At 66.3% G+C, this 53,994-nt stretch carries 45 protein-coding genes, 1 rRNA gene and 2 other annotated features; of the genes, 18 read left to right on the top strand and 28 right to left on the bottom strand.

Going from position 1 to position 53,994, the window contains the following annotated elements; genetic code table 11:
• A partial coding sequence (locus ACY3GB_RS19335; RefSeq protein ID WP_463090160.1) for a LysR substrate-binding domain-containing protein occupies positions 1 to 349 on the top strand: 349 nt, incomplete at its 5' end.
• 37 nt (positions 350 to 386) lie between these two features.
• Here ACY3GB_RS19335 and rlmB read toward each other — a convergent pair.
• Both rlmB and ACY3GB_RS19325 read right to left on the bottom strand, forming a co-directional pair.
• The gene (rlmB, locus tag ACY3GB_RS19330; RefSeq protein ID WP_046157559.1) at positions 387 to 1,136 is read right to left on the bottom strand and encodes a 23S rRNA (guanosine(2251)-2'-O)-methyltransferase RlmB; all 750 of its coding nucleotides are present in this window, start codon (positions 1,134 to 1,136) and stop codon (positions 387 to 389) included.
• A 78-nt stretch (positions 1,137 to 1,214) separates the two neighbouring features.
• The gene (locus tag ACY3GB_RS19325; protein ID WP_463090159.1) at positions 1,215 to 4,469 is read right to left on the bottom strand and encodes a sensor domain-containing protein; all 3,255 of its coding nucleotides are present in this window, start codon (positions 4,467 to 4,469) and stop codon (positions 1,215 to 1,217) included.
• A gap of 288 nt (positions 4,470 to 4,757) precedes the next feature.
• Here ACY3GB_RS19325 and mfd point away from each other — a divergent pair, with 288 nt between their 5' ends.
• The 4 genes from mfd (at position 4,758) to ACY3GB_RS19305 (ending at position 11,096) form a co-directional block, all read left to right on the top strand.
• Complete coding sequence (mfd, locus tag ACY3GB_RS19320) at positions 4,758 to 8,144, top strand: transcription-repair coupling factor (protein WP_463090158.1); 3,387 nt, start codon at positions 4,758 to 4,760, stop codon at positions 8,142 to 8,144.
• 762 nt (positions 8,145 to 8,906) lie between these two features.
• On the top strand, positions 8,907 to 9,539 hold the full coding sequence (locus tag ACY3GB_RS19315; protein ID WP_463090157.1) for a Clp protease ClpP: 633 nt from the start codon (positions 8,907 to 8,909) through the stop codon (positions 9,537 to 9,539).
• Between the two features lie 168 nt (positions 9,540 to 9,707).
• Positions 9,708 to 10,493 carry a substrate-binding periplasmic protein gene (locus tag ACY3GB_RS19310; RefSeq protein ID WP_463090156.1) on the top strand — a complete coding sequence of 262 codons (786 nt, stop codon included), beginning with the start codon at positions 9,708 to 9,710 and terminating at the stop codon, positions 10,491 to 10,493.
• A gap of 84 nt (positions 10,494 to 10,577) precedes the next feature.
• A complete protein-coding gene (locus tag ACY3GB_RS19305) occupies positions 10,578 to 11,096 on the top strand; it encodes a DinB family protein (RefSeq protein ID WP_463090155.1) in 519 nt (172 codons plus the stop codon).
• Here the strand turns inward: ACY3GB_RS19305 and ACY3GB_RS19300 are convergent.
• Entirely contained in the window at positions 11,093 to 12,295 is a 1,203-nt protein-coding gene (locus ACY3GB_RS19300) for a GGDEF domain-containing protein (RefSeq protein WP_463090154.1), read from the bottom strand. The two genes, ACY3GB_RS19305 and ACY3GB_RS19300, sit on opposite strands and share 4 nt — an antisense overlap.
• Before the next feature lie 327 nt (positions 12,296 to 12,622).
• On the opposite strand from ACY3GB_RS19300, the gene ACY3GB_RS19295 reads away from it, so the two are divergent.
• Positions 12,623 to 12,931 carry a hypothetical protein gene (locus tag ACY3GB_RS19295; RefSeq protein WP_463090153.1) on the top strand — a complete coding sequence of 103 codons (309 nt, stop codon included), beginning with the start codon at positions 12,623 to 12,625 and terminating at the stop codon, positions 12,929 to 12,931.
• Positions 12,932 to 13,118: 187 nt separating this feature from the next.
• Positions 13,119 to 13,565: a hypothetical protein gene (locus tag ACY3GB_RS19290; RefSeq protein WP_463090152.1), complete on the top strand. Its 447-nt coding sequence runs from the start codon at positions 13,119 to 13,121 to the stop codon at positions 13,563 to 13,565.
• A gap of 14 nt (positions 13,566 to 13,579) precedes the next feature.
• On the opposite strand, the gene ACY3GB_RS19285 is transcribed toward ACY3GB_RS19290, so the two are convergent.
• The gene (locus tag ACY3GB_RS19285) at positions 13,580 to 14,569 is read right to left on the bottom strand and encodes an aldo/keto reductase (RefSeq protein WP_463090151.1); all 990 of its coding nucleotides are present in this window, start codon (positions 14,567 to 14,569) and stop codon (positions 13,580 to 13,582) included.
• Positions 14,570 to 14,668: 99 nt separating this feature from the next.
• On the opposite strand from ACY3GB_RS19285, the gene ACY3GB_RS19280 reads away from it, so the two are divergent.
• The gene (locus tag ACY3GB_RS19280) at positions 14,669 to 15,574 is read left to right on the top strand and encodes a LysR family transcriptional regulator (RefSeq protein WP_463090150.1); all 906 of its coding nucleotides are present in this window, start codon (positions 14,669 to 14,671) and stop codon (positions 15,572 to 15,574) included.
• A 45-nt stretch (positions 15,575 to 15,619) separates the two neighbouring features.
• Here the strand turns inward: ACY3GB_RS19280 and ACY3GB_RS19275 are convergent, their stop codons facing one another.
• Positions 15,620 to 17,011 carry an amino acid permease gene (locus ACY3GB_RS19275; RefSeq protein WP_463090149.1) on the bottom strand — a complete coding sequence of 464 codons (1,392 nt, stop codon included), beginning with the start codon at positions 17,009 to 17,011 and terminating at the stop codon, positions 15,620 to 15,622.
• A 335-nt stretch (positions 17,012 to 17,346) separates the two neighbouring features.
• Positions 17,347 to 20,010, bottom strand: a complete 2,664-nt coding sequence (gene adhE / locus ACY3GB_RS19270; RefSeq protein ID WP_463090148.1) for a bifunctional acetaldehyde-CoA/alcohol dehydrogenase — start codon at positions 20,008 to 20,010, stop codon at positions 17,347 to 17,349.
• Between adhE and ACY3GB_RS19265 the strand changes: the two genes are divergently transcribed.
• Positions 19,997 to 20,227, top strand: a complete 231-nt coding sequence (locus ACY3GB_RS19265) for a hypothetical protein (RefSeq protein ID WP_463090147.1) — start codon at positions 19,997 to 19,999, stop codon at positions 20,225 to 20,227. The genes adhE and ACY3GB_RS19265 overlap by 14 nt on opposite strands.
• A 147-nt stretch (positions 20,228 to 20,374) precedes the next feature.
• Here ACY3GB_RS19265 and ACY3GB_RS19260 read toward each other — a convergent pair whose 3' ends face one another.
• From ACY3GB_RS19260 to ACY3GB_RS19240, 5 genes are all read right to left on the bottom strand, one after another.
• Positions 20,375 to 21,430 (bottom strand): carbonic anhydrase, encoded by a 1,056-nt coding sequence (locus tag ACY3GB_RS19260; RefSeq protein ID WP_463090146.1) that lies wholly within the window; start codon positions 21,428 to 21,430, stop codon positions 20,375 to 20,377.
• Positions 21,431 to 21,534: 104 nt separating this feature from the next.
• The gene (locus ACY3GB_RS19255) at positions 21,535 to 22,398 is read right to left on the bottom strand and encodes a DMT family transporter (protein WP_463090145.1); all 864 of its coding nucleotides are present in this window, start codon (positions 22,396 to 22,398) and stop codon (positions 21,535 to 21,537) included.
• A 99-nt stretch (positions 22,399 to 22,497) separates the two neighbouring features.
• A complete protein-coding gene (locus tag ACY3GB_RS19250; RefSeq protein WP_463090144.1) occupies positions 22,498 to 22,620 on the bottom strand; it encodes a hypothetical protein in 123 nt (40 codons plus the stop codon).
• Positions 22,621 to 22,753: 133 nt separating this feature from the next.
• Entirely contained in the window at positions 22,754 to 23,182 is a 429-nt protein-coding gene (locus ACY3GB_RS19245) for an ester cyclase (protein WP_463090143.1), read from the bottom strand.
• Complete coding sequence (locus ACY3GB_RS19240) at positions 23,179 to 23,316, bottom strand: hypothetical protein (RefSeq protein WP_463090142.1); 138 nt, start codon at positions 23,314 to 23,316, stop codon at positions 23,179 to 23,181. Before ACY3GB_RS19240 ends, ACY3GB_RS19245 begins: the two co-directional genes overlap by 4 nt.
• A gap of 96 nt (positions 23,317 to 23,412) precedes the next feature.
• Here ACY3GB_RS19240 and ACY3GB_RS19235 point away from each other — a divergent pair, with 96 nt between their 5' ends.
• The 4 genes from ACY3GB_RS19235 (at position 23,413) to folE (ending at position 28,301) form a co-directional block, all read left to right on the top strand.
• A complete protein-coding gene (locus ACY3GB_RS19235; RefSeq protein ID WP_463090141.1) occupies positions 23,413 to 24,378 on the top strand; it encodes a LysR family transcriptional regulator in 966 nt (321 codons plus the stop codon).
• Between the two features lie 189 nt (positions 24,379 to 24,567).
• A complete protein-coding gene (locus tag ACY3GB_RS19230) occupies positions 24,568 to 25,749 on the top strand; it encodes an FAD-dependent monooxygenase (RefSeq protein ID WP_463090140.1) in 1,182 nt (393 codons plus the stop codon).
• A 55-nt stretch (positions 25,750 to 25,804) separates the two neighbouring features.
• Positions 25,805 to 27,529, top strand: a complete 1,725-nt coding sequence (locus ACY3GB_RS19225) for a DUF4153 domain-containing protein (protein ID WP_463090139.1) — start codon at positions 25,805 to 25,807, stop codon at positions 27,527 to 27,529.
• Positions 27,530 to 27,680: 151 nt separating this feature from the next.
• Positions 27,681 to 28,301 (top strand): GTP cyclohydrolase I FolE, encoded by a 621-nt coding sequence (gene folE, locus ACY3GB_RS19220; RefSeq protein ID WP_463090138.1) that lies wholly within the window; start codon positions 27,681 to 27,683, stop codon positions 28,299 to 28,301.
• A gap of 59 nt (positions 28,302 to 28,360) precedes the next feature.
• On the opposite strand, the gene ACY3GB_RS19215 is transcribed toward folE, so the two are convergent.
• The 8 genes from ACY3GB_RS19215 to acnA all read right to left on the bottom strand — a co-directional run bounded on the left by ACY3GB_RS19215 (position 28,361) and on the right by acnA (position 38,652).
• On the bottom strand, positions 28,361 to 29,365 hold the full coding sequence (locus ACY3GB_RS19215; protein WP_463090137.1) for an NAD(P)H-dependent glycerol-3-phosphate dehydrogenase: 1,005 nt from the start codon (positions 29,363 to 29,365) through the stop codon (positions 28,361 to 28,363).
• Between the two features lie 9 nt (positions 29,366 to 29,374).
• The gene (locus ACY3GB_RS19210; protein ID WP_021478519.1) at positions 29,375 to 29,818 is read right to left on the bottom strand and encodes an SH3 domain-containing protein; all 444 of its coding nucleotides are present in this window, start codon (positions 29,816 to 29,818) and stop codon (positions 29,375 to 29,377) included.
• Between the two features lie 8 nt (positions 29,819 to 29,826).
• Positions 29,827 to 30,279: a protein-export chaperone SecB gene (gene secB / locus ACY3GB_RS19205; RefSeq protein WP_463090136.1), complete on the bottom strand. Its 453-nt coding sequence runs from the start codon at positions 30,277 to 30,279 to the stop codon at positions 29,827 to 29,829.
• Between the two features lie 108 nt (positions 30,280 to 30,387).
• Entirely contained in the window at positions 30,388 to 30,645 is a 258-nt protein-coding gene (gene grxC, locus ACY3GB_RS19200; RefSeq protein ID WP_031296824.1) for a glutaredoxin 3, read from the bottom strand.
• A gap of 50 nt (positions 30,646 to 30,695) precedes the next feature.
• The gene (gene dacB / locus ACY3GB_RS19195) at positions 30,696 to 32,093 is read right to left on the bottom strand and encodes a D-alanyl-D-alanine carboxypeptidase/D-alanyl-D-alanine endopeptidase (protein ID WP_463090135.1); all 1,398 of its coding nucleotides are present in this window, start codon (positions 32,091 to 32,093) and stop codon (positions 30,696 to 30,698) included.
• Between the two features lie 11 nt (positions 32,094 to 32,104).
• Positions 32,105 to 34,288, bottom strand: a complete 2,184-nt coding sequence (locus tag ACY3GB_RS19190) for a primosomal protein N' (RefSeq protein ID WP_463090134.1) — start codon at positions 34,286 to 34,288, stop codon at positions 32,105 to 32,107.
• Between the two features lie 506 nt (positions 34,289 to 34,794).
• Positions 34,795 to 35,862, bottom strand: a complete 1,068-nt coding sequence (hemE, locus tag ACY3GB_RS19185) for a uroporphyrinogen decarboxylase (RefSeq protein ID WP_463090133.1) — start codon at positions 35,860 to 35,862, stop codon at positions 34,795 to 34,797.
• A gap of 117 nt (positions 35,863 to 35,979) precedes the next feature.
• Positions 35,980 to 38,652, bottom strand: coding sequence for an aconitate hydratase AcnA (gene acnA / locus ACY3GB_RS19180; protein ID WP_463090132.1), 2,673 nt, complete (start codon positions 38,650 to 38,652; stop codon positions 35,980 to 35,982).
• A 149-nt stretch (positions 38,653 to 38,801) separates the two neighbouring features.
• Between acnA and fumC the strand changes: the two genes are divergently transcribed.
• Positions 38,802 to 40,187, top strand: a complete 1,386-nt coding sequence (gene fumC, locus ACY3GB_RS19175; RefSeq protein ID WP_463090131.1) for a class II fumarate hydratase — start codon at positions 38,802 to 38,804, stop codon at positions 40,185 to 40,187.
• 18 nt (positions 40,188 to 40,205) lie between these two features.
• Here the strand turns inward: fumC and ACY3GB_RS19170 are convergent, their stop codons facing one another.
• From ACY3GB_RS19170 to ACY3GB_RS19155, 4 genes are all read right to left on the bottom strand, one after another.
• Positions 40,206 to 41,060: a hypothetical protein gene (locus ACY3GB_RS19170; RefSeq protein ID WP_463090130.1), complete on the bottom strand. Its 855-nt coding sequence runs from the start codon at positions 41,058 to 41,060 to the stop codon at positions 40,206 to 40,208.
• 42 nt (positions 41,061 to 41,102) lie between these two features.
• On the bottom strand, positions 41,103 to 41,618 hold the full coding sequence (locus ACY3GB_RS19165) for a chromate transporter (protein WP_463090129.1): 516 nt from the start codon (positions 41,616 to 41,618) through the stop codon (positions 41,103 to 41,105).
• On the bottom strand, positions 41,615 to 42,172 hold the full coding sequence (locus tag ACY3GB_RS19160; protein WP_463090128.1) for a chromate transporter: 558 nt from the start codon (positions 42,170 to 42,172) through the stop codon (positions 41,615 to 41,617). The genes ACY3GB_RS19165 and ACY3GB_RS19160 overlap by 4 nt, the downstream gene beginning before the upstream one ends.
• 68 nt (positions 42,173 to 42,240) lie before the next feature.
• Entirely contained in the window at positions 42,241 to 43,107 is an 867-nt protein-coding gene (locus ACY3GB_RS19155; protein WP_463090127.1) for a LysR substrate-binding domain-containing protein, read from the bottom strand.
• A gap of 122 nt (positions 43,108 to 43,229) precedes the next feature.
• On the opposite strand from ACY3GB_RS19155, the gene ACY3GB_RS19150 reads away from it, so the two are divergent.
• On the top strand, positions 43,230 to 43,826 hold the full coding sequence (locus ACY3GB_RS19150) for a short chain dehydrogenase (protein ID WP_463090126.1): 597 nt from the start codon (positions 43,230 to 43,232) through the stop codon (positions 43,824 to 43,826).
• A gap of 103 nt (positions 43,827 to 43,929) precedes the next feature.
• Here ACY3GB_RS19150 and ACY3GB_RS19145 read toward each other — a convergent pair whose 3' ends face one another.
• Entirely contained in the window at positions 43,930 to 44,967 is a 1,038-nt protein-coding gene (locus ACY3GB_RS19145; RefSeq protein ID WP_463090125.1) for a methyltransferase, read from the bottom strand.
• Between the two features lie 402 nt (positions 44,968 to 45,369).
• On the opposite strand from ACY3GB_RS19145, the gene ACY3GB_RS19140 reads away from it, so the two are divergent.
• Positions 45,370 to 46,083 carry a hypothetical protein gene (locus tag ACY3GB_RS19140; protein WP_463090124.1) on the top strand — a complete coding sequence of 238 codons (714 nt, stop codon included), beginning with the start codon at positions 45,370 to 45,372 and terminating at the stop codon, positions 46,081 to 46,083.
• A gap of 64 nt (positions 46,084 to 46,147) precedes the next feature.
• Here ACY3GB_RS19140 and parE read toward each other — a convergent pair whose 3' ends face one another.
• Together parE and ACY3GB_RS19130 are read right to left on the bottom strand one after the other, a co-directional pair.
• On the bottom strand, positions 46,148 to 48,112 hold the full coding sequence (gene parE / locus ACY3GB_RS19135; protein WP_463090123.1) for a DNA topoisomerase IV subunit B: 1,965 nt from the start codon (positions 48,110 to 48,112) through the stop codon (positions 46,148 to 46,150).
• Positions 48,113 to 48,227: 115 nt separating this feature from the next.
• On the bottom strand, positions 48,228 to 48,752 hold the full coding sequence (locus ACY3GB_RS19130) for an RNA pyrophosphohydrolase (protein ID WP_463090122.1): 525 nt from the start codon (positions 48,750 to 48,752) through the stop codon (positions 48,228 to 48,230).
• Between the two features lie 185 nt (positions 48,753 to 48,937).
• Here ACY3GB_RS19130 and pssA point away from each other — a divergent pair, with 185 nt between their 5' ends.
• Together pssA and ACY3GB_RS19120 are read left to right on the top strand one after the other, a co-directional pair.
• Entirely contained in the window at positions 48,938 to 50,281 is a 1,344-nt protein-coding gene (gene pssA, locus ACY3GB_RS19125) for a CDP-diacylglycerol--serine O-phosphatidyltransferase (protein ID WP_463090121.1), read from the top strand.
• Between the two features lie 87 nt (positions 50,282 to 50,368).
• Positions 50,369 to 52,159, top strand: a complete 1,791-nt coding sequence (locus ACY3GB_RS19120; protein ID WP_463090120.1) for an ATP-binding protein — start codon at positions 50,369 to 50,371, stop codon at positions 52,157 to 52,159.
• Here the strand turns inward: ACY3GB_RS19120 and ACY3GB_RS19115 are convergent.
• Positions 52,156 to 53,169 (bottom strand): ion channel, encoded by a 1,014-nt coding sequence (locus tag ACY3GB_RS19115; RefSeq protein ID WP_463090119.1) that lies wholly within the window; start codon positions 53,167 to 53,169, stop codon positions 52,156 to 52,158. The genes ACY3GB_RS19120 and ACY3GB_RS19115 overlap by 4 nt on opposite strands.
• 119 nt (positions 53,170 to 53,288) lie before the next feature.
• Positions 53,289 to 53,403, bottom strand: a 5S ribosomal RNA gene (gene rrf, locus ACY3GB_RS19110).
• A 136-nt stretch (positions 53,404 to 53,539) separates the two neighbouring features.
• Positions 53,540 to 53,805, bottom strand: a sequence feature (23S ribosomal RNA rRNA prediction is too short).
• A gap of 19 nt (positions 53,806 to 53,824) precedes the next feature.
• Positions 53,825 to 53,984: a sequence feature (23S ribosomal RNA rRNA prediction is too short), on the bottom strand.
• Positions 53,985 to 53,994: the final 10 nt, after the last annotated feature.

Here is a 53,994-nt window from a genome sequence, read left to right as displayed (position 1 = left end):
GCGGCTGGCCGACATCGCCGACCAGCCGCTGGTGCTGTATCCGGACGACTTCACCCTCAGCCGCCGCGTCGGCGACGCCTTCCGCGAGCTGGGCAAAACGCCCAACATCGTCGGCCGCAGCGCGCACTGGGACTTCATCGTCGAGCTGGTGGCCGCCAACCTGGGCGTCACCCTGCTGCCGCGCAGCATCGTAGAGCGGCTGGACCGCCAGCTGTTCGACGTGGTGCCGCTATACGACAACAAGCTGTACTGGCACCTGGCGCTGATCTGGCAGCGCGGCGGCTATCTGTCCCACGCCGCCCGCGCCTGGCTGGCGCTGACGCGGGAGACGCTGGGCGGGCAGGATTGAAAAAGGCCGCTGGCGCGGCCTTTTCTGCGAGGGGCGATCAGCCCTGCGTCTTCAGCACCCGCTGGCGGCGGCTTTCCGACAGCACCATGCCGGACGACACCGACACGTTGAGGCTTTCCACGCTGCCGAACATCGGGATGGACACCAGCACGTCGCAGTGCTCGCGCGTCAGGCGGCGCATGCCCTCGCCCTCGGCGCCCATCACCCAGGCCAGCGGGCCGGAGGCGTCGAAGTGGTAAAGGTCGGTATCGGCTTCCATCGTGGTGCCGGCGATCCACACCCCCGCGTCCTTCAGGTCGCGCAGCGTGCGCGCCAGATTGGTGACGGTGATGTAGGGCACCACCTCGGCCGCGCCGCAGGCCACCTTGGACACGGTGGCGTTCAGCGTGGCGGAGCGGTCCTTGGGGGCGATGACGGCGTGCGCGCCCATCGCGTCGGCGACGCGCAGGCAGGCCCCCAGGTTGTGCGGATCGGTAACGCCGTCCAGGATCAGCAAGAGCGGCGGCTCGGACAGGTTTTCCAGCACGTCGTCCAGGTCCACGTAGTTCATGCTGGCGTCTATCATCGCCACCACGCCCTGGTGGCGGGCGTTGCCGCTCATGCTGTCCAGACGCTCCTTGTCGACGATGTGCAGCTTGACGTTCTCCGCGCCGGCCTTGTCCAGCACCGCCTTGGCGCGGGCGTCGTGGCGGCCGCCGGCCAGCCAGATTTCCAGCAGGCTTTTCGGGTTCTGCCACAGGCGGGCGTTGATGGCGTGGAAGCCGTGGATCAGGCGTTTGTTGCTCATGGCGGGGAGGTCTCGAATTCTCAATTCCCGCCATTGTAGCCGCAAGCCGTCCACCGGCCCAGCCTCGGCGCGCGTCGGCTAGGCCGGCTCGGCCTCGCGCCGCCAGCCGGCGGCGAGCTTGGCGAACGCGTCCGCCGGCAACGGGCGGCTGAAATGGTAGCCCTGCAGCACCTGGCAGCCCTTGCCCTCCAGGAACACCGCCTGCGCTTCGTTCTCCACGCCTTCGGCCACCACCTGGAACTTCAGCTTCTTGGCCATCGCCAGGATGGCCTCGGCGATGGCGGCGTTGTCGTCGTCGTCCGGCAGCCCCTCGACGAAAGACTGGTCTATCTTCAGCGTGTCCAGCGGGAAGCGCTTCAGGTGGGACAGCGACGAATAGCCGGTGCCGAAGTCGTCGATGGACAGCCACACGCCCAGCGACTTCAATTCCGACAGCAGGCTCACCGCCTCGGTCGGGCTCTGCATGATCATGCTCTCGGTGATTTCCAGCTCCAGCCGCCCGGCGGCGAGACCGGCGGCCTGCAGCGCGCCCGCCACCTTGGCCGGCAGCGACGGCTGGCCGAACTGGCGCGGCGACAGGTTCACCGCCAGCCGCGGCACCCGCAGCCCCTGCGCGTCCCAGGCCGCCAGCTGGCGGCAGGCTTCGCGCAGCACCCAGTCGCCTATCGGCTTGATCAGCCCGGTTTCCTCGGCCAGCGCGATGAAGCGCGCCGGCGGCACCAGGCCCAGCTGCGGATGGCGCCAGCGCAGCAGCGCCTCGGCCCCGGCCAGCGCCCGGCTGCCCGCGCTCAGCTGCGGCTGGTAGTGCAGCTCGAACTCGTGGCGCTCCAGCGCCATGCGCAGGCCGTTCTCCAGCAGCAGGCGCTCGAAAGTCTGGGTGTTCATGCCGACATCGAAGAACTGGTAGGTGTTCTTGCCCGCTTCCTTGGCGCGGTACATCGCCACGTCGGCGTTCTTCAGCAGCGTGCGCGCGTCGCGGCCGTCGTGCGGAAACACGCTGATGCCTATGCTGCCGGTGATGAACACCTCGTGCGCCTCCAGGCACAGCGGCTTGCCCAGCGCCGCCAGGATGGCCGACGCCATGTCGGCCAATTGGTGGTGGCTGTCGAAACCGCTCATCAGCAGCGTGAACTCGTCGCCGCCCAGGCGCGCCAGCAGGCCGCGCTCGCCCACCACGCGCGACAGGCGGATGGCGATCTCGCACAGCAGCTGGTCGCCCACCTGGTGGCCGAAGGAGTCGTTGATCAGCTTGAAGCGGTCCAGATCGATGAACATCACCGCCAGCCGGCCATCCTCGCCGTCCATCCGCGTCAGCGCCTCGTCCAGGCTGGCGGTGAGGCTGCTGCGGTTGGGCAGCCGGGTCAGCGGATCGTGGTTGGCCAGGAACTGCAGCCGGTCCTCGGCCTCCTTGCGCTGGGTGATGTCGGAGAACACCGCGACGTAGTTGCACAGCACGCCGTCCTCGTCGCGCAGCGCGGAGATGGACAGCTCGGCCGGATACCACTGGCCGCCCTTGCGGCGGTCCAGCATCTCGCCCTGCCAGTGGCCGCAATCGGCCAGCGCCTGCTGCATCGCCGCGCGCGCCTGCTGCTCGATGTTGAAAATGCGCGAGGCCTTGCCCAGCGCCTCTTCCTCGGCGTAGCCGGTGATGCGGGAGAACGCGTCGTTGACGGCGATGATGCGCGCGCCGGCGTCCAGGATCAGGATGCCCTCGGCCGAGTTTTCGAACACCTTGGCGGCCAGCCTGAGATTGGTGTCGGCCAGCAGGCGCTCGGAGATGTCCATCACCACGCCTATCACCGCCTTGCGGCCGTTCAGCTCGAACAGGCGGCTGTGCACCTCCATGTCCACCAGCACGCCGTCCTTGCGCAGGCCGCGGGTGGAGTAATGCATCACCGCGATATTGTCGCGGAAGCGGCGCAGCAGTTGCTGCCGCAGCCGCTCGGCCTCGCCGGGCACCAGGATCTGGCCCATGGTCATGCCGGCCATCTCCTCCGGCTGGTAGCCCATGATCTCGGCCAGCTTGGGATTCACGTAGGCCAGCTTCTCGTCCTGCATGATGTAGATGCCGACCAGCGACTGCTCGACCAGCGCCAGGTACCGGTCCTCGGCCTCGCGCTTGGCCTTTTGCTCGCGCCGGGACTGGGTGATGTCGGTGTCCACGCTGCCGACGCCGGCCGGCCGGCCGTCGGCGTCGAACAGGGGAAACTTGGACGCCAGCAGATAGGTTTCCACGCCGTTGAACGCGAAATGCTCGTCGAACTGCCGCGGCGACAGCAGGTTCAGCACCTGCTGGTCCTGCTCGCGTATCTGCCGCGCGTCCTCGAGATCGAACACATCCTCCGGCCGCTTCCCCAGCAGCGACTCCGCCGACATGCCGACGCGGCGCGCGTAGGCGGCGTTCACCAGCAGGTAGCGGCCGTCCATGTCCTTCAGCGACATCATCGTCGGACTGTGGTTGACCAGCGACTCGATGCGGGCGCGGAACGCGCGCAGCGCCTCGCCGTCGGCGCGGTGGCCGTCCATCAGGATGCCCACCAGCAAGCCGGACACGTTCAAGGCCAGCGCCAGCAAAAGATCAGTCGCCGCGTCGCCCATGCCCACGCGCACCAGGCCGGCCGGCGGCAGCGCCGCCAGCGACAACAGCAGCGACGCCATGCCGGATGTCAGCGCCGCGCCGCCTGGGCCGGTGCGGCAGGCCGCCCACAGGATCAGCGGGAAGAACAGCAGCTGGCTGGGCACGCCCGGCGGCTCGCCGGCGGCCAGCAACAGGCCCACGCCGCCGGCCGACAGCAGCAGGATCAACGCCAGCTCCAGCCGCAACGGCACCGGCAGCGGACGCAGCGGCGGTCGGGCCAGCGGCGCGCAGAGGAACAGCGCCGACGCCAGCGCCGCCCAGCATTGCCAGGCCCACGACCACGGATGGCCGGCCAACCCGCCGGCCGCCCAGTCATAACCGCCCAGCAACAGGGTCGCCGCCAGCGCCGGATAAAACAACGCCAGCAGCAGGTGGCGCAGCTGCTGCGGCGTGCGCGGCCGCTCCAGGCCGCCCAGCAGGCCGCCCAGGCGCAGGCCCGGCCGGATCAGGCACAGCGACGCCGCCATCAGCAAGGCCCATGGCGGCGGCATCCACGCCGCCGCGGCCATGCCTGCGGCCAATGGCCACCACCAAGCGCGACTCGGCTCGCGCGCCAGCAACTGCCAGCACAACAGGCCGTGCGGCGCGAAACTCGCCAGGGACAATGCCGCGTGCGGACCGCGCGGCCACAAGGCCACGCTGGCGACAAAGCCCAGGAACACCAGCAACTCCTCCACCCTAGGTGTGGTTCTCACGCTACCATCCTTCTCCACTGTCGTCCGGTTGACCGGATCTTGCTCCATCCCGACTCTGCGACCCTGGGCGGTTTCAGAGGCATGGCTATTATTTTTTCTGATATCTGATTAGCATTGAAAGCCAATTTTCTTCATGCAAAATTAAAACTGGCTTGAAACAAACGCATACGATAGCCGGGAATCCAGACGCCGGCTAGAGCCGGCCGCAGGCAAAGCCTTAAGCCTGCCCGGCGCACTGTTATAATCGCGACAAGCACAACCCCGCACAGAAGCCAGATCAAGTTGGATATGCTCCCGACCCTGCCGCCCGCCGGCCAGAAAACCCGATGCGGCCGCCTGCCAGACGGCCTGGACAGCCATGCCATCGCCGCGCTCGCCAAGCTGCGCCGCCCATTGCTGGTTCTCGCCGCCGACGCCCAGGCAGCCCAGCGGCTGAAAGCCGAGTTGCCGTTCTTCGCGCCCGACCTTTCCATCGCGCTGTTCCCCGATTGGGAAACGCTGCCCTACGACCATTTCTCGCCGCACGGCGACCTGGTCAGCGAACGCCTGGCCACGCTGTGGCAGATCCGCCAGCGCGAATGCCAGGTGGTGATCGCGCCGGTCAGCACCGCGCTGGGGCGGCTGGCGCCGGTAAGCTACCTGCTGGGCCGGACGTTTTTCCTGAAGACCGGCCAGCAGCTGGACGTGGAAAAACTGCGCGGCGACATGGTGTCCGCCGGCTATCAGCACGTCACCCAGGTGATGGCGCCGGGCGAGTTCTCGGTGCGCGGCAGCCTGATCGACCTCTACCCGATGGGTTCGCCGCTGCCGTACCGGATCGACCTGTTCGACGCCGAGATCGACAGCCTGAAGACTTTCGACCCCGACACCCAGCGCACGCTGTACCCGGTGCCCGAGGTGCGGCTGCTGCCGGCGCGCGAATACCCGGCGGACGAAAGCGGCGTCACCGCCTTCCGCCAGCGCTACCGCGAAAAGATGGAAGGCGATCCGAGCAGGAGCCGCGTCTACAAGGACGTGTCGCAGGGCTTGTGGCCGGCCGGCATCGAGTACTACCTGCCGCTGTTCTTCGACGAAACCGCGACGCTGTTCGACTACGTCGGCGACGACGCGCTGGTGGTGCAGCACCACGACGTGCAGGCGGCGGCGGAAACCTTCTGGCGCGACGCGCAAAGCCGCTACGAGATGGCGCGCGGCGACGTCGACCGTCCGGTGCTGGCGCCGGCCGACATCTTCCTGCGGCCGGACGAGCTGATGGCGAGGCTCAAGCCCTACTCGCGCATCGAATTCTCCGGCGACGGCGAAACCGGCGCCGCGCTGCCGGAGCTGGCGGTGGACCGCCGCGCCGACGCGCCGCTGCACAAGCTGCAAGCCTTCATCGCCTCCGGCGGCAAGCGCATCCTGCTGGCGGCGGAAAGCCTGGGCCGGCGCGAAACCATGCTGGCCTTCCTGGCCGAAAACGGCATCAAGCCGACGCCGGTAGACAGCTGGGCCGATTTCGCCGGCGGCAAGGCCGCGCTGGCGCTGGCCGTCGCCCCGCTCTACTCCGGCTTCGCGCTGGCCGATCCGGCCATCGCCGTGGTGACCGAAAGCGAGCTGTACCAGCATGTCGCCCGCGGCCACACCCGCCGCAAAGCCAGCCGCGCCGGCTCCGACGCCATGCTGCGCGACCTGGCCGAGGTCAAGGCCGGCGACCCGGTGGTGCACGAGGCGCACGGCATCGGCCGCTACGTCGGCCTGGTGACCATGGACCTGGGCGAGGGCGAGACCGAGCTGATGCAGCTGGAGTACGCCGACGGCGCCACGCTGTACGTGCCGGTGTCGCAGCTGCAGCTGATCTCCCGCTACGCCGGCGGCGCCACCGACGACATCCAGCTGCACAAGCTGGGCAACCCGGCCTGGGAAAAGGCCAAGAAGCGGGCCGCCGAGAAGGCGCGCGACACCGCGGCCGAGCTGCTGAACCTGTACGCCCAGCGCGCGGCGCGCGAGGGCCACAGCTTTACGCTGTCCCACGCCGACTACGCCGCCTTCGCCGCCGGCTTCGGCTTCGAGGAGACGCCGGACCAGGCCACCGCCATCGAGGCGGTGATCCAGGACATGTGCTCCGGCAAGCCGATGGACCGGCTGGTTTGCGGCGACGTCGGCTTCGGCAAGACCGAAGTGGCGCTGCGCGCCGCCTTCGTCGCGGTGATGGGCGGCAAGCAGGTGGCGGTGCTGGTGCCCACCACCCTATTGGCCGAGCAGCATTTCCAGAACTTCTCCGACCGCTTCGCCGACTGGCCGGTGCGCATCGCCGAACTGTCGCGCTTCCGTAGCGGCAAGGAAACCAAGCAAGCCTTGCAGGGCCTCGCCGACGGCGGCGTCGACATCGTCATCGGCACCCACAAGCTGGTGCAGCCGGACGTGGAGTTCAAGAATCTGGGCCTGGTGATCATCGACGAGGAGCACCGCTTCGGCGTGCGGCAGAAAGAGCAACTGAAGCGGCTGCGCGCGAATGTGGACGTGCTGACGCTGACGGCGACGCCCATCCCGCGCACGCTGTCGATGGCGTTGGAAGGCCTGCGCGACTTCTCCGCCATCGCCACCGCCCCCAGCCGCCGGCTGGCGGTGAAGACTTTCGTCAGCCCCCTCTCCAACGGCGTGATCCGCGAAGCGGTGCTGCGCGAGCTGAAGCGCGGCGGCCAGGTGTTCTTCCTGCACAACGAAGTCGACACCATAGAAAACATGCGGGAAAAGCTGGCCGAGCTGATCCCCGAGGCGCGCATCGGCGTCGCCCACGGCCAGCTGCGCGAGCGCGAGCTGGAACAGGTGATGCGCGACTTCCTGCAGCAGCGCTTCAATCTGCTGCTGTGCTCCACCATCATCGAAACCGGCATCGACATCCCCAACGCCAACACCATCCTGATCAACCGCGCCGACAAGTTCGGCCTGGCGCAGCTGCACCAGCTGCGCGGCCGAGTCGGCCGCAGCCATCACCAGGCCTACGCCTACCTGCTGACGCCGGACGGCATGACCCGCGACGCGCAGAAGCGGCTGGAGGCGATCCAGCTGTCCGGCGAGCTGGGCGCGGGCTTTTACCTGGCGATGCACGATCTGGAAATCCGCGGCGCCGGCGAAGTGCTGGGCGAAGGCCAATCCGGCGAAATGCAGGAAGTGGGTTTCAGCCTGTTCACCGAGATGCTGAAGCAGGCGGTGCGCGATCTGAAAAAGGGACGCGCGCCGGATCTGGACGCGCCCTTGGGCGTCACCACCGAGATCAATCTGCACAGCCCGGCGCTGCTGCCCGACGCTTACTGCCCGGACGTGCACGAGCGGCTGCTGATCTACAAGCGCCTGGCCAGCTGCGAGACCGAGGCCGAAATCGACGACATCCACGAAGAGCTGATCGACCGCTTCGGCCTGCCGCCGCAGAGCGTGAAGACGCTGATCGAAAGCCACCGCCTGCGCCTGGTGGCCAAGGAGCTGGGGGTGCAGAAGCTGGACGCCAGCGAGGTGGCGGTGCAGATCGCCTTCATCAAGAACCCGCCTATCGATCCGGTGAAGATCATCATGCTGATCCAGAGCAAGAAGAATTACCGCTTGGCCGGGCAGGACAAGCTGCGCATCGAGCAGGCGCTGCCGGAAGTGGCGCAGCGGATCGTGAAGGTGAAGGAAGTGTTGAAGGAGTTGAGCGCGTAGGCGCGCTGATCGTCCTCCTCCATGTAATAAACGGCCGACTCGATTGAGTGGGCCGTTTTCATGTAAGCCGTTTTATATTGATGCTCTTTTGGGGGAATCCGCTGCGCGGATAATAATTTAGATACCGGTTCCGCCCGGCGGACGGGTGAGGGGGCTGCGCGGCCAGCCCCCTCACAACCCCAGGCCGCCCCAACAGCGCTGCGAAACCCCGGTTTCAAATCCATTTTCAAGGAGCCGCCGAAACTAGCCGCGCGCTAACGTCGCGCGGCGTCGAACAAATCGGCGGCTTAATACCTTGAAAATGAATATGAAACCGGCTTGCGCTGATGGGGACGATGGCGCATCGAATACGTTCGACTTCCAACACTCACGCTCATTACTCGCCTTGCTTGGCTTTTCCCCACATTTACAGCCGTAGAACCAATCCGATTTGCCACACTTCCCCATCCGCGCAAGCCGGCTTGCAAGCCATCTCCGGGGTTTTAAGCTGCCGGCTGTTCGACGCGGGGCGACGGTAGCACCCCGCTAGTTCCGGCAGCTCCCCGGAGATGGCTTGGAAGACGGGGTTTCGCCGCGCTGTTGGGGTCGCCTAGGGGTGTCGGGGAGCTGGCGAGACAGCTCCCTGACCTGCCCGGCGGGCAGCCCCGCCATGCAAATCATCATCCGCGCAGCGGACTCCTCAAGCGCTCGACTTGGACCAACCCAAAGCAAGCCCCCCGCTCCGGGACTAGATTGGAAAGACAAGCACAACAAGGAGCCGCCATGCCGCGCCGCAACGCCGAAACGGGCGACGAGGACGACAAGCCCGTCCCGCTATACCGCCAGTACGAAACCCAGGGCACGGTGCGGCAGATATCGTTTTATCTGTCCGACGAGATCGGCGCCGCCATCCACTACACCGACCTCTTGTACACGCTGCGCACCGCCAGCAGCACCGACATCGTCTACCTGCACCTGAACACCCCCGGCGGCAATTTCGACGCCGGCCTGCAGATCATCAACAACATCACCGCCAGCCAAGCCCACGTGGTCACCATTCTGGAAGCGCGGGCGTATTCGATGGGCGCGCTGATCTTTCTCGCCGGCGACGAGCTGGTGGTGCACGACACCTGCCAGCTGATGTTCCACAACTATTCGTCGGCGCTGATCGGCAAAGGCAATGAGCAGCAGGCGCAGGTGGCCGCCAGCGGCAAGTGGTTCGAAAAAGTGATGCGCCACGTCTGCCGTCCCTTCCTCACCGACGAGGAGTTGGACCGGATTCTGAAAGGCGAGGACATCTGGCTGGACAGCGACAGCATCCGCCGCCGGCTGAACAACATCCAGAAGGGCGCGCCGGCGGTGGCGGCGCGCAAATCAACCAAAAGCGAAGCCAAGCCGGCGCAGAAATCCGGCTAGGAGGCGGCTTGCCTTGCCGGATCGCTGGCCGATACTCAGGGCATGCCGGTCCGGCCCCGTGTTGATGGGCGATTTCCCGACGACAGTCTGAGCCGCGCGGCGGCGCGCGGCCCCGCCCGCAACGGGGAGTCGCCGCTCCAAGGAATCGTCTCCCAGCCGCGGAAAGGATTGCCTCTGAAACCGCTTTTCCCTATCGCCGCGCTCTTGCTCTGCGGGCTGCTGGCCTCGCCGGCGCAGGCATCGGGCCGCGAGCTGCGGGTGGTTTTTTCCTCCGGCCGGCCGCCCTTTTCCTTCCATGACGCCAAGCTGGGCGACACCGGCATCGAGGTGGACCTGATGCGCGCGGCGCTGCAACGGCTGGGCTATTCGATGAAAACGGCGATCGTTCCCAACTCGAGGCTGCTGCTGGCTGTCGCCGGCGGCCAGGCCGACATCGCTTCGGCGGTGCACGAGCATGGTCCCGACGGCAAAGGCGTGTACTTCTCGGATGGTTTCATCGAATACCGCAATATCGCCATCGGCAAGCGCGAGCGGCGGCTGAACATCCGCTCGCAGCAGGATCTGGCAAGGCATAGCTTCGCCATCTGGCAGCACGGCTGGCGCGACCTCGGCCCCGCCTTCCAAGCCGCTTACCAGCCCGACTCGTCCGGCCGCTTCCGCCGCAATTATCACGAAACCGCCAGCCAGGAAAACCAGTGCCGGATGTTCTGGGCCGATCGCGTGGAGCTGCTGATCATCGATCGGACCGTATTCAGCTGGTTTCGCGACAAGCTGGCCAGCAGCCTGCCCACCGGCGCGGCCGTGGCCTATTACGACATCTTTCCGCAAACCACCGTTTTCCCCGCCGCCTTCCGCGACAAAGCGCTGCGCGACCGCTTCAACCAGGCGCTGCGGCAGTTGCGCCAGAGCGGCGACTATCAGCGCATCCTGGCCCGCTACCGGCTAGATGGCTGAGCCGCCCGCTCAATGCCAATGTAATTGATGGCGATTAGTTTTGTCCGTATGCTTGACCCGTCAGCCACAACCAGCCATTCAACCATGCCGCTACGCGATATCCGCATGCTGGCCCGCTACAGCGCCTGGGCCAACCGCCGCCTGTTCGACGCGCTGTCCGCGCTGCCGGAAGAGGAGTTGCTCAAACCCCGCGCCACGGTGTTCGGCAGCATCCTGTCCACCTTGAACCACAATCTGGTGGTGGATCGCATCTGGCAGGGCCATCTGCTGGCGCGGCCACATGGCTACAGCGGCCGCAACACCGCGGACACGCCCAGCCTGGCCGAACTCGCGCGGGCGCAAGCGGAGCTGGACCGCTGGTATGTCGATTACGCCGACGGCCTGGATCCGGCCGCGCATGAGGTGGTGGTCGACTTCGCCTTCGTCGACGGCGGCCGCGGCAGCATGCGGCGCGGCGACATGCTGCTGCACATCGTCAACCACAAGAACTATCACCGCGGCTTCGTCGCCGACATGCTGTACCAGGTGCCGGCCACGCCGCCGACGACCGATCTGCCGGTCTACCTGCGGGACGCGCATCGGAAAGAAGACATCGCCCGCTAGCGCTGCAGCGCCGGATCGGCCTCGCGCTCTATCTCCACCCGGTTGCGGCCCTTGCGCTTGGCCTGGTACAGCAGCAGGTCGGCCTCCAGGAACAGGCTGGCCAGGTTCTCGTGCTCCGGCGGCCTCAGGCAAGCCACGCCTATGCTGGCGCTGATCGATAATTGCAGCTCCCCCACGCGGGGCTGCAGATTGGCGATGGCCAGGCGCAGGCGATCCGCCACATTGCCAGCCACCACCCGGCTGGCTTGCGGCAGCATCACCACGAACTCCTCGCCGCCATGGCGACCCAGCACGTCGCCCTGGCGCGACTCCGCCCGCAGGCAGTCAGCCAGTTGGCGCAGCACTTCGTCGCCCGCCTGATGGCCGTAGCGGTCGTTGACCTCCTTGAAGTGGTCGAGGTCTATCAGCAATAGCGCCAACGCGTCTCCCGCGCGCTGCGCCCTGGCGAACATGGCCGTGGCCTGCTCGTGGAAGGTCCGGTGGTTGTACAGCTGGGTCAGACCATCCTGCTGCGCCTGCTGGCGGACTTGCAGCAACAGCTGCTCATAGCTGATCAGCAACACGCAGAGACTGAAGCTGTATCCGAGCCAAAACAGAGCCTGGGACGCCAACGCGTTGAACAGGATTCCGTCTTGATCGTAACGCCCTCCGACATGCCAGCCGTACCAAACCCTGGCGAGGGACACCAGGGCTTGCAGCAGCGCGAACAGTCCGGCAATCCAATGCCCTATGCCCCGGTAGGCGTACCTGAACCGCCAGAACGCCCAAACCGATAACACCCAGAACAGCATCGAGAAGCCGGCCACGACTTGCACCCTGGCCGCAAAATCGTCAGGCCCCGCCCAGTAACGATAAGCCAGCAGTTGCAGCAGCCAGAGCGCGAAACAGCCCTGCCAGCCGCTGGGCAAGCCATGCAACTGACGCGTGCAGATCACCGCTAGCGGACAGAACGCCAACAACAGGTAATTGGTCAGCTGCAACTGCTGCCAACCCGACAGCCCTAGCGGCAAAACATTGATCAGGAAACCCAGATCGCTCAGCAGGCCGGCGATGCCCAACGTAAGCAGCGCGCGCTCCCGCCGTCCACTGAACCAGGACAGCAGCAGAATCCCGGTCAGCACCAGCGAATAACCGGCATTGCTGATCAGCGTAACCTTGAAGTCAAGGATGCTGGGAGTATGTAAGGACACAATGGGCATGGAAAACGGCTTGCGGTATGGGTCAGGCGGCTGCCAGAGCGAATGTAGCCCTGCTCCGCGGACAAAACGCCGACACCATAGCAGAACTACGCTGCGCCAGTACGATCGCGTCATGTCTTTCGCATCATCGTAGCCGCGCCGCGGGCCGCCCGCAACGATCAATCAGTCTACATAATTGTCGTTACAGATATAGTTAGGTAGAATACTCTATCTTTCAGAGAAGGCACTTCGCCGGCTCTGTATCTTCAGCCACGCGTTCCCATCGGATCGCGCCAGCCACCGCTGCATGCAACATCGGGCCATTCGGCCTTTTCCGCAGGTATCAAGATGCGCTTACGCCTTTTCCTGCTGCCCTTGGCGCTATCCAACGCGCCGGCGGCGGCCCCGCTCCCTTCCTATGCTTTCGCCCTGACCCCGGAAAGCGAGAAAACGCGCCCGGACATGAGCTTGCCGCGCCGCCCGCTGCGCGCGGAAGCCAAATTGCAGCTGCCGGACTTCGATGTCCCGCCTCCGCCCAGTTGGGCGCTGGAGGAGAAGAGACGCAAACGGCCGAACCGTTTTCAGCCGCCGCCGCATATCGCGCCCAAGTTCGACGCGGAAACCATCAAGCTGATGCAGGAGCGCGCGAAGCGGTAAGGCGCCAAGCGCGAGAATCCCGCTTGTCGCTGCCCCGCCATTTAGATAGAATGCTCTACCTATTCAGGACAGCGCCTATGCGACGCTTCTGTCCAAGCCAGCCACGCGTTTTCACCGCGAAACGCGCCAGCCACACCATCCACGCAACACCAGCCGCCCCGCGCGGCCCATCCATGCAGGAATCAAGATGCGCCTACACGCCCTCCTGCTGCCATTGGCGCTTTGCAGCGCGTCCCTGGCGGCGGCACCGCTTCCCTCCTATGAATTCGCGACCCAGCACGAGCAGCCAAAGCCTCGCGTCCAGATGAAAGCGAAAGCCGCTCCGTTGAACATCGAGCCCCGCATCCGGCTGGAAAATCTGGAGCGCCCGCTTATCGAAGTCAAGCCAGCGCCTCCTTACGCGGACTCCCGCGGTTCCCCCCGTTTCGCGGACAGCTTTTCGATCAGCAAATCGCTCAGCGAATCAGGCCCGGTTCAGTTACAGCCGCGAAACAGCGGCTTTTCTCCTCATCCCGCACAGCCAGGCCTACTGCCCTCGCGGCAGCCAGGCATGGCGCCGCCCGGGGCCGATGGCAAGCAACGCTCCATCCCCATGCAGCTGCTGCCGCCATTGCCCTACCAAAGAATGCGCTGAGCGCCGCTGCCGTATCAGCGGTTGACCATGCCCATCACCTCGGAGGCGTAGCGCAGACCGCTGACCTGGCCGCCGGCGAACATCGAGCCCAGCTCGGCCAGATCGCCGGCATCCAGTTCGACCGCCAACGCGCCCAGGTTGTCGCGCAGGTTTGCCTGCTTGCGCGCGCCGGGAATGGCGACGATGTCTTGCCCCTGCGCCAGCAGCCAGGCCAGCGCCAGCTGCGCCGGGCTGCAGCCCTTGGCCGCGGCCCGCTTCCTCACCTGGTCCACCAGCTGCAGATTGCGCTGGAAGTTCTCGCTCTGGAAGCGCGGGTTGCCGCGGCGGAAGTCGTCGGCGGCGAAATCGTCCGGGCTCTTGATCGCGCCGGTCAGGAAGCCGCGTCCCAACGGGCTGTAAGCGACGAAGCCTATCCCCAGCTCGCGGCAAACGGCCAATACGCCGTCTTCCGGATCGCGCGTCCACAGCGAATATTCGCTCTGCAGCGCGTGGATGGGATGGACGGCCGCGGCGCGGCGCAGCGTGGCGGCGGACGCCTCCGACAGGCCCAGCCAGCGCACCTTGCCGGCCTTGACCAAATCGGCCATCGCGCCGACGGTTTCCTCGATGGGCACGTCGGGATCGATGCGGTGCTGATAGTAGAGATCGATATGATCGACGCCCAGCCGCTTCAGGCTGCCCTCGCAGCTGGCGCGAACGTATTCCGGGCGGCCGTTGACGCCGCGCTTGGCCAGATCGGCCGGGTCCATCACGATGCCGAACTTGGTGGCCAGCACCACCTCGCCGCGGCGGCGCGCCAGCAGTCTGGCCAGCAGCTGCTCGTTGGTGTGCGGACCGTACATGTCGGCGGTGTCGAGAAAGTTGACGCCGAGGTCCAGCGCCGCGTCCAGCGTCGCCAGCGATTCGGCATCGTCGTGCGGGCCATAGAAAGCGCTCATGCCCATGCAACCCAGACCCAGCGCCGAAACCTGCGGGCCGTCCCGGCCCAGTGTGCGTTTTTGCATCGCCATCGCTCCTGATGTGGAAAGTGACGTCAGCATAGGAGATGGCGATAAGCCGATAAATGGCCCAAAATGACAATCATTATTTAGCCAGGCTTCACAATGTCGCGAATTCCACATGATGCGCTGCAGGCTTTCCGCGCGATCGCCCGCCATCGCAGCTTCACCCGCGCTGGCGCGGAGCTGGGCATCAGCGCCTCCGCGCTGAGCCAGAGCCTGCGCCAACTGGAAGAGGCGCTGGGCGTGCCGCTGCTGACTCGCACCACGCGCCAGGTGGCGCCGACCGAGGCCGGCGAGGCGCTGCTGGCGCGGCTATCGCCGGCGCTGGACGAAATCGCCGAGGCGCTGGAGGAAACCCGGCAGAGCCGCGGCCAGCCGGTTGGCCAGCTGCGCGTCACCCTGCCCCACACCGCCGCCCAGCTGCTGTTCTATCCGGCGCTGGCCGATTTCGCCGTCCGCCACCCCAAGCTGCGGCTGGAACTGGACGTCAACAACGGCCTGGTCGACATCGTCGCCCAGCGCTTCGACGCCGGCGTCCGCTTCGGCGAGGCATTGCAAGCCGGCATGCAGGCGCTGCCGGTCAGCCGGCCGCTGCGCTTCGTCATCGCCGCTTCGCCTGACTATCTGCGCCGCCGCGGCGCGCCCAAAGCGCCCCAGGACCTTCTCGGCCACGACTGCTTGGGCTATCGCTTCGGCGGCGGCGGGCAATACCGCTGGCAGTTCGCCGCCGGCGGCCAGCCGCTGCAATTGGCGGTCGATGGCCCGCTGATCGCCAACGACAATATGGCGCTGCTGCACGCGGCGCTGGGGGGCGCCGGCCTGGCCTACCTGGCCGAGCCGCTGATCGCGCCCTGGATAGCCGAAGGCAAACTCGCCTTGGTGCTGGACGATCACATGCCGCCGGCCGAAGCGCTGTACCTGTACTACCCGCACCGGCCGCGGCAGCAGGCCAAGCTCAGGGCGCTGATCGCCTTCCTGCGCGAACGCGCCGGCCTGCCGCAGGCGTAAAAAAACCCGCCTGGCGGCGGGTGGATCGACATGAGCGGCGCGGGCTCAGCGCGATTGCTGCGCCAGACGCCAGGCGGCGTCCTGCTTGTGGTAGCCCAGCAGGTAGTACACCGCCACCAGGAACGCCAGCCAGCCGGGGCCGACGATCAGCGCGACGCGGGTGTCCGGGAAATAAGCCATCAAGCCTATCACCAGCGCCAGGAAACCCAGCGTCAGGTAGGAACCATACGGCCACAGCGGCATGCGGTGGCTGATGGTCGCCAGCTGCTCGGCCGACAACGAACGGCGGAAGCGCAGCTGCGCCAGCAGGATGATCAGCCAGGTCCACACCGCGCCGAAGGTGGAGATGGCGGTCAACCAGGTGAAAACCTCCTTCGGCGCCAGGTAGTTCAGCAGCACGCCCAGCAGCAGCGCGGCGATGGACAGCAGCAGCGCCGGCAGCGGCACGCCGCTTTTCGAGACCTTGGCGAACAAGGGCAGCGCCTGCTTCTGCTCGGCCAGGTTGAACAGCATGCGGCCGGTGCTGTAGATGCCGCTGTTGCACGAGGACAGCGCGGCGGTCAACACCACGAAGTTGATGATGCCGGCCGCGGCCGGGATGCCCAGGCTCTCGAAAGTCATCACAAAGGGGCTGCCGCGGGTGCCCAGCTCGTTCCACGGGTAGATGGACAGAATCACGAACAGCGCGCCGATGTAGAAGATCAGGATGCGCCAGAACACCGAATCCACCGCCCGCGCCAACGCCTTTTTCGGGTTCTTGGCTTCGCCGGCGGTCAGGCCCAGCATTTCCACGCCCAGGTAGGCGAACATCACCATCTGCAAGGACATCAGCACGCCGGAGAAACCATGGGGCATGAAGCCGCCGTGCGCCCACAAATTGGAGATGCCGGTGGCGACGCCGTGGTTGCCGAAGCCGAAGATGATCATCGCGAAGCCGCCGACGATCATCAGCACGATGGTGACGATCTTGATCAGCGCGAACCAGAATTCGAACTCGCCGTAAGCCTTCACCGCGATCAGGTTGACGCCGCCCATCGCCAGCATCGCCGCCAGCACCCAATACCAGGACGGCACGTCCGGGAACCAGATGCCCATGTAGACCCCGACGGCGGTGATCTCCGCCATGCAGGTCACCAGCCACAGGAACCAGTAGTTCCAGCCGGTGAGGTAGCCGGCCAAGGGGCCGAGGTAATCCTGCGCATAGCGGCTGAACGAGCCGGCCACCGGATTGTGGATGGCCATTTCGCCCAGCGCGCGCATGATCATGAAAATGGCGAGGCCGCCGATGCCGTAGGCCAGCATGATGGCCGGGCCGGCCATCTTGATCGCGGTGGCGGACCCGAGGAACAGGCCGACGCCTATCGTCGCGCCCAGCGCCATCAGGTTGATATGCCTCTCCTCCAGCCCGCGGTGCAGGGTCTGTTGTTCTCCTGGCATGCAATGCTCCTTGTGTAAGCGTGAAAAGCCCGGCTGTCGTTTTGTCGCCGCGGACAGAGCGCCTGGTCCTGCGTTGGCCGTGCCCAGGGCACAGCTGCGCTCAGGTTTTCTGTTGCGGCTTATTTTTTGCCGGTCAGTGACAAACCATTTTACATATATTCATATCGATATGAATAATCGAGCACATTAAAACCTTGATTCAACATTTTCAAGCACACAAAAAGCCAAGCAATCCATCCATCGCGTCAAGATGAATGACGCGCGTCCGATGCCGCGGACGCAAAAAAGCCCGGACTCTCATCCGGGCTTCGATCAATATCCGGCTACAAGCCGCTTCAGACCTTGGCTTTGGACTTGCCCTTGGCCGGCTTGTCCTCGACCACGGCCTCCTCCCGCTCCCAGGCTTCCTTGTACGGGCGGCCGTAGTAGCTGTCCAGCAGCAGCTGCTTCAGCTCGCTGATCAGAGGGTAGCGCGGGTTGGCGCCGGTGCACTGGTCGTCGAAGGCGGCTTCGGCCACCTCGTCCAGCTTGGCCAGGAAGTCGGACTCGGCCACGCCCGCTGCCTGGATCGACGCCGGAATGCCCAGCGTCTTCTTCAGCTCGTCCACCCACTCGATCAGCTTTTCGACGCGCTGGTGGTCGCGGCTGGCCTCCAGGCCCAGATGGCGGGCGATCTCGGCGTAGCGCGCCACGCTCTTGGGCCGATCGTACTGGCTGAAGGCGGTCTGCTTGGTCGGCACGTCGGCGGCGTTGTAGCGGATCACGTTGCTGATCAGCAGCGCGTTGGCCAGGCCGTGCGCCAGGCCGAACTCGGCGCCGATCTTGTGCGCCATCGAGTGGCAGACGCCGAGGAAGGCGTTGGCGAAGGCGATGCCGGCGATGGTGGCGGCGTTGTGCACCTGTTCGCGCGCTTTCGGGTCCTTGGCGCCGTTCAGGTAGGACGACGGCAGGTATTCCTTCAACAGCTTCAGCGCTTGCAGCGCCTGCGGGTCGGAATACTCGTTGGCCATCACCGAGACATAGGCTTCCAGCGCGTGGGTCACCGCGTCGATGCCGCCGAAGGCGGTCAGCGACTTGGGCATGTTCATCACCAGATTGGCATCGACGATGGCCATGTTCGGCGTCAGCTCGTAGTCGGCGATCGGGTATTTCACGCCGGTGGTCTCATCGGTGACCACCGCGAACGGGGTGACTTCCGAGCCGGTGCCGGAGGTGGTGGGCACCGCCACCATCATCGCCTTCTGCCCCAGTTTCGGGAACTGGTAAATGCGCTTGCGGATGTCCATGAAGCGCAACGCCAGATCGGCGAAGTGCGCTTCCGGATGCTCGTACATCACCCACATGATCTTGGCCGCGTCCATCGGCGAGCCGCCGCCGATGGCCATGATCACGTCCGGCTTGAAGGCATGGGCCAGGTCGGCGCCCTTGCGCACCACGGCCAGCGTCGGATCGGCCGGCACCTCGAAGAAGGTCTCCACTTCCAGGCCCATCTTCTTCAGCAGCCGGATCGGCTCGTCGACGAAGCCGTTCTCGAACAGATACTGGCCGGTGACGATCAGGCAGCGTTTCTTGCCCGCCAGGTCTTCCAGCGCCACCGGCAGGCAGCCGCGGCGGAAGTAGATGGACTTCGGCAGCTTGTGCCACAGCATGTTCTCAGCCCTCTTGGCGACGGTTTTCTTGTTGATCAGGTGCTTGGGACCGACGTTCTCCGAGATGGAGTTGCCGCCCCAGGAGCCGCAGCCCAGCGTCAGCGACGGCGCCAGGCTGAAGTTGTACAAATCGCCGATGCCGCCTTGCGACGACGGGGTGTTGATCAGGATGCGGGCGGTCTTCATCTTGTCGCCGAAGTAGCGCACGCGCTCTTCCTGCAGGTCCTGGTCGGTGTACAGCGCCGAGGTGTGGCCGATGCCGCCCATGACCACCAGCGCGGCGGCCTTGTCGCAGGCGTCGAGGAAGTCCTTGGCGCGGTACATGGCCAGCGTGGGCGACAGTTTTTCGTGGGCGAAGGCTTCCTTCTCCGATACTTCCGTCACCTCGCCGATCAGCACCTTGGTGGTCAGCGGCACGGCGATGCCGGCCATGGCAGCGATCTTGGCCGCGCTCTGGCCGACGATGGCGGCGTTCAGGCTGCCATCCTGCAGGATCACCTTGCGCACCGCCTCGGCTTCGCTCTTGGACAGGATGTAGCCGCCGTGCTTGGAGAAGCGCTCGCGCACCGCGTCGTAGATTTCGTCGACGATGATCACCGACTGCTCGGACGCGCACACCACGCCGTTGTCGAAAGTCTTGGACATCAGGATGGAGGCCACCGCGCGCTTGATGTCGGCGGTTTCGTCTATCACCGCCGGAGTGTTGCCGGCACCGACGCCGATGGCGGGCTTGCCGGAGGAGTAGGCGGCCTTGACCATGCCCGGGCCGCCGGTGGCCAGGATCAGGTTGACGTCGGGGTGGTGCATCAGCTGGTTGGACAGCGCGACCGACGGCTCGTCGATCCAGCCTATGATGTCCTGCGGCGCGCCGGCGGCGACGGCGGCTTCCAGCACCAGCCTGGCGGCTTCGCAAGTGGAGCGGCGCGCGCGCGGGTGCGGCGAGAAGATGATGCCGTTGCGGGTTTTCAGCGAGATCAGCGCCTTGAAGATGGCGGTGGAGGTCGGGTTGGTGGTGGGGACGATGCCGCACAGCACGCCGATGGGCTCGGCGATGGTGATGGTGCCGAAGGTGTCGTCCTCGGACAGCACGCCGCAGGTCTTCTCGTCCTTGTACTTGTTGTAGATGTACTCGGAGGCGAAGTGGTTCTTGATCACCTTGTCCTCCATCACCCCCATGCCGGTTTCGGAAACGGCCATCCGCGCCAGCGGGATGCGGGCGTCGGCGGCGGCCAGCGCCGCGCTACGGAAGATGTGGTCCACCTGCTCCTGCGTGAACTGCGCGAACGCCGCCTGCGCCTTCTTGACGCGGGCCACCAGGGCGTCGAGTTCGATCTGATTGCTGACTGCCATTTTGTCTCTCCAAGAACCAAATGAAATTGCCGAGCGCTTGATTTTCGTTTTTGCTGTTAAATTTTCGAATTCGAAAAAATATCAACCCAAAAACCATCCGCCACCGCCGCGCGATGACGACGCCATCCAACCCTTTGTAGCGGAGCCATTACATCCGAAACGCGATACCCTGATGAAATTCAGTGGGTTCATCGCGCGTCGCCGCTGGCTCGCTTGATTCACGACTATCCTAATCCGTTTTCGGATATTCGTTTTTGCGCATGGCCAAACAATTTCCGCTTTTCCCGCAAAAAGAGCGCCGCTTGGGCGCTCTTTGGATGGTCCCGGAACAGACCGTTGTAACAGGCACGCTACCGGAGCGGACTCAACGCCCCATGAAACCGTAGTGGAAGTAGCGGCCACTGCGAGTCAGCTCGCGGATGCGCGCCGGATCGGTCTCGCCGTTGATGTTGGTGATCACCAGCTTGCCGCGGCCCTGCTTCAGATCGTTGTTGAAGTCGTAATAGCCGCCCAGCACCGCCAGCCTGCCCGCCTCCACCTCGCCGGAGAACTTCAGGATGGCGCCCTCCACCTGGTTATTGATGTTGATCAACGCGCCGTTGGTGGCGTCGATGCCCTTGGGAATCTCGATATTGTCCAGCTCCTTCTGCACCGCCGGCCCCAGATTGCTGTAATCGCCGGCCGCCGCCTTGATCGCGCCGCAGCCGGTGTGGCTGACGAACATCAGCAGCGGGGTGTGCAGGTCGCGCACGCCGTATTCTATCGATCCCTCGGAGCTGGCCAGCTGGTTGCCCAGATTGCTGATCACGAACAGGTCGGCGTCGGCCTCCCCGCCCAGCATGCCCACATTGCCGCCGGGACTGGAACAGGCGACCACCGTCGCCCTGGGCGCGGCGCGCCCTCCCAGCTTGGCCAGATAGCCCGGCGAATGCTTGGCGATATAAGCGCTGTTGGCCTTGAGGATGCTGCCGACCACGCCCTTGACCTGGCCGGCTTCGCCGGCCGCCTTCTCGACGTGCTTGGCCGGGCGGCGCGGCTTCACCCGATGCGCGGCCCGCGGCTTGCCGCCCGGCGCCCGCACTTCCGGGCTGGGCTGGCTCAGATCGCGCGCCGGCGGCTTGGCCATCGGCACGCCGGGCTCCATTTTCTCCGGAGCGGCCTTGGCCGGCTCCGCCTTCTTCCCGCCTTCCGCCGCCGGCTTGGCGGCTTCCAGCTGCTTGCCTTCCGCAGGCTTACCTTCCGGCTTGCCTTCCGCCGGCTTCGCCTCGGCAGCCGGTTTCGCGGCCGGCGCGGCGCCATGCTCCGCGGCCTGCGGAGGCTTGTTCAGCTTCAGCGGCAGCTTGATCACCTGCTGCACCTGGTTGCCGGACGCGTCGTCGGCCCAGGCCGACTGCAGGCTCAGCAGCAACGGCAACATCATGCAAGATCCGATCAGCCGTGGGCTCATGCTCGATTCCTTACGTCATTCACAATCATTTCTATTCTGCATCATCGACCATGGCGGGGAAAGCCGCCAGCCGCCTTTCACGCCTGCCGCCGCTGGCTCAGCCACACGCCGGCGAAGACCAGCGCCCCGGCCGCGCCCTGCCAGGCCTGCAATTTCTCGTCCAGCAACAGCCAGGCCATGGCCACGGTGAACACCGGTATCAGATTGTTGAAGGCGCCGGCGCGCGCCACCGGAATCCGCGACACCGCCCAAGTGTAGAGCCCGTAAGCGCCCAGCGTGATCGCCGCGCCCAGGTACAGCACCCACAGGCTGGGGAGCAGCAGCAGCGTTTCCGGCCAGACGCCCCAAGGCGTCAGCATCGCCAGGCCGAACCAGGCGCAGCCGGCCAGGGTCTGGACCCCGGTCAGCGCCAGCGGCGAATAACGGACCGACAAGCGCTTGGCGATCAGCACATAGCCGCTGGCGCAAATCATCGCGCAAAACTCCAGCGCATTGCCCAGCAGCGGATCCGGCGCGCCCGGACCGGCCTGGCTGTCCATGCTCAGCCAGATCACCCCGGCGAAAGACAGCGCGATGCCCAGCCACACCTGGCGCGGCTGGCGCTCATGCAGGAACAGGGCGGCGCCTGCCGCCATCATCATCGGCAGCGTGGCGGTGATCACGCCGGCCTGCGAGGCGCTGGTATGCATCAGCGCGTTGGCCTCGAACAGAAAGTACAGGCAGGGCTCGCACAGGCCCATCGCCAGCAGCCACGGCCAGTCGCCCTTGCGGTAATGCCAGGCGATGCGGCCGCCCAGCGCCAGCGGCAGCAGGCACAGCGTGGCGATGGCCATGCGCGCGAACAGCACCGCCAGCGGAGGGTAGAACTGGAACACGTATTTCAGAACGATGAAGGCGCTGGACCACAGAAACATGGCCAGCGTCAGGGCGAGATAAGGCAATGCGGCTCCTCTGCGGTTTCACAGGCCGTCTGCGCGGCCCTGTCGAAGAGGCATTGTTTCAGAATATGATGACGACTGTCTAACCTCCGTCCGCCCGCATCAGCAGCGTCGCGCCGGTGCCAGACTCAGCGCGCGCCAGCCTACCGATCCGCTGGCGAAGCCGGCCACCGGCCGCGCAAGCAACAGGCCGGTCACCGCGCCGCCCTGCGCGGCGCCAACCATCCTCCCCTCTCCTCGGGCATAGACATTAGCCACGCTCAATGCCGAGCTAGCTGCCGGCATGCCGACCGGCCAACGGCCGAGTCCCACTCGCGCCGTTTCCAGCCCCGCCTCTAGCGCCTCCATGCGGTCTGTCTCATGCTCGCGCCTGGCACAACTGATCTTGCAGGCCCCAACGGTCGGCTTGTATCCAGTATTCGACGATCTTGCCGCCCTCCACCCGGTAGCAGGCGCTGTCGATCAGCACCACCGGCGCGCCGCTGGGCGGATAGCCGTCCATCTCCGCCAGATGATGGCCGAACTGGGTCCAGCGCGCGTAGGCGTGGTCGCCGTCGACCAGCAGTTCGTCCACTCGCAGCTGGAAATCGCCGAACAGGCGCTGGAAATCGCGCACATGCTCGGCGTAATTGGCCGGACTGCGCGCCAGCGTGCGCGGATTTTCCGACTCCAGTTGGTGCGCGGCCACGCTGGCGGCCAGATACTGGCCCGCCGCGTCCGGATTGCGTCCAGAACGCACCTCATGCAGAAAACCCTGCACCACCCTCCTGGTTTCTTCACTGCTCATCGCCTTCCTCCCATGTGGTTGCGGATGCGCTCCAGCGCCTCCATCTCGTCGCGGCATACCTGCCTGGCATGTATCGCCATGCCCTGCTGCCACCAGTCCATCCAATGCCTGAGCGCGATCAGAAGCTTGTTCATCGCCGCCTCCATTGTTCAATCAAAAATCATGAATTGCATGCTACATGGGCAATACACATTGAAAAACCACGCTTCACATGACACACTGTTCATTAAATGAGAACAGATCACTTACCCGACTCCCAAGCGCTGCTCGCCTTCGACGCGCTGGTCCGCCGCGGCAGCTTCACCGCCGCCGCCGAAGAGCTGGACTGCACCAAGAGCCGGGTCAGCCAGTTGGTGAAAGCGCTGGAGAAACAGTTCGGCACCGTGCTGGTGCTGCGCAACACCCGCCGCGTGGCGCTGACCGAAGCCGGCCAGCGGCTGGCCGTGCACGCCCGCGAGCTGCGTTGCCTGCTGGAACGGGCCCGGATAGACATCAATGAAGCTGACGGCGAGGTCAGCGGTCCGCTGGTGATCAGCTCCATCACCTCCTTCGCCCAATACCTGCTGGCGCCCATCCTGGCCGAACTGGCGGTGCTGCATCCCGGCCTGCAACTGAAGCTGCAGGTGGAAAACCGGCTGCAGGACCCGATCTCCGAGGGGCTGGATTTCTGCATCCGCACCCGCAACGTCCACGATGACGCGCTGGTAGCCAAGCCGCTGGGCCTGGTGCGCGAGTGGGCGTTCGCCTCGCCCGACTACCTGGCCAAGGCGCCCCGGCTCGAGACCCCCGACGACCTGCCGCTGCACCGCATCCTGCTGGACACCAGCCGCCCCAAGCTGCGCGACACCCCGGAGTGGCTGCTGGAAAAGGATGGCCAGCAGAAGCAGGTGCGGGTGCAGCCGGTACTCAGCAGCCACCAGTACGCGCCGCTGCTGTCCGCCGCCATCGCCGGCAGCGGCGTCGCGCTGCTGCCGGCCTACGTCGCCAGCGAGCACCTGAAAAGCGGACGCCTGGCGCCGGTGCTGCCGGGCTGGAGCCACGACTGCTGGCCGGTCTACCTGGTCTACCCCTATCGCCACCCGCTGCCGCGCAAATACGAGGCCTTCATCCAGCACGTGGTGCCGCGGATGCGCGCGTTGCTGGAAGCCGGCATTGATCCAGGCCAAAGCGGCATTCGGCCGCCATCGCCAGAATGAGCGCCATTCGCGCCGGCGCCGCGCCGGCCTAAGAGCCTGTTCAAAGTCACGCGAACTCGCGCGAGACAAGGCGAAAACGGTTGAAGAAGCGGAATGCACATGCGGCACATGAGCATTCTGAAGACGTTTTCTACGCCGTATCGCCTACGCGCGGCAGCCTTTGAACAGGCTCTAAATCAGGAGAATGCAATGGAACATCGCGACATCGTCATCGTCGGCGGGGGCATGGTGGGCAGCGCGCTAGGCGCCGCGTTGAGCGGACAGGGATTGTCGGTCTGCGTGCTGGAAAGAGAGGCCCCCGCGCCGTTCGCGCCGGAACAGGCGCCCGATCTGCGGGTGTCGGCGATCAGCCCGGCCTCCGCCGCCTTTCTGCAGTCCATAGGCGCCTGGGACCAGGCGCTGGCGATGCGCGCCGCGCCCTACCGCCGGATGCAGGTATGGGAAGGCGACGAGGCCGCCGGCACGCTGTTCGACGCCGCCGAGGCCGGCGTGGCTGAACTGGGCCACATCGTGGAAAACCGCGTGGTGCAACTGGCCGCCACCGCGGCGCTGAAGGACAAGGGCGACATCGACTATCGCTGTCCGGCCGTCGTGTCGGACATCGCCTACCGCCCGCAAGCCTCCCAGCTGACGCTGTCCGATGGCGGCCGGATTCAGGCCCGCTTGCTGATCGCCGCCGACGGCGCCCGCTCCCAGGTGCGCGACGCCGCCGGCATCGGCGTCACCGGCTGGGATTACCCGATGCACGCGCTGGCGCTGACCTGCCGGATGGAGGGCGGCCAGCAGGACATCACCTGGCAACGCTTCACGCCCGACGGCCCGCAGGCCTTCCTGCCGCTATGCGGCGACGCCGCCTCCCTGGTGTGGTACCACCGGCCGGAAGAGGTGAAGCGCTTGCTGGCGCTGGGCGACGACGAACTGATCGCCGCGGTCAGCCAGGCTTTTCCGCGCAAGCTGCCCGGCATCCGGGAATTGACGGCGCGCGGCAGCTTCGGCCTGACCCGGCGCCATGCCCAATGCTATGTCAAGGACGGCGTGGCGCTGGCCGGCGACGCCGCCCACACCATCCACCCGCTGGCCGGCCAGGGCGTCAACCTGGGCTTCCAGGATGCCGCCGCGCTGGCCCGGACGATTCTGGACGCCCGCGCCAAGGGAGAGGACTGGGCGGGCGGAAAGACGCTGGCGCGCTACCAGCGCGCGCGCAAGCCCGCCAATCTGGCGATGCAGGCCGGCATGGACGCGTTCTGCTACGGCTTTTCCAACGACATCGGCCCGCTACGCCTGCTGCGCGGCCTGGGGCTCAGGCTGGCGGACAAGGCCGGCCCGCTCAAGCGCGAGGCGATCCGCTACGCGCTGGGGCTGCGCGCCTGATCGCTTTTCCCATTCATGCTAGGATCGGGAGAATTTTTCCCCTTCCGGCATGTTCATGAACCCATTTAACATTCGCGCCGCCATCGGCCTGCTGCAAGGGATCGCGCTTTACGCGCTGTACCGCGCGTCGGACCATGGCGGCTGGCTGTCCCTCCACCCGCTGCTGTTCTCGCCGCTGCTGCTCGCCGCCGCGTCGCTGCCCCTGCTGTGCCAGACCGGACTCGGCGCGCTGCGCCCCTCCCGGCTGGCGGCCTGGCTGGCGGGACTGGCCCTGGCCGTCGCCGCCATCGGCGCGCACGACCGCTGGCGCGCCGGGCTGGAGCACGCCGTGCGCGCGGACCTGATGCCGGGCGCGCTGGCGATGCTGGGCGTCTCCTTGCTGCTGTTCATCGCCTGGCCGCTGATCCTGGCCGGCGAAAGCGAGCGGCGCTGGCGGGCGTCCTATCCCGCCTATTTCGACACCGCCTGGAAGCTTGGCCTGCAGCTGATGTTCTCCGGCCTGTTCGTCGGCGTGTTCTGGCTGATCCTGAATCTGGGCGCCGAGCTGTTCGCCCTGGTGGGCATAGACGGCTTGCGCCGGCTGATAGGCGAAGCCGAGTTCGCGATACCGGCCAGCACGCTGGCGCTGTCGGCCGGCCTGCATCTGAGCGATGCGCGTCCCGGCATCATCCAGGGGCTGCGCTCGCTGCTGCTGACCTTGCTGTCCTGGCTGCTGCCCCTGCTGGTCCTGTTGGTCGGCGCCTTTCTCGCGCTGCTGCCCTTCACCGGGCTGGACAGCCTGTGGAAGACCGGCCATGCCTCCGCGCTGCTGCTGGGCGCGAGCGGGCTGCTGATCTTTCTGCTGAACACCGCCTACCAGGACGGCCGCGAGCAGCCCGGCCGCGTGATCCGGCTCAGCCTGCGCGCCGCCTGCCTGCTGCTCGCGCCGCTGCAGGCGCTGGCCGCCTACGCGCTGGCGCTGCGCGTCGGCCAGTACGGCTGGTCGCCGGACCGGGTGTTCGCCACCTGCCTCGTCATCCTCGGCGCCTGCTACGCCGCCGGTTACGGCTGGGCGGCCTTGCGGCGGCGGCCCGGGCTCGCCGGCGTGGCCTGCGCCAATATCGGCGCCGCCTGGCTGTCGCTCGCCCTGCTCGCCGCCGTGCTGACGCCGCTGGCCGATCCGGCGCGGATCTCGGTGTCCAGCCAGCTGTCCCGGCTGCAGGCCGGCCGCGTGGCCGCCGAGCGCTTCGATTTCGATTTCCTGCGCTACCGCGGGCTGCGCTATGGCCATGCCGCCCTGCAGCGGCTGAAGGATGATCCCGGCGTCGACGGCGCCGTCCGCCGCAAGGCCGGCGAGGCGCTCAGCGAGGACAAGCCCCAGCCCAAGTCCCCGGCCCAGGCCATCCGCCCGCGCGGCCCGGAGCCGCTGCCGGCCGGCTTCCTGGCCCAGGACTGGAAGCAAGCCGCCAAGCGGACCGGCGAACTGCCGTCCTGCCTGCTGGACGGCCGCAATGAGTGCGACGCCTATGCCGGCGACTACAGCGGCGGCGGCAAGCCGGAAGTGCTGCTGGCGGAAAAGCTTGCCGCCCGCTTGTCGCTGTTCCAGCGCAACGCCCAGGGCCTGTGGACGCTCGCCGCCACCTACGACCTGCCCGCCGCCTGCCCGGCGCCGCTGGAAGCGCTGGCGGCGGGACAGGCGCGAGCCGTTCCCCCGCGGCTGCCCGACCTGGACGCCGGCGGGCTGCGGCTGCGGCCGCGCTATCCCTACGTCCCGCAGGGATGCCCGGTCGCGGAAAAATAAGCGGAGCGCGCCGCCCCGCGCGCAGAAATCGAAATAAACGGACGGAATCCGATCGTCAAGACGGCCCGCCTCCCGATACCATGCAAGCATAGGCGGCCGATCCCTCTCCGGGTCCGGCCGCCCCTCAGTCCCACCGCAATGGAGCCGCGCCATGTCTTTCATCGACGATCACGACCACTCCGCCTGCCAGCGCCCGCTCGACCGCGTCCGCTCCTTCGACGCCGCCGCCTTCGAAAAAGCGGTGGCCGACATGCTGACCGCCAGCGGCATCGCCATCGACCCCATCCACACCGGCAAGACCGCCCAGCGCGTGCGCGAGCTGTGGCAAAAGCGCCTGCTGGACGGCTACGACACCGTCCCCGCCGAGGCGCTGGGCAGCGGCTTCGCCGACGATCGCCGCGACATGGTGGTGATACGCAGCCTGGCGGTCCACGGCATGTGCCCGCACCACCTGCTGCCCTTCCGCGGCGTCGCCCACGTCGCCTATCTGCCCGGCGGCCGGCTGCACGGCTTCGGCCGCATCGCGCGGATGGTGGACGCCATCAGCCACCGCTACACCTACCAGGAATGGATCACCCACGAGATCTCGCGCACCCTGGTCGAGCATGGCGGGGCGCGCGGCGCCGCCTGCCTGATCGAGGCCGAGCAGCTATGCCTGTTGATGGGGGAAAACCGGCGCGGCGACGAGCGGGTGATCACCCAGTGCTACGCCGGCGATTTCGAAACCGACGCCAACGCCCGCAACGAATTCCTGCGCGCGATCGAGCGCTGAACGGCGGGCATGAAAAAGGCCGCTGCCCGGAGGGGGAGCGGCCTTGATGTCTTTCGCGCCTAATCCAGCAAGCCGCCGGATTCGGACTTCGGCGAGCGCCTGAGCAGGCCTTCCACCACGGTTTGCGGATCGTGGCCCTGATACAGCAGGCCGCACACCGCGGCGGTGATCGGCATGTCCACCTGCAAGCGCTCGGCCATGGTCAGCACCTCGCGCGCGGTGGCCACGCCCTCGGCCACGTGGCCCAGTTCGTCCAGCACCTGCTGCAACGGCTTGCCCTCGGCCAGCTTCAGGCCCACCTGGCGGTTGCGCGACAGCGCGCCGGTGCAGGTGAGGATCAGATCGCCCATGCCGGACAGGCCCATCATGGTCTGCGGGCTGGCGCCGAGCGCCATCGCGAGCCGGGTGATCTCGGCCAGCCCGCGGGTGATCAGCGCCGCGCGCGCGTTCAAGCCGAAATCCAGCCCGTCGGCGACGCCGGTGGCGATCGCCATCACGTTCTTCACCGCCCCGCCCACCTCGACGCCGACGAGGTCGTCGTTGGCGTACAGGCGCAGCAGCGGGCTGTGCAGCTCGCGCGCCACGCTGGCGGCGAACTCGGCGTGGTCGGAGGCGATGGCCGCCGCCGCCGGCAGGCCCTGCGCCACTTCGCGGGCGAAGCTGGGGCCGGACAAGGCGCCGTAAAGGTGCTCGGCCGGCAGCTCCTCCTCCGCCACCTGGTGCGGCAGCAGGCTGGAGCCGGCCTCGAAGCCCTTGCACGCCCACAGGATGGGCGGCGGCGGCGCGTCCAGCGCCATCAGAGACTTCAGCGTGGGCCGCAGCCCGGCCATCGGCGTGACGATCAGCGCCAGCTCCGCGTCGCGCGTAGCGGCCGCGAGATCCGACGACAGCGTCAACGGCTCCGGAAACGGGCAGTCGGGCAGGTAACGCTGGTTGACCCGCTCCGCGTCCATCCGCCGGATCTGTTCAGCGTCGCGCGCCCACAAGGTCACCTGGTGGTGACGGGCAAAAGCTATCGCCAGCGCGCTGCCCCATGCGCCGGCGCCGAGTATCGCCAGTTTCATCCGCGGTCCTTACAAGCCCCAGAGATCGGTAATACGAGCATAGCCGACGCTGCCGTCGCGGTGGCGCACTTTGGCCCAGCCGTTCTGCGGGGCCTCCTGCAGCTCCAGCACGCCGTCCTTGGGCACCGTGAACAGCAGCTTGCCGTCCTCCGCGCCCCGGTCGCGCACGCCGGCCTGGGCCGACACCACCAGCAGCCAGCGCTGCTTGGACAGCGCCGCGGCCGGAATCCAGGCGATGCCGCCGGTGGCGTCGCGCACGCGCGACCACTCCTTCTGGCTTTGCAGCACCTCGACCGGATAATAGCGGCTGACCGCGAACAGCTTTTTCGCGCTCAGCGAAGGCGCCTCGTACAGTGCGACGCCGGTTTCCTTGACCGAACGGAATTCCAGGGCGTGGACGGACGGGGCCGCCAACGCGGACGCCAGCAACAGCGGCAGAACGAGACGCTTCATGGCGGGCCTCAGGCGTTGCCGGCTTCGGCTTGCTGCGCGCGCTGCTGCATGTACAGCGCTTCGAAGTTGATCGGGGCCAGCAGCACCGGCGGGAAGCCGGCGCGGTTCACCACGCTGGACACGGTCTCGCGGGCGTAAGGGAACAGGATGTTCGGGCAGGCGACGCCGAGGATCGGATCCAGGTCTTCGCCCGGGATGTTGCGGATCTGGAAGATGCCGGCCTGGGCCACTTCGCACAGGAACAGGGTCTTTTCCGGCAGCTTGGCGGTCACGGTGACGGTCAGGGTCACTTCGAAGTAGCCGTCGTCCAGCTGTTGGCCGGCGCTGGCCAGCTGCATGTCGATTTCCGGCTGAGCCTGTTCCAGAAACACCTGCGGCGCGTTCGGCACCTCCAGCGAGATGTCCTTCACGTAGATTTTTTCGATGGAAAACGCCGGTTGCAGCTCTTGTTGTTCGCTCATGTTCTTTCTCGCAAAAACCGTCTCATGACGGCAGAATTTTATGGATACGCCGGCGGGCATCATCGCACGAAAGCCGCGCGGCGGCCAATCGCGGCAAAGCCCCGCCGCTCAGTCCGCCAGCAGCGGGTCCAGCTTGCCGGAATGATTCAGCGCCACCAGCTCGTCGCAGCCGCCGACATGGGTCTCGCCGATGAAGATCTGCGGCACGGTGCGGCGGCCGGTCAGCGCCATCATCTTGTCGCGCGCGTCCGGATCGAGGTCGATGCGGATCTCGGTGATGCCGCTGACGCCCTTGCTGGCCAAGAGTTGCTTGGCGCGCACGCAGTAGGGGCAGACAGCGGTGGTGTACATGGTTACCGGTTTCATGGTTCTCGCCTGAAAATTCGATCGCCGACGATTATAGCCGGGTTCGCGGCTCAGCGCCTTGCGCTGGATCGCATCGTTTCGGTATTGAAGCCGCGCGCCAGATCGGCCACCACCGCGTCCAGCGCCTTGCCCGACTCCATCGCCCGCGGGCCGTTGACGATGGCGACGATGGCCAGCCGCCTGCCGTCGGCCGCCTGCCAGTAGCCGGCCAGCGCCTTGACGTCGTTCAGCGTGCCGGTCTTCATCCGCAGCCGCGGCCCCAAGTCGGCGAAACGCTTCTTCAGCGTGCCGTCGGTGGCGGCGATCGGCAGGCTGGCGATGAACTCGCCGGCGTACGGGCCGCGCGCGGCGTCCAGCAGCACCTCGCCCAGCAAGCGGGCGGTCACCCGCTCGCGCCGCGACAGGCCGGAGCCGTTCTCCAGCCGCAGCGCGCCGATGTCGGCGATGCCGCGATGGCTCAGCTCCTCGCGCAGCGCGCGCTCGGCCGCCGCCGCGGTGTCTTCGCCGCCGGCCTCGCGCCCCAGCGTCAGGAACAGCGTGCGCGCCATGGTGTTGTTGCTGTACTTGTTGATGTCGGACAGCGCCACCGACAAGGGCTGCGACTGCCAGGACGCTAGCTCGCGCGCGCCGTCCGGCGCCCGGCCGCGCGCCACCCGCAGCGGCCCGGTTCCGCCCAGCGCCTGCCACAGCGCGGCGAAGTCCTGGCCGGCGAACGCGTCGTGGCCCAGCACGTTGACGTAGGCGCGCTGCCCGTCGCAGGCGGGCGGCAGGCTGCCGGCCACCCGCACGCGGCGGCCGTCGTTCTCGATGGAGACGAAGCGGCGCACATCCGCGCAGGCCTCGTCCGCTCCCGGCCTCAGCGATGCGCTGAGCTCTACGCCGGCCAGCGGCGGGTCCAGCGCGACGCGCGCGCCCTGTCCGTCGTTGAAGAAGGTCAGCCAGGCCACTTTCAGATTGGTCAGATGGGTGTCCGGCTCGACGACGAAGGCGCGGCCGGCGTCGCCGTCGAAATCATCGGCGCCGCCGATATTGCCGAAGGCGCGCTTGTCCAGCAGCAGCTGCCCATCCAGCTGGCGGATGCCGCGCAGCCGCAGGCTGTACAGCAGGCTCAGCAGATCGCCGTTGTCGAAGCGCGGATCGCCGCCGCCCAGCCAGTACAGGTCGCCCTTCAGCGCGTCGCCCTCCACCGGGGCGGCCGACAGCAGCGCGGTCTTCCAGCGGTAGTCCGGCCCCAGCCGGTTCAGCGCCGCCCAACCGGTCAGCAGCTTCATCGTCGAGGCCGGGTTGACCGGCTCGTCGGCCCGGTGGCTGGCCAGCGGCTCGCCGCCTTCCACCGGCGCCGCCCACACGGCGATCTCGTCCGGCTTCAGGCCATGCAGATCCAGCGCCTGCGCCAGCGCCGGCGCGCAGGCCAGCGCCAGCAAGACCGGCCACTTCGCGATTGCCATATCGTTTCCTCTCATAATTCCTGCGGATCCACGTCCAGCGACCAGCGCAGCGCGCGGCCATGGGCCTTGGCCAGGCCATCCAGCAGCGGCGGCAATTGATGCAGCAGCCGGTGCAGCGCGCCGCGCTGCGGGGACTCCAGCACCAGCTGCGCGCGCTCGCGCTGCGCCAGCCTGGCCATCAGCGCCGGCGCCGGCCCGGAGATCAGCACGCCCTCCGCCAGCGGCTCCAGCGCCTCGCGCGCCTGGCGCAGAAAGGCGGTGGCCTGGGCCAGCGCCGGGCTGTCGGCGCGCAGCAGCGCCTGGAAGGTGGACGGCGGGAAGCCGGCCTGGCGGCGCTCGTTCAGCAATGTGGCCGCGTAGCCGTCGAAATCGTGGGCCACCAGCGCCTGGTACAGCGGATGATCCGGCCACTGCGTCTGCACCAGCACTTCGCCCGGCGCGTCGGCGCGACCAGCGCGGCCGGCCACCTGCATCAGCTGGGCGAACAGGCGCTCGGACGCGCGGAAGTCCGCCGAGTACAGACCGCCGTCCGCGCCCAGGGCCGCCACCAGCGACAAGGTGCCGAAATCATGGCCCTTGGCCAGCATCTGGGTCCCGACCAGGATGTCCACCTCGCCGCCGTGCACCTTGCGGTAGACCTCGTCCCAGGCATCCTTGCGGCTGGTGGTGTCGCGGTCTATCCGCAGCACCCTGGCCTCCGGCAACATGCGCTGCAGCGCCGACTCCAGCCGCTGCGTGCCCTCGCCCAGCGGCTTGATGTCCGGATCGCCGCAGTCCGGGCAGGCGCGCGGCACCGGCTCCTCCCAGCCGCAGTGGTGGCAGCGCAGCTTGCGCTCCATCAGGTGCACCACCAGCTTGGCCGAGCAATGCGGGCAGCCGCTGGTCCAGCCGCAGGCGGTGCAGGCGACTACCGGCGCGAAGCCGCGGCGGTTGATGAACACCAGGCTCATTTCCTGGCGCGCGAGCCTGGCCTTCAGCGCGTCCAGCACCGCTTCGGACAGGCCTTCGACCAGCTTCTTGCGGCGGGTGTCCACCAGCCGCACGTCGGGCAGCCTGGCCGCGCCGTGGGCGCGCCGGGTCAGCGCCAGCTTCTTGTAGCGGCCGGCCTCGACATTGGCCACCGTCTCCAGGCTGGGCGTCGCCGATCCCAGCAGGATGGCGATGCCGGCGCGGCGCGCGCGCCACACCGCCAGGTCGCGGGCGTGGTAGCGCAGGCCGTCCTGCTGCTTGAACGAGCCGTCGTGCTCTTCGTCGACCACGATCAGGCCCAGCCGCGGCAGCGGCGTGAACACCGACAGCCGGGTGCCGATCACCACGTCGGCGTCACCGTGCCAGGCGTTTAGCCAGCCGTGCATGCGCTCGCCGTCGGCCAGGTGGCTGTGCTGCACCACGATGCGGCTGCCGGGAAAGCGGTCGGCGAAGCGGTTGATCAGTTGCGGCGTCAGATTGATTTCCGGCACCAGCACCAGGGTCTGCCGCCGCGCGGCCAGCTGCTCGGCGATCAGGCGCAGATAGACCTCGGTCTTGCCGCTGCCGGTGACGCCGTGCAGCAGCCAGGGCTGGAAGCCCTCGCTCGCCGACAGCGCGTCCAGCGTCGCCTGTTGTTCGCCGTTCAGCGCCGGCGCGTCGCCCAGCCGCAGCGGCGGCGGCTCGAGCGTCGCGCGCTCGGCCTTGCCCTCGGCCATCCAGTCCGCCAGCAGCTTGCCGGCCTGAGGCGTCACCGCCTTGGCGGCGGCCAGGTCCAGCGGACCGTCCTGCAGCGCCTGCCACAAGGCCAGCCGCGCGCGCTGCCGCGCCGGCGGCGCCTCGCTCAGGCCGGCGCCGGTCAGGACGAACGGCCTGCGGTCCGGCTTGGTGACGTCGCGCGGCTCGCGCAGGCCGGTGGGCAGCGCGGTGAACAGCGTCTGGCCCAAAGGATGGTGGTAATAATCGGACGCGAAGCGCGCCAGCGCGAGAAATTCTTCCGGCAGCGGCGGCAAGCCATCCAGCACGCCGTCGATGCTCCGCAATCTGGCGGCGTCGAGCTCGGGCACACCCTCCCCCGGTATCGGCGTGACCACCACGCCACACACCCGGCGATTGCCGAAGGAAACGCTGACTCGGGTGCCTGGCATGACAGGCGATTCAGTCAGGTAGCTGAACGTTCCCGCCAGCGGCACATCCACCGCGACCTGAATCCGGACCGGCCCGTTCATGATTGCCCCCCGCTAGATGCAAACCCTGCTGCGACAAGGCTTTGCATCCGCTGTGCACAGATCTTGTGGATAACTTTGTGAACAACCATGGTGATATCGGGCAAAAAGCCGTGAAATCAGTGTTTCCACTGGATTGCACAAAAATTAATCAAACGTAAAATCTCTTTTATTTCAACAACTTACGAATATTAATTTTTTTTAACCGCCGCGCTTGACAAGGTTTGACCCAGGGTCTAGGCAGTGTGCATAACTCGAAGAACACCAGCCGCGCCCGCTGTCAACCCGCATCTTCCCGTAGCCAGGCGCCAATATTGTCAACGAGTGAATTTATGCAACAGGAACGATGGCAAGCGGCTGAATACCCCCGCGCTCGGCCATGCCGACTCTCCGGGAAAAATTAATAAATCCTTAAAAAAACAGCATCTTTTAATCAGCTTCGCTCAAAGCGGCAGTCACAACGCACCGACATGGTGCGGCGCGTTTTCCGCCCGCCCCGTTTCGGCGCGTCAGGCCGCGCCGTGATAGCCGCGCGACAGCCGATGCACCGCCTCCACCAACGCGCCGGCGTGGGCCGGATCGGCGAATTGCGAGATGCCGTGCCCCAGATTGAACACGTGGCCGCTGCCCTGGCCGTAGCTGGCCAGGATGCGCGCCACTTCGCGCTCGATGGCCGCCGGCTCTGCGAACAGCGCGTTGGGGTCGAAGTTGCCTTGCAGCGCCACCTTGGCGCCGACGCGCGCGCGCGCCTGGCCGATGTCGGTGGTCCAGTCCAGGCCCACGCAATCGGCGCCGATGGCAGCGATGTCTTCCAGCCACTGGCCGCCGCCCTTGGTGAACACGATCACCGGCACCTTGCGGCCGCCGGCCTCGCGCTTGAGGCCGGCGACGATGCGCTGCATGTAGGCGAGGGAGAATTCGCGATAGGCGGCATGGCTGAGCGCGCCGCCCCAGGTGTCGAAAATCTGCACCGCCTGCGCGCCGGCGTCGATCTGGGCGTTCAGGTAGGTGATCACCGACTGGGTGTTCGCCTCCAGAATGTGGTGCAGCAGCTCCGGGCGGCTGTACAGCATCGCCTTGACGTGGCGGAAGTCGTCGGAGCCCCCCCCCTCCACCATGTAGCAGGCCAGCGTGAACGGACTGCCGGAGAAGCCGATCAGCGGCACGCGACCATCCAGCGCCTTGCGGATGCTGGCCACCGCGTCGAACACATACTGCAGCTTGCCCATGTCGGCCGGCTCCAGCGCGCGGATCGCCGCCTCGTCGCGCAGCGGACGCTGGAACTTCGGCCCCTCGCCTTCGGCGAAATACAGGCCCAGCCCCATCGCGTCCGGCACGGTCAGGATGTCGGAGAACAGGATGGCCGCGTCCAGCGGAAAACGGTCCAGCGGCTGCAGCGTCACCTCGGTGGCGTAGTCCGGGCTGGTGCACAGGCCCATGAAGCTGCCGGCGCGGGCGCGGGTGGCGCGGTATTCCGGCAGGTAGCGGCCGGCCTGGCGCATCATCCAGATCGGAGTGTATTCGACCGGCTCCTTCAGCAGGGCCCGCAGGAAGGTATCGTTTTTCAGCTGGGTCATGGCATCACGCGGCTATGGAAATCAGCGGGCATTATATCCCAGCCGACCCTGCCGCCGGCGCGGACAAATGAAAACGGCCGGAAAACCCGGCCGTCTCTCCATCCCGGCCTGGCGCGGTCAGGACAGTATCTGCCTCAGCACATAGGGCAGGATGCCGCCATGGCGGTAGTAATCGACCTCCACCGGCGTGTCGATGCGCAGCGTCAGCGCCAGTCGCCGCTCCAGGCCGCCTGGGCCGCGGATCACCAGCGTCGCCTGCTGCCGCGGCTTCAACTCTCCGTCCAGCCCCTCCAGATCGAAGGTTTCGCCGCCGCTGAGGCCGGCGGCGCTGTCGCTATCCTGGAACTGCAAGGGCAGCACGCCCATGCCCACCAGATTGGAGCGGTGTATCCGCTCGAAGCTCCTGGCGATCACCGCGCGCACGCCCAGCAGCCGGGTGCCCTTGGCCGCCCAGTCGCGGCTGGAGCCGGTGCCGTATTCCTCGCCGGCGAAGATCACGGTCGGCGTGCCCTCCGCCTGGTAGGCCATCGCCGCGTCGTAGATGGACAAACGCTCTCCGCCCGGCTGGCGCAGCGTCAGCCCGCCCTCCACCGGCTTGCCGTCCACGTCCGGCGGCAGCATCAGGTTGCGGATGCGGACATTGGCGAAAGTGCCGCGCATCATCACCTCGTGGTGGCCGCGGCGCGAGCCGTAGCTGTTGAAATCGGCTGGCTTGATCCCCTGCGCTTGCAAATAGAGCCCGGCCGGCGACGAGGGCTTGATCGATCCCGCCGGACTGATGTGGTCGGTGGTGACCGAGTCGCCGAAGATGGCCAGCGCCCGCGCGCCGTGCACCGGCTTGGGCGCGGCCGGCGCCATCGCGAAATCGGCGAAGAACGGCGGCTCGGCGATATAGCTGGACGGCTCCCAGCCATAGGTTTCGCCGGCGGCCGCCGCGATGCCGGCCCACAGCGGGTTGGCGTCGGCCAGGTCGCGGTACAGCCGGCGGTAGGTTTCCGGGTCGGCGGTCTGCGCCAGCGCCGCGCCCACCTCGTCCAGGCTGGGCCAGACGTCGCGCAGGAACACCGGCTTGCCGTCCGCGCCCTCGCCCAGCGGTTCGCGCTCCAGGTCGATGTCGACGCGGCCGGCGATGGCGAAGGCGACCACCAGCGGCGGGCTCATCAGGAAATTGGCCTTGATCGCCGGATGGATGCGCGCCTCGAAATTGCGGTTGCCGGACAGCACCGACGCGCACACCAGGTCGCCGGCGGCGATTGCCGACTCGATCTCCGGCGCCAGCGGACCGGCGTTGCCGATACAGGTGGTGCAGCCGTAGGCGACCACGCCGAAACCCAGCCGCTCCAGCGCCGGCAGCAAGCCGGCCTTGGACAGGTAGTCGGTGACCACGCGCGAGCCCGGCGCCAGCGAGGTCTTGATGTGCGGCGCCACCGCCAGCCCGCGCGCGGCGGCTTTTTGCGCCAGCAGGCCCGCGGCCAGCATCACGCCGGGGTTGGAGGTGTTGGTGCAGGAGGTGATCGCCGCGATCAGCACCGAGCCGTGCGTCAAGCCTTCGGCGGCCGCCCCGTCCGGCGTCTTGCCGTAGCCGCCGGCGGAGGCCGGCTTCTGCAGCAATTCGCCGAAGCGCGGCTTCAGCTCCGTCAAAGCGATGCGGTCCTGCGGCCGGCGCGGGCCGGCGACGCTGGGCACGATGGACGCCAGGTCCAGCGTCAGCGTTTCGCTGTAATCGATGTCTCCTTCCTCCGGCATGCCGAACAGCCGCTGCGCCAGGAAGTAGCGGCGGAAGGCGTCCACCTCCTCGGCGCTGCGGCCGGTGGCCGCCAGGTAGTCGGCGGCGCGCTCGTCCGGCGGGTAGAAGCCCATGGTCGCGCCGTACTCCGGCGCCATATTGGCCAGCGTCGCGCGGTCCGGCAGCGTCAGCGACGCCGCGCCGGCGCCGAAGAACTCGACGAACTTGCCCACCACATTCGCATTGCGCAGCAGCTCGGTCACCGCCAGCACCAGGTCGGTGGCGGTGACGCCGGCGGCGAGGCGGCCCTTCAGGTTCACGCCCACCACGTCCGGGGTCAGGAAATACACCGGCTGGCCCAGCATGCCGGCCTCGGCCTCGATGCCGCCCACGCCCCAGCCGACCACCCCCAGCGCGTTGATCATGGTGGTGTGCGAGTCGGTGCCGACCAGCGAGTCCGGGTGATAGACGTCGCCGTCGCGCAGCACGCCGCGCGCCAGGTATTCCAGGTTCACCTGGTGGACGATGCCGATGCCCGGCGGCACCACCTTGAAAGTGTCGAAGGCCTGCATGCCCCACTTGATGAAGCGGTAGCGCTCGGCGTTGCGCCGGAACTCCAGCTGCATGTTCAGATCCAGCGCGCCCGCCTCGCGGAAATGGTCCACCTGCACCGAGTGGTCCACCACCAGGTCCACCGGCACCAGCGGCTCCACCGCCGACGGCGGCTTGCCGAAACGGGCGGCGACGCCGCGCATCGCCGCCAGATCGCACAGCAGCGGCACGCCGGTAAAGTCCTGCAACACGATGCGGGCGACGACGAAAGGGATCTCCTCGGTGCGCGGCGCCTTGGGCCGCCAGCCGGCCAGTTGCCGCACATGCGCTTCGGTTATACGCTGGCCGTCTAGATTGCGCAGCAGCGACTCCAGCACGATGCGCAGCGACACCGGCAGCCGGCCGACATCGCCGATGCCGAGTTCGGCCAAAGCCGGCAGCGAATGAAAGCGGACGCTGTGGCCGGACGCCAATTGGAAATCTCGCAGACTGTCTTGCGCTTGCAGGGACATGGTGAACTCCGGTGAGCGCCGGCCAAGGAGGCCGGCGTGGCCGCGAAGGGCGGATAAGAACGCATCCGCCGCCTGGGTCTGACATCCTGCATCAGGATAGAATAGGACCGGCTTTGCCGGCGCAAGTTCGAACAGGAAAGGATGATGGCATGACGAAAGCCGTACGCAGCGAAACCGACAGCTTCGGTCCGATCGATGTTCCCGCCGACGCGCTATGGGGCGCGCAAACCCAGCGCTCGCTCGCGCATTTCCACATTTCCAGCGAGAAAATGCCGCCGGAGCTGATCCAGGCGCTGGCCCGGGTCAAGCGCGCCTGCGCCGAGGCCAACCGCGAGCTGGGCAAGCTCGACGACGCCAAGGCCGCCGCCATCGTCGGCGCCGCCGATGAAGTGCTGGCCGGCCGCCACGACCGCGAATTCCCGCTGTCGGTGTGGCAGACCGGCTCCGGCACCCAGAGCAATATGAATATGAACGAGGTGCTGGCCAACCGCGCGTCGGAGCTGCTGGGCGGCCGGCGCGGGCCGGAACGGCTGGTCCATCCCAACGACGACGTCAACCGCGGCCAGTCGTCCAACGACATCTTCCCCACCGCGATGCACGTCGCCGCCGCGACCCAGCTGGCCGAGCGGCTGCTGCCGTCGCTGGGCCAGCTGCGGCGCGCGCTGGAGGCCAAGGCCCAGGCTTTCGCCGACATCGTCAAGATCGGCCGCACCCATCTGCAGGACGCCACGCCGCTGACGCTGGGCCAGGAAATATCCGGCTGGGCGGCGCAGCTGGCGCTGGCCGAGCAGGCGGTGCGCGCGGCGCAACCCATGCTGTGCCAGCTGGCCGTCGGCGGCACCGCGGTCGGCACCGGCCTCAACACCGATCCGCGCTTCGGCGGCGCGGTGGCGGCCCGGTTGGCCGAGCAATCCGGCCTGCCGTTCCAGAGCGCCGACAACAAGTTCGCCGCGCTGGCCGGCCACGAGCCGCTCGTGTTCGCCCACGGCGCGCTGAAAACGCTGGCCGCGGCGCTGATGAAGATCGCCAACGACATCCGCTGGCTGGGCTCCGGCCCGCGCAGCGGCCTGGGCGAGCTGGCGCTGCCGGAAAACGAGCCGGGCAGCTCCATCATGCCGGGCAAGGTCAACCCGACCCAGTGCGAGGCGATGACCATGCTGTGCTGCCAGGTGCTGGGCAACGACGCGGCGCTGGCCGTCGGCGCGGCGTCCGGCAATTTCGAACTGAACGTGTTCAAGCCGCTGATCGCGCACAATTTCCTGCAAAGCGCGCGGCTGCTGGCCGACGGCATGGACAGCCTGCGCGGGCACTGCGTGGACGGCATGGAGGCCAACCGCGCGCGCATCGCCGAATTGATGGCACGCTCGCTGATGCTGGTCACCGCGCTGAATCCGCACATCGGCTACGACAAGGCAGCCGCCATCGCCAAGTACGCCCACCATCACGGCACCACGCTGCGCGAGGCGGCGCTGGCGCTGGGCCATCTGAGCGCCGAACAGTTCGACGCCTGGGTCAGGCCCGAAGACATGGTGTGACGCCGGACTGGAGAACGCTCAGGGATGGAACCACAGCTCGCGCCGCGCCAGCGGCGTGGCTTCCGGCAGCAGCGGATTGGGCAATTCGATGATGGCGCGGCCGGACAGCTTGAGCTCGCGCAGATGGTCGCTGTTGAACGCCTTGAACAGCTGTTCGAAGCTGCCGTCGCGCACCCCCTTCTCCAGCCCTTGCTGCAGCATGCGGGCCAATTCCGGCCGCTGCGGCGAAACGAAGAAATAAAAGGCGGTCGGGTAGTGCAGCAATAGATACGGGTCGAGCATCAGCCCCTTGCTGTTGGGCGACTCAAGCTCTTGCTGCACCTCGATCACGCTGCGCGGGAAGTAGTCGTAGCGATGCTGGCGCAGCATGGAGAACAAATTGGGATAGTCCGGGCTGGTCAGCACCGGCAAGCCGGCATGCTGCAGGATCTGGGTATCCGGCCAGTCCTGCCCCTGTCCGGCGCGGAAGGCCGCCAGCTGCGGCAAGGTCTTGACGCTCTTGAACAGCTGCGGCCGATCGGCGTTGATCAGCGGCACCCGCCAGCCTATCAGGCCCTTGTCCAGCGGAATGCGCACCGTCAGCAGCTTGCGCTCGCGCTCGCGGCTGGTCATGCCCCAGAACAGATCCACGCGGCTGTCCGGACGCTGCATCTGCTCCATCGCCCGGCCCTGGTTCATGTCGCGCGCGGCCAGCAGCGCGCAGCGCTGCCCCATCTCGCTGCAGGCCAGCTGCAGCAAGGCCTGGATGTACGGCCAATGCGGATCGTTGTCGCCGGACACCAGCGCGTAAGTGATGGACACCCCTTCCGCCCGCGCGCACAGGCAGCACAGGCAGCACAGGCACAGCATCCCTATCCGCAGCAATTTCGCCATGTCTCGCCTTTACGGAAACGCTAAGGCCATTATGGCAACGGTTTACAGCCAGCCCAAGCCCCCCGCCGCGCCGCCCAGCAACAGCAGCCACACCGGGTTCCAACTCCGCTTCCACGCCAGCAGCGCCACCGCGGCGCTCAAGATCCAGCCGCCCAAGTCGCGGTTGGCCGCCTGCAGCAACAGGCAGGCGCTGGCGCCCACCAGCCCCACCGTCAGCGGCAGCAGCGCGCGCGACAACAGCCCGGCCAGCTCGCCGCCCTGGTTGGCCGTCCACCAGCGGGAAACGTAGAAGCTCAACAGCGACGACGGCAAGCACATGCCCAGCATGCTGACCAGCGCGCCGGCGACGCCGGCCACATGCCAGCCCACCAGGCTGACCACCAGCACATTGGGGCCCGGCGCGGCCTGGGCGATGGCGAACAGCTCGGCGAACTGGCCGGCGCTCATCCAGCCCTCGGCCACCACCAGCCGCTGCAGCTCCGGCAGCAGCACATTGGCGCCGCCTACCGCCAGCAGCGACATCAGGCTGAAATGCCACAGCAGCACCAGCAGGATCATGTCGCCGCCCTTCCCCGGCTCAGCCAGGCCAACGCCAGCGCCAACGGCGCCGAGGCCAGCAGCACCCACAGCAGGGGCAGGCGGAACACCGCGATGGCGGCGAAGGTGGCGGCCACCACCAATGCGCTCCACAGCCGCCGCTCCAGCCGGGACAGCAGACGCAGCGCCATCGCCAGCAGCAGGCCGGCCGCCGCCGCGGCCAGGCCGTGCATCACGTGCTCCACCAGCGGCAGCTGGCGGTAGCGGCCATAGGCGGAAGCCAGCAGCAGCACGATGACCATCGGTGCCAGCAAGAGGCCGCACACCGCCGCCAGCGCGCCGGACGGCCCGTGGAAGCGCGCGCCTATCGATACCGCCATATTGACGATATTGGGACCGGGCAGCACCTGGCACAGGCCCAGCTGCTCGGCGAAGTCGGCCTCGGACAGCCAGCGCCGCTTCAGCACCAGCATGCTGTGCGCCTGCGGCAGCACGCCGCCGAAACCGCTGACGCCGATGGAGAAGAAGCCGGCGAACAGCTCGCGCCGGCAGGGAAGAATCAGATCGCTATGCATGCCTTGACACTACTCGCCGCCGAAAGACTATACAAACGAGAAATTCTGACAGGGGCGGTCACCAGCCCTCACAGCTCGCCCAGCCGCTCGATGATGAAATCGACGAAAACCCGCAGCTTGGGCAGCGGCTGGCGGTCGGCCGGATAGATCAGGTGCATGGGCTTGGGATCGGGCAGATAGCCGTCCAGCAAGGACACCAGCCGCCCCGCCGCCACGTCGTCGGCCAATAGCGCCTCGGCCTGCAACACCAGGCCGGCGCCGGAGAGCGCCAGTTGGCGCAGCGCCTGGCCCTGGTTGCACTGGAAGCGGCTGGCGCGCATCCTCACCCCGCGCGGCTGCGCCAGCGCGTCCCAGCCATCGTCGCGCCGCCAGCGGCTGAAGCCCAGGCAATCATGATCCGCCAGATCGGCCGGCGTCGCCGGCGCGCCGCGCGCGGCCAAATAGGCGGGTGAAGCGGCGATCATCATCCGATACGGCCGCAGTCGCCGCGCCACCATGCCGGAATCGGCCAGGCGGCCGATGCGGAACACCGCGTCGTAGCCATCGGCCACCAGGTCCACCAGCTGATCGCTGAGCTCCAGCTCCACGCCGATCTCCGGATAGCGCGCCATGAATTCGGCCAGCAGCGGCGCCAGCCTCAGCGTGCCGAAGGTGACGGAGGCGTTGATCCTCAACACGCCCCGCGGCTGCGCCCGCAGCAGCGCCGCCGCGTCTTCGGCGGCGGCCAGTTCGGCCAGAATGGCGCGGCAGCGCTGGTAATAGTGCTGCCCCAGCTCGGTCAGCTGCTGGCGGCGGGTGGTGCGCACCAGCAGCTTGCCGCCCAGCCGTTGCTCCAGCGCGGCGATATGCTTGCCGACCATGGGCTGGGACAACCGGTGCGCGTCGGCCGCCGCGGTGAAGCTGCCCTTCTCCACCACCGCGACGAATAATTCCATGCTGAGCAGGCGATCCACCGATTAAAAACTCCAGGTTACCAATCCTGTTCATCATAGCGGATTAATCAATCCTGAGAATGCGCGCACACTGCCGACATCGCAACCCGCAATGGAGAATCCCGATGAAAATCCTGCTCGTAGGCGCCGCCGGCACGCTGGGCCGCGCCGTGCACCAAGCCTTGTCCCACCACCAGATCGTCACCGCCGGCCGCAACAGCGGCGAGCTGCGCGTCGACCTCACCGACAGCGCCAGCGTGCAGCGGATGTTCGAGCAAACCGGCCGTCTGGACGCCATCGTCAGCGCCGCCGGCAGCGTGCACTTCGCCCCGCTGGCCGAGATGAGCGCCGCCGATTTCCGCATCGGCCTGAACGACAAGCTGCTGGGACAGATCGACCTGGCGCTGACCGGCCAGCACTATCTGAACGATGGCGGCTCGATCACGCTGACCAGCGGCATCATCAGCGCCCAGCCCATCCGCCAGGGCGCCAACGCCACCGCGGTCAACCGCGCGCTGGAAGGCTTCGCCGCCGCCGCCGCGCTGGAGCTGGGCCGCGACCGCCGCATCAATGTGGTCAGCCCCAACGCGCTGCAGGAGTCGTGGGACGGCTACGCGCCCTACTTCCCGGGCTTCGAGCCGGTGCCGGCCGCGCGCGCCGCGCTGGCCTACCTGCGCAGCGTGGAAGGCATCGCCAACGGCCAGACGCTGACCGTGTGGTAAATTCCCAGTCGACGCGCCCGCAGCACGCTGCGGCAAAGAAAACAGCCGCCCGGCGCCATCCCGCGCCAAGCGGCCGTTTGCATGCCCCCCGCTCGGCGATGCGTCAGACCGCTTCGGCCTCGATGATCGAAGACAGAGCCAAAGTCGGTAAAACGCTGTTCATCCGGAAGCCCGAGGAACCGAGCAGGGCATCGAATTCGGACTCCGTTCGTTCGCGCCCCCGCACCGTCATTAACATCACGATATCCAAAGCTACGGCCGGATGGGCGGAACCGTCGTCGGGCAAGACCGCTTCGATGACCAGCAGCTTGGTGCCGGGACGCATCGCGCTGCGCACATTGCGCAAGATCTTCACGGCATCCTCATCGGAAAAGTCGTGCAGAACATTCTTGAGCAGATAGACATCTCCCGGCACGGTCAAGTCCGAGAAAATGTCGCCCGCCACTACGCGGCAGCGTCCTTTGAACCCCTCTCCATCCAATAAATGGTTTGCGATGGTTTCAGGCCTATCCAGAAGAACACCGCTCAAACCCGGATGCAATGCAAGCACCTCTCTTAGCAATCCCCCCCTTCCCCCCGCGATATCCACTACCATCGCCCGTTCCGGAAAGAGATAACTGCGCGCGATTTTTTCATTGACGCCGGAGGTAATGGAAACCATGGCCTTATCGAAAACCTGGCTCTTTGCGGAATTGCTTCGCAAATATGGAAAGAACTCCATGCCATGAAACGCTTCAAACCCCGCCCTTCCCGACATCAAGGTATCTGGCAGGCCTGCCGCAGAATGGCGAAATATTTCATCGGTAAACAATAATACCGCCTCGCGCTGAGAATTGACTGCATCAGCGCATAAGCAACTACCGGCGGAGGACAGGTTCCATTTCCCATCATCATCTTTATGAAATAAGCCTTTCATGGCCAATAATCTCAGCACTCTCTCCAGCGGCTCCGTGATGACTCCCGCCTGAGCCGCCAACTCGCCCGCTCCGATTGGACCGCCAATCAAAATATCTGAAATATTATGCAACACTACAGCTCTCAACGCTGAAGCATAAATATGACCATACATCAGATCATGCAATAAAGATGATTGCCGATGGCTATTGAGCGCAGCCGAAACAGGGGGAGAAGAGGAGAACATGAAATGCCTTTCCATAATCAGAACAACGTGTAAATTTTACCAAAAATCCTCAATAACCACTATAAAAATATGGCATCCCCGGTAAAAATATACCCATTCTCGCACTTGAAAATATCCCCATATATGATCTAAAAAAATCCCCACCATTTGATTATCAACTCAAAATCGCGACTAGATAAATTCAAAAAAGTCCATACCCAATATCAACAAGACCAGAGATGAAAACCTCAAAACTCACCTCTAAGAAATCAAGCCGTACGCCTAAAAAATCACGGCTAAGGCAGACTCAATCTCCTCGCCTTCAATGCCAGCTCGATAGAGGCCGAGCCGCCACCAGGCCAAGCGGCGTAACCCGCATCCAAGCCCGCCTATACTGCATCTGTCGCAACCGCGGGAGGCCGCATGAAGCCCATCCTGTGGAGCAGGTTAGCATTGCTCCTATGCCCACTCTTTCTCCATGCCGAGCCGATACCGGCATACAGCCAGGCGATAGAGCCCTGGGGCGACGCCGCCAGCGGCGACGGGCTGACGCCGCGGTTTCTGCGCTGGCTGGCCGAACAAGGCGGCCTGCGGCTGAAGCAGGACACCCGGCCGCTGCCGCGGCTGGTGGAGGACATGAAAGCCGGCCGCGACGCGTTGGCGCTGATCACCGCCTCGCCCGAGCGCGACGCCTTCGGGCTCGAGCTATGCCACCCCGCCGACATCCGCCTATCCGTGGTCTACCGCCTCGGCGCGCGCGAATTGCGGGCCGCCGACCTGAAACTCCGCCCCGTCGGCATCTTGCGCGGCACCCATACGCTGGATGCCTTCATCGCCCAAAGCGGCGCCTTGCCGGTGCTGGTCAGCGACATGCGCCAGGGCCTGGGCATGCTGCGCATGGGCAGGCTGGACGCGATGATGTGCGTGCGTCCCGGTTGCGGCCGCGTGCTGCGCGAGATTTCCGCGCCCGCCGACCGCTGGGCGGAGCTGGCGATCAGCCGCGAGCCGATGGCGGTGTATGTGTCGCGCGCCCATCCGCTGTCGAAGGATGAGGCCGCGCTGGCGCGGCTGAAAGCGGCCTGCGAGTCTGCCGAGGGCCGCGCCAGGATGGCGGCGCTGTTGGCGCGCTACGACTAGCCATGAAAAACCCCGCGGGCCTTTCCAGGCCGGCGGGGTTGCGGGACATACGGACCGTGCCGGATCAGATGTCGGCTTCGACTTCGTTGCCCTTGGCCTCCATCCAGCCGCGGCGGCTGGACGCCTCGCCCTTGCCCATCAGCATCACGAACATGTCCAGCGTTTCCTGCAGCATGCCGGGGCGCACCTGCACCTTGACCAGGCGGCGGGTGTCCGGATTCATGGTGGTGTCCTTCAGCTGCTCCGGGTTCATCTCGCCCAGGCCCTTGAAGCGGGAAATGCTCCACGCGTTCTCGCGCACGCCCTCGCTGCGCAGCCGGTCGAGGATGGCGGTCATCTCGCCCTCGTCCAGCGCGTACAGCTTGCGCGGCGGGCGGGTCTTGCCCTGCCCCGGCACGTCGACGCGGAACAGCGGCGGCTGGGCGATGTAGATGTTGCCGTTTTCCACCAGGCGCGGGAAATGGCGGAAGAACAGCGTCAGCAGCAGCACCTGGATGTGAGAGCCGTCGACGTCGGCGTCGGACAGGATGGCGATCTTGCCGTAGCGTTGGCCGGATAGGTCCGGCGCATCGTTCGGGCCGTGCGGGTCTACGCCGACAGCCACCGAAATGTCATGGATTTCGGCGTTGGAGAACAATTGGTCGCGGTCGGTCTCCCAGCTGTTCAGCACCTTGCCGCGCAGCGGCAGGATGGCCTGGTATTCCTTGTCGCGCGCCAGCTTGGCCGAGCCGCCGGCGGAGTCGCCCTCCACCAGGAACAGCTCGTTGCGCTCGATGTCCTCGCTCTCGCAGTCGGTGAGCTTGCCGGGCAGCACCGCCACGCCGGAGCCCTTCTTCTTCTCCACCTTCTTGACCGACTTGAGACGGCTCTGCGCCTGGCGAATGGCCAGTTCCGCGATCTTCTTGCCGGCTTCCACATGCTGGTTCAGCCACAGCTCGACCGGATCGCGCGCCAGGCCGGAAATCAGCTTCAGCGCGTCGCGGCTGGTCAGCTTGTCCTTGGTCTGGCCCTGGAACTGCGGGTCCAGCACGCGGGCCGACAGCACGAAGCGCACGCGGCTCCAAACATCCTCGGCCATCAGCTTGACGCCGCGCGGCAGCAGGTTGTGGTGGTCGACGAAGCTCTTCACCGCGTCGAACACGCCTGCGCGCAGCCCGGCCTCATGGGTGCCGCCCACCGGGGTCGGAATCAGGTTGACGTAGCTCTCGCCGCTGGCGCCGTCCTCGAACCAGGCCATCGCCCATTGCGCGCCCTCGCCCTTGGCGAACTGCTCGTGGTCGTCGCCGATATAGGCTTCGCCGGCAAACAGCGGCGCCACCGGCTCGTCGCCGTTGCACAATTCGGCCAGATAGCTTTTCAGGCCTTCCGGATACTGCCAGACCTTGACCTCATCGCCGCTAGGCTTTTCCACCGTCAGCGTCACCGCCACCCCTGGCAGCAGCACGGCCTTCGCGCGCAGCAGCCGCTCCAGCTCCTGCATCGAGTAGCGCGGGCTTTCGAAATACTTGCCGTCCGGCCACACCCGCACCCGGGTGCCGCTGGTGCGCGCGCCGCAGTCGCCCACGCGCGCCAGCGGTTCGATCACGTCGCCGCCGGAAAACACCAGGCGATGCACGCCGCCATCGCGCTTGACCTCGACTTCCAGCCGGGTGGACAGCGCATTGGTCACCGACACGCCGACGCCGTGCAGGCCGCCAGAGAAGGCGTAGGCGCCGCCGTCCTTCTTGTTGAACTTGCCGCCGGCGTGCAGCCGGGTGAAGACCAGCTCCACCACCGGCACGCCCTCCTGCGGATGCAGGCCCACCGGGATGCCGCGGCCGTCGTCCTCGACGCTCAGCGAGCCGTCCTGGTGCACGGTGACGGCGATCTTGCGCGCGAAGCCGCCCAGCGCCTCGTCAGCGGCGTTGTCTATCACTTCCTGGCAGATATGGGTGGGGTCGGTGGTGCGGGTATACATGCCGGGCCGCTCTTTCACCGGCTCCAGCCCCTTCAGCACCCGTACCGAGGATTCGTCGTATTGTTGAGTCATGTTCTGGTCTTGCCCTGTCGGCGCGTCACGTCGACGCCGCCCGCGATGGGCGGCACAAATGAAGACAGCGGGCATTGCCCGCCGTCGCTGTACTGCGAAAAGCGTCGCTCGCCGCTCACTGCTCGCTCTGGGTGGAGGTGCGCGCCAGGTAGGCGTGATAGCTCTCCACGCCGCGCAGGAAACGCGCCAGTTCGGACAGCGCGCGCTCGTAAACGTCATGCTTGAACTCGATCACCGCGTCCACCGGCGCCCAGTAGTCGTTCCAGCGCCAGCCATCGAACTCCGGATGGTTGGTCGCGCGCAGGCAAACGTCGCTGTCCCGCCCCACCAGCCTGAGCAGGAACCAGATCTGCTTCTGGCCCTTGTAACTGCCGCGCCATTCGCGGCGTACCCAATTCGTCGGCACCTCGTAACGCAGCCAGTCGCGCGTGCGTCCCAGTATCTTCACGTGCTGAGGCAGCAAGCCCACCTCCTCCAGCAGTTCGCGGTACATCGCGGCTTCCGGGCTCTCGCCCGGCTTGATGCCGCCCTGCGGGAACTGCCAGGAATGCTCGCGCACGCGCTTGCCCCAGAACACCTCGTTCTTGGCGTTGGTGAGGATGATTCCGACGTTTGGGCGGTATCCGTCCCGGTCCAGCATGGAAAAAACCTGCAATTCGTTAGTTACCGAATTTTTGCACATTTCACGCCGCCTTGCCACGCGCGCCCGCTCCATTCCCGCCTCGACGCCGCTTGACCCATATCACCATGGCCAGGCGGGCACTCCCCCAAACCGCCCAAACGATGCTACGATTCGCCGATTGAACGTCATTCCACTGCGCATTCATGGCAATCCTGCTGAACCGACCCACGCTGTCCCGCCTGCCCTGGCTATCTCTGCGGCCCGAGGACTTCACCACGCTGCTGCAGACGGCCGATTTCCGCCTCCGTCTGCTGGAGGCCATCGCGGCGGCGACGCGGCGCGTTTACCTGTGCGCGCTCTACCTGGAAAACGAAGAAGCCGGCCAGGAGGTCTTGGACGCGCTGTACCAGGCCAAGCAGCGCTGCCCGCAGCTGGATGTCAGAGTGATGGTGGACTGGCACCGCGCGCAGCGCGGCCGCATCGGCGAGGATCAGTCCCGCTGCAACGCCAGTTGGTATCGGGAAGAGGCGCTGCGCCGCGATCTGGACATTCCGATCTACGGCGTGCCGGTGCAAACGCGCGAGCTGTTCGGCGTGCTGCATCTCAAAGGCTTCGTCATCGACGACACCGTGTTCTACAGCGGCGCCAGCCTGAACAACGTCTACCTGCACAAGCTGGACAAATACCGCTTCGACCGCTACCACTTGGTCCGCAGCCCCGAGCTGGCCGACGCCATGGCCGGCTTCATGAACGAACAGTTCTTCAACGATCCCGCCGTATTCCGCCTGGACAAGCCCACGCCGTCCACCCGCAGCATCCGCAAGGAAATCCGCCAGTTCCGCGACAAGCTGGCCCATAGCCAGTACCGCCCCGCCATGGCCCGCATCGCCGCGCCGGACGAGCTGGCCATCAGCCCCGTGGTCGGCATCGGCAAAGGCAATCGGCTCAACCGCGCGATCCTGGACGTGATCGCCAGCGCCCAGCGCCGGTTGTTCATCTGCACGCCTTATTTCAATTTTCCGCGCGCGGTGGTGCTGGAAATCAACCGCGCGCTGCGCCGCGGCGTGGAAATCGACATTGTGGTCGGCGACAAGACCGCCAACGACTTCTACATCCCGCCGGAACAGCCGTTCCGCGTGATCGGCGCGCTGCCCTATCTGTACGAGATGAACCTGCGCCGCTTCGCCAAGCGCCAGCGCCAATACCTGAGCCGGGAACAGCTGCGCATCCACCTGTGGAAGGACGGCGACAACACCTACCACCTGAAAGGCATCTGGAGCGACGACCGCTACATTCTGCTGACCGGCAACAACCTGAACCCGCGGGCCTTCCGCCTGGATCTGGAAAACGCGCTGCTGCTGCGCGATCCGCAAGGCGCGCTGCGCGGGCAGAGCGATGTCGAACAGCAAAGCATCCTGCGCCATGCCTCGCCGCTCTCGCATTACCGCCAGCTGGAAGACGTGCGGGCCTATCCCGAGCAGATCAAGAAGCTGCTCACCCGTCTAAGCCGGGTGCGGATAGACCGGATGCTGAACCTGATGTTGTAAACGCCTCCCACAGCCCCGCCACCGCGGGGCTTTTTGCCGCCCTCGGCTATGATTAAGCGGTGAACCAGAGTCAACGTGGAGAGCCCGATGCGCGCCGCCGTCGACGTGAAAACCGCCAATCTCGCCGTCGGCCACGATTACGCCGAGAAATGGCAAGAAGTGCTGGACCTGCTGGCCAGGCTGCTGCGCATCCCGGCGGCGCTGATCATGCGGGTGCAGCCGCCGCGGATCAAGGTCTTCCTGTCCAGCCACAGCGACGGCAATCCCTACGAAGAGGATGAGCTTGCCGACCTGGGCACCGGCCTCTACTGCGAAACCGTGATGGCCCGCCGCGCCGAGCTCATCGTCCCCAACGCCCTGTCCGACCGCGACTGGGACCACAATCCCGACATCAAGCTGGGCATGATCTCCTATATGGGCCTGCCTCTGGTCTGGCCCAACCAGGACGTGTTCGGCACCATCTGCGTACTCGACAGCGAGGAAAACCCCTACAACGCCACCTACCGCCAGTTGCTGGCGCAGTTCCGCGCGATGGTGGAGCGCGATCTCAAACAAATCTACAACGACAAGGCGCGCGCGGAGGAAGACGCGGCGCTGCGCGCCGACGAGGCCGAGCGGGTCCGCCAGGAATTCGAGCGGCTGCGGGCCGGCGAGCGCAAGGCACTGCAGGCATTGCGCGAGAGCGAGGAGCGCTGGCACTTCGCGCTGGAAGGCGCCGGCGACGGCGTATGGGACTGGGACCTGTCCAGCGGCGGCGTCTTCCTCTCCAGCCGCTGCCAGCAGCTGCTAGGCCTTACCGCCGCCGAAACCGCCGGCTTCCAGCTATGGCGGACCCGCATGCACCCCGACGAGCTTCCCGCCGTCCAGGCCGAGCTGGCGAGCTATCTTCAACGGCCGGAAGGCTCCTTCGTCTCGGAGCACCGCTTCCGCAGAGGCGATGAATGGATCTGGCTATTGGGGCGCGGCATGGTGGTCAGCCTGGACATCCATGGCCGCCCCTTGCGGATGATAGGCACCTATTCCGACATCACCGCGCGCAAAGAGGCCGAAGCGGAACTGCACCTGCTGAACAACCATCTGGAAGAAAGAGTCGCGGCGCGCGGCGCCGAGCTTCAAGCGGCGATGCATCAGATCAGCATCGCAGAAAAGCAGGCCGCGCTGGCGCGGATGGTGGCCGGCATGGCCCACGAGCTGAACACGCCGATAGGCACTGTGCTGCTGTGCTCGTCCCAGATCCGCGCGGACATCGACTCCATCGTCGCCGCCGACGCGGAAAAGCGCCTATCGCGCAAGGGACTGCAGGAATTTCTGCAAAAAACCGGCGAAACCTGCGAACTGCTGCAACGCAATAGCGAACAGGCCGGAGACCTGATCGGCCGCTTCAAGCAGATCGCGGTCGACCAGCTGGACCAGCCCAAACGCAGTTTTCATCCCGCCAAAGTCATCTCCGACCTGCTGAAGACGCTGTTGCCGGCCGAACACCATCCCGACATCCGGATAGACCTGCGGATTCCCGCCGAGCTGGTCATTGAAAACTATCCCAGCGCGCTGGAGCAGCTGGTTTCCCACTTGGTAGCCAACACCCTGGCCCATGGCTTCGACGAAAAAGGCCGCGGCGCCATCCGCATCGACATCGGCCGCGACCACGACCAACTCACCCTGATTTACGCTGACGACGGCAGAGGCATCGCCCGGGAACTGCACAGCAAGGTATTCGACCCCTTCTTCACCACCCGGATGGGCCAAGGCGGCATGGGGCTGGGGCTGGCGCTGGTCCACAACATCGTCCAGGCCATCCTGAAAGGACGCATCCACCTGGAGAGCGAGCCGGGACGGGGAGCAACCTTCATCATCACCTTTCCGGCGAATCCCAACTAGTCCGCGCCCAGCTCAGGAGCTTGCCGCCCCGCCTGATCCTCGCGGGGCGGCAACGGCTCCACCTCCTGCAGGCGCTGATAGTCGACATGGTCGTTTTCGTCCTCGTCGGTGTAGATGAGATCGGCGAAAGCATGATTCCAGCGGATATCCTGATGCGAGAAAGTGTGCCGGGCCACCATCGGCTGAATGGTGGTTTCGTCGATGCCATTGACCGACAGAATCAATTGCGCGCGGGCCGCCGCCAACGACGCCGCATCGCGCCGGTGCAAGGGGCTGCTCTCGTCTATCTTGTGCACCAGCGTCCACCCCAGCACGAACATCGGATGCTGATCGCGCACCAGATCCAGGTCATACAGCTTGCGAAACGACGTTCCTTCCGCCGTGGTCTCATGCTGCAGCAGCCGCAGCCGGGCGCTGGCATCGATGATCACATTGTTGCGGGCATTGGCCGCCCGCAGCATCAGCACTAGCTCACCGTTCAAGGGCCGCACAACCGGGCTGTTGGTAAACACGATGCGCGCTCTGGGCCGTGAAAAGCGGGCGAAAGTCATGCCGGTAATCAGCGCGATGCTCATCATTCCGATGAAGATCTCCAGCATCGAAATCCAGTGGGTATACAGCGTCTGCGGATGCATGTCGCCGTAGCCGACGGTGGCGAGGGTCTCGACGCTGAAAAAGAAGGCGCCGAGAAAGCCTTGCGGAAACTGATTGGCGATGCCGCCGGGCTGCAATTGATACAGTCCGGCGAACAGCAGGTTCAATGTGATGAAGGAGGCGGCGATAAACAGATAAAAATGCAGCCAGCTGATGGTCATGCAGTAATGGTAGAGGTCGTGCAGGGAATGCCGCGGCAGGCTGTGAATGAACAGGCTGCGGCCGCCTGCGTCTATTCGCTGCGCTGGTTTGCTTGTGCGAGGGGCCATCTGCTGCGTCCTTGGATACGGATGGCTGATTGTGTGAGGGATGCCGACGGACGTCAACGACGCGCGGCTCGAGCGGATGCGGGGCACGCAAAGACCATCTGGAAACGCCGCAGCCCCGCCGGTAACCGGTCGGGGCTGGGGGGCGCATTTCGCGCGCGCAATGCAAAAACCCCAGCTCGTCTGAGCTGGGGTTCTGCGTATGGGGCGTCTGGCGGTGTCCTACTTTCACATGGCGAATGCCACACTATCATCGGCGCTAAGGCGTTTCACGGTCCTGTTCGGGATGGGAAGGCGTGGGACCACCTCGCTAAGGCCACCAGACATAAACTGGCACAAACTTGAAGAAGCCTGGGCTGGTATTCAACCAGCCCGCATATATTCGGTATTTGATGTACGTCGCACATCCACTCTCGTCACTTAGCCTCGCTAAGCCACTCAAATGATAGGATCAAGCCTCACGAGCAATTAGTATCGGTTAGCTTCACGCCTCACAGCGCTTCCACACCCGACCTATCAACGTCCTGGTCTCGAACGACTCTTCAGGGAGGTCAAGCCTCCAGGGAAGTCTCATCTTCAGGCAAGTTTCCCGCTTAGATGCTTTCAGCGGTTATCTCTTCCGAACTTAGCTACCCGGCTATGCCACTGGCGTGACAACCGGTACACCAGAGGTTCGTCCACTCCGGTCCTCTCGTACTAGGAGCAGCCCCCGTCAAACTTCCAACGCCCACTGCAGATAGGGACCAAACTGTCTCACGACGTTTTGAACCCAGCTCACGTACCACTTTAAATGGCGAACAGCCATACCCTTGGGACCGGCTACAGCCCCAGGATGTGATGAGCCGACATCGAGGTGCCAAACACCGCCGTCGATGTGAACTCTTGGGCGGTATCAGCCTGTTATCCCCGGAGTAC

The sequence above is a fragment of the Chromobacterium sp. Ag138 genome (assembly GCF_055181315.1).
This window is presented reverse-complemented; position numbering and strand designations above follow the sequence as displayed.

Coding starts and splice junctions, on each gene's coding strand:
- pssA (WP_463090121.1), top strand. CDS start 48,938: ATGGCAATCCTGCTGAACCGACCCACGCTGTCCCGCCTGCCCTGGCTA.
- ACY3GB_RS19215 (WP_463090137.1), bottom strand. CDS start 29,365: ATGAAACTGGCGATACTCGGCGCCGGCGCATGGGGCAGCGCGCTGGCG.
- folE (WP_463090138.1), top strand. CDS start 27,681: ATGTCTTTCATCGACGATCACGACCACTCCGCCTGCCAGCGCCCGCTC.
- ACY3GB_RS19275 (WP_463090149.1), bottom strand. CDS start 17,011: ATGCCAGGAGAACAACAGACCCTGCACCGCGGGCTGGAGGAGAGGCAT.
- mfd (WP_463090158.1), top strand. CDS start 4,758: ATGCTCCCGACCCTGCCGCCCGCCGGCCAGAAAACCCGATGCGGCCGC.
- ACY3GB_RS19235 (WP_463090141.1), top strand. CDS start 23,413: ATGAGAACAGATCACTTACCCGACTCCCAAGCGCTGCTCGCCTTCGAC.
- secB (WP_463090136.1), bottom strand. CDS start 30,279: ATGAGCGAACAACAAGAGCTGCAACCGGCGTTTTCCATCGAAAAAATC.
- ACY3GB_RS19210 (WP_021478519.1), bottom strand. CDS start 29,818: ATGAAGCGTCTCGTTCTGCCGCTGTTGCTGGCGTCCGCGTTGGCGGCC.
- ACY3GB_RS19130 (WP_463090122.1), bottom strand. CDS start 48,752: ATGCTGGACCGGGACGGATACCGCCCAAACGTCGGAATCATCCTCACC.
- adhE (WP_463090148.1), bottom strand. CDS start 20,010: ATGGCAGTCAGCAATCAGATCGAACTCGACGCCCTGGTGGCCCGCGTC.
- grxC (WP_031296824.1), bottom strand. CDS start 30,645: ATGAAACCGGTAACCATGTACACCACCGCTGTCTGCCCCTACTGCGTG.
- ACY3GB_RS19190 (WP_463090134.1), bottom strand. CDS start 34,288: ATGAACGGGCCGGTCCGGATTCAGGTCGCGGTGGATGTGCCGCTGGCG.
- ACY3GB_RS19260 (WP_463090146.1), bottom strand. CDS start 21,430: ATGATGTTGCCGTTGCTGCTGAGCCTGCAGTCGGCCTGGGCCGACGAC.
- dacB (WP_463090135.1), bottom strand. CDS start 32,093: ATGGCAATCGCGAAGTGGCCGGTCTTGCTGGCGCTGGCCTGCGCGCCG.
- ACY3GB_RS19300 (WP_463090154.1), bottom strand. CDS start 12,295: ATGCCCATTGTGTCCTTACATACTCCCAGCATCCTTGACTTCAAGGTT.
- parE (WP_463090123.1), bottom strand. CDS start 48,112: ATGACTCAACAATACGACGAATCCTCGGTACGGGTGCTGAAGGGGCTG.
- ACY3GB_RS19225 (WP_463090139.1), top strand. CDS start 25,805: ATGAACCCATTTAACATTCGCGCCGCCATCGGCCTGCTGCAAGGGATC.
- ACY3GB_RS19250 (WP_463090144.1), bottom strand. CDS start 22,620: ATGGTTGGCGCCGCGCAGGGCGGCGCGGTGACCGGCCTGTTGCTTGCG.
- ACY3GB_RS19280 (WP_463090150.1), top strand. CDS start 14,669: ATGTCGCGAATTCCACATGATGCGCTGCAGGCTTTCCGCGCGATCGCC.
- ACY3GB_RS19165 (WP_463090129.1), bottom strand. CDS start 41,618: ATGATCCTGCTGGTGCTGCTGTGGCATTTCAGCCTGATGTCGCTGCTG.
- ACY3GB_RS19230 (WP_463090140.1), top strand. CDS start 24,568: ATGGAACATCGCGACATCGTCATCGTCGGCGGGGGCATGGTGGGCAGC.
- ACY3GB_RS19150 (WP_463090126.1), top strand. CDS start 43,230: ATGAAAATCCTGCTCGTAGGCGCCGCCGGCACGCTGGGCCGCGCCGTG.
- ACY3GB_RS19285 (WP_463090151.1), bottom strand. CDS start 14,569: ATGCAAAAACGCACACTGGGCCGGGACGGCCCGCAGGTTTCGGCGCTG.
- ACY3GB_RS19315 (WP_463090157.1), top strand. CDS start 8,907: ATGCCGCGCCGCAACGCCGAAACGGGCGACGAGGACGACAAGCCCGTC.
- ACY3GB_RS19290 (WP_463090152.1), top strand. CDS start 13,119: ATGCGCCTACACGCCCTCCTGCTGCCATTGGCGCTTTGCAGCGCGTCC.
- hemE (WP_463090133.1), bottom strand. CDS start 35,862: ATGACCCAGCTGAAAAACGATACCTTCCTGCGGGCCCTGCTGAAGGAG.
- ACY3GB_RS19170 (WP_463090130.1), bottom strand. CDS start 41,060: ATGGCGAAATTGCTGCGGATAGGGATGCTGTGCCTGTGCTGCCTGTGC.
- ACY3GB_RS19145 (WP_463090125.1), bottom strand. CDS start 44,967: ATGTTCTCCTCTTCTCCCCCTGTTTCGGCTGCGCTCAATAGCCATCGG.
- ACY3GB_RS19120 (WP_463090120.1), top strand. CDS start 50,369: ATGCGCGCCGCCGTCGACGTGAAAACCGCCAATCTCGCCGTCGGCCAC.
- ACY3GB_RS19295 (WP_463090153.1), top strand. CDS start 12,623: ATGCGCTTACGCCTTTTCCTGCTGCCCTTGGCGCTATCCAACGCGCCG.
- ACY3GB_RS19240 (WP_463090142.1), bottom strand. CDS start 23,316: ATGAACAAGCTTCTGATCGCGCTCAGGCATTGGATGGACTGGTGGCAG.
- ACY3GB_RS19305 (WP_463090155.1), top strand. CDS start 10,578: ATGCCGCTACGCGATATCCGCATGCTGGCCCGCTACAGCGCCTGGGCC.
- ACY3GB_RS19245 (WP_463090143.1), bottom strand. CDS start 23,182: ATGAGCAGTGAAGAAACCAGGAGGGTGGTGCAGGGTTTTCTGCATGAG.
- ACY3GB_RS19140 (WP_463090124.1), top strand. CDS start 45,370: ATGAAGCCCATCCTGTGGAGCAGGTTAGCATTGCTCCTATGCCCACTC.
- fumC (WP_463090131.1), top strand. CDS start 38,802: ATGACGAAAGCCGTACGCAGCGAAACCGACAGCTTCGGTCCGATCGAT.
- ACY3GB_RS19160 (WP_463090128.1), bottom strand. CDS start 42,172: ATGCATAGCGATCTGATTCTTCCCTGCCGGCGCGAGCTGTTCGCCGGC.
- acnA (WP_463090132.1), bottom strand. CDS start 38,652: ATGTCCCTGCAAGCGCAAGACAGTCTGCGAGATTTCCAATTGGCGTCC.
- ACY3GB_RS19155 (WP_463090127.1), bottom strand. CDS start 43,107: ATGGAATTATTCGTCGCGGTGGTGGAGAAGGGCAGCTTCACCGCGGCG.
- rlmB (WP_046157559.1), bottom strand. CDS start 1,136: ATGAGCAACAAACGCCTGATCCACGGCTTCCACGCCATCAACGCCCGC.